50 protein-coding genes (1 of these 50 only partly in view) are annotated in these 57625 nt (G+C 72.0%); 22 read left to right on the top strand and 28 right to left on the bottom strand.

The window, feature by feature from the left end; genetic code table 11:
* The 5 genes from AB0E77_RS25875 to mce all read right to left on the bottom strand — a co-directional run.
* Nucleotides 1–343: the beginning of an ABC transporter permease gene (locus tag AB0E77_RS25875; protein WP_361574487.1), read on the bottom strand. The gene continues 434 nt to the left of window position 1, outside the view; the window shows 343 of its 777 coding nt (coding positions 1–343); its start codon is at nt 341–343; the stop codon falls past the left edge of the window.
* Nucleotides 340–1353, bottom strand: coding sequence for an ABC transporter ATP-binding protein (locus AB0E77_RS25880; protein WP_361574490.1), 1014 nt, complete (start codon nt 1351–1353; stop codon nt 340–342). The genes AB0E77_RS25875 and AB0E77_RS25880 overlap by 4 nt, the downstream gene beginning before the upstream one ends.
* 97 nt (nt 1354–1450) lie before the next feature.
* Nucleotides 1451–2386, bottom strand: a complete 936-nt coding sequence (locus tag AB0E77_RS25885; RefSeq protein WP_361574492.1) for a cellulose-binding protein — start codon at nt 2384–2386, stop codon at nt 1451–1453.
* A gap of 208 nt (nt 2387–2594) precedes the next feature.
* Nucleotides 2595–6542, bottom strand: coding sequence for a polarized growth protein Scy (gene scy / locus AB0E77_RS25890; RefSeq protein WP_361574495.1), 3948 nt, complete (start codon nt 6540–6542; stop codon nt 2595–2597).
* Nucleotides 6543–6777: 235 nt separating this feature from the next.
* Nucleotides 6778–7218: a methylmalonyl-CoA epimerase gene (mce, locus tag AB0E77_RS25895; RefSeq protein WP_361574498.1), complete on the bottom strand. Its 441-nt coding sequence runs from the start codon at nt 7216–7218 to the stop codon at nt 6778–6780.
* A gap of 149 nt (nt 7219–7367) precedes the next feature.
* Here mce and AB0E77_RS25900 point away from each other — a divergent pair, with 149 nt between their 5' ends.
* From AB0E77_RS25900 to AB0E77_RS25910, 3 genes are all read left to right on the top strand, one after another.
* Entirely contained in the window at nt 7368–8573 is a 1206-nt protein-coding gene (locus AB0E77_RS25900; protein WP_361574501.1) for an acetyl-CoA C-acetyltransferase, read from the top strand.
* 43 nt (nt 8574–8616) lie between these two features.
* Nucleotides 8617–9573, top strand: a complete 957-nt coding sequence (gene meaB, locus AB0E77_RS25905; RefSeq protein ID WP_361574504.1) for a methylmalonyl Co-A mutase-associated GTPase MeaB — start codon at nt 8617–8619, stop codon at nt 9571–9573.
* Between the two features lie 171 nt (nt 9574–9744).
* Nucleotides 9745–11037 (top strand): MFS transporter, encoded by a 1293-nt coding sequence (locus AB0E77_RS25910; RefSeq protein WP_361574507.1) that lies wholly within the window; start codon nt 9745–9747, stop codon nt 11035–11037.
* Here AB0E77_RS25910 and AB0E77_RS25915 read toward each other — a convergent pair.
* Nucleotides 10974–11729: a PepSY domain-containing protein gene (locus AB0E77_RS25915; protein ID WP_361574510.1), complete on the bottom strand. Its 756-nt coding sequence runs from the start codon at nt 11727–11729 to the stop codon at nt 10974–10976. The genes AB0E77_RS25910 and AB0E77_RS25915 overlap by 64 nt on opposite strands.
* 124 nt (nt 11730–11853) lie before the next feature.
* Between AB0E77_RS25915 and AB0E77_RS25920 the strand changes: the two genes are divergently transcribed.
* Entirely contained in the window at nt 11854–12522 is a 669-nt protein-coding gene (locus AB0E77_RS25920) for a response regulator transcription factor (RefSeq protein ID WP_361574513.1), read from the top strand.
* Nucleotides 12519–13961 (top strand): ATP-binding protein, encoded by a 1443-nt coding sequence (locus AB0E77_RS25925; protein WP_361574516.1) that lies wholly within the window; start codon nt 12519–12521, stop codon nt 13959–13961. The genes AB0E77_RS25920 and AB0E77_RS25925 overlap by 4 nt, the downstream gene beginning before the upstream one ends.
* Nucleotides 13962–13979: 18 nt before the next feature.
* Here the strand turns inward: AB0E77_RS25925 and AB0E77_RS25930 are convergent, their stop codons facing one another.
* From AB0E77_RS25930 to AB0E77_RS25945, 4 genes are all read right to left on the bottom strand, one after another.
* The gene (locus AB0E77_RS25930) at nt 13980–14456 is read right to left on the bottom strand and encodes a MarR family transcriptional regulator (protein ID WP_361574518.1); all 477 of its coding nucleotides are present in this window, start codon (nt 14454–14456) and stop codon (nt 13980–13982) included.
* A gap of 104 nt (nt 14457–14560) precedes the next feature.
* Entirely contained in the window at nt 14561–15337 is a 777-nt protein-coding gene (locus tag AB0E77_RS25935) for an AIM24 family protein (RefSeq protein WP_361574521.1), read from the bottom strand.
* On the bottom strand, nt 15334–15984 hold the full coding sequence (locus AB0E77_RS25940) for an AIM24 family protein (protein WP_361574524.1): 651 nt from the start codon (nt 15982–15984) through the stop codon (nt 15334–15336). The genes AB0E77_RS25935 and AB0E77_RS25940 overlap by 4 nt, the downstream gene beginning before the upstream one ends.
* A gap of 1 nt (nt 15985) precedes the next feature.
* Nucleotides 15986–16618 (bottom strand): AIM24 family protein, encoded by a 633-nt coding sequence (locus tag AB0E77_RS25945; protein ID WP_361574622.1) that lies wholly within the window; start codon nt 16616–16618, stop codon nt 15986–15988.
* A gap of 198 nt (nt 16619–16816) precedes the next feature.
* On the opposite strand from AB0E77_RS25945, the gene AB0E77_RS25950 reads away from it, so the two are divergent.
* The 4 genes from AB0E77_RS25950 (at nt 16817) to AB0E77_RS25965 (ending at nt 18695) form a co-directional block, all read left to right on the top strand.
* Nucleotides 16817–17161 carry a DUF3817 domain-containing protein gene (locus AB0E77_RS25950; RefSeq protein WP_361574527.1) on the top strand — a complete coding sequence of 115 codons (345 nt, stop codon included), beginning with the start codon at nt 16817–16819 and terminating at the stop codon, nt 17159–17161.
* Complete coding sequence (locus tag AB0E77_RS25955; protein WP_030187368.1) at nt 17158–17451, top strand: MTH1187 family thiamine-binding protein; 294 nt, start codon at nt 17158–17160, stop codon at nt 17449–17451. The genes AB0E77_RS25950 and AB0E77_RS25955 overlap by 4 nt, the downstream gene beginning before the upstream one ends.
* A 98-nt stretch (nt 17452–17549) precedes the next feature.
* A complete protein-coding gene (locus AB0E77_RS25960) occupies nt 17550–18059 on the top strand; it encodes a MarR family transcriptional regulator (RefSeq protein ID WP_361574530.1) in 510 nt (169 codons plus the stop codon).
* Between the two features lie 159 nt (nt 18060–18218).
* Entirely contained in the window at nt 18219–18695 is a 477-nt protein-coding gene (locus tag AB0E77_RS25965) for a hypothetical protein (protein ID WP_361574533.1), read from the top strand.
* A 35-nt stretch (nt 18696–18730) separates the two neighbouring features.
* Here AB0E77_RS25965 and AB0E77_RS25970 read toward each other — a convergent pair whose 3' ends face one another.
* Entirely contained in the window at nt 18731–19078 is a 348-nt protein-coding gene (locus tag AB0E77_RS25970) for a DUF3817 domain-containing protein (RefSeq protein WP_361574536.1), read from the bottom strand.
* Nucleotides 19079–19173: 95 nt separating this feature from the next.
* Between AB0E77_RS25970 and AB0E77_RS25975 the strand changes: the two genes are divergently transcribed.
* The gene (locus tag AB0E77_RS25975) at nt 19174–20874 is read left to right on the top strand and encodes a methylmalonyl-CoA mutase family protein (protein ID WP_361574539.1); all 1701 of its coding nucleotides are present in this window, start codon (nt 19174–19176) and stop codon (nt 20872–20874) included.
* Nucleotides 20875–20965: 91 nt separating this feature from the next.
* On the opposite strand, the gene AB0E77_RS25980 is transcribed toward AB0E77_RS25975, so the two are convergent.
* Nucleotides 20966–21607, bottom strand: a complete 642-nt coding sequence (locus AB0E77_RS25980; protein ID WP_361574541.1) for a TetR/AcrR family transcriptional regulator — start codon at nt 21605–21607, stop codon at nt 20966–20968.
* A gap of 249 nt (nt 21608–21856) precedes the next feature.
* Here AB0E77_RS25980 and AB0E77_RS25985 point away from each other — a divergent pair, with 249 nt between their 5' ends.
* The 4 genes from AB0E77_RS25985 to AB0E77_RS26000 all read left to right on the top strand — a co-directional run bounded on the left by AB0E77_RS25985 (nt 21857) and on the right by AB0E77_RS26000 (nt 26210).
* The gene (locus AB0E77_RS25985) at nt 21857–22831 is read left to right on the top strand and encodes a tetratricopeptide repeat protein (RefSeq protein WP_361574544.1); all 975 of its coding nucleotides are present in this window, start codon (nt 21857–21859) and stop codon (nt 22829–22831) included.
* 651 nt (nt 22832–23482) lie between these two features.
* Nucleotides 23483–24115, top strand: a complete 633-nt coding sequence (locus tag AB0E77_RS25990) for a DUF6230 family protein (protein WP_361574547.1) — start codon at nt 23483–23485, stop codon at nt 24113–24115.
* Between the two features lie 117 nt (nt 24116–24232).
* Nucleotides 24233–24841: a DUF6114 domain-containing protein gene (locus AB0E77_RS25995; RefSeq protein ID WP_361574550.1), complete on the top strand. Its 609-nt coding sequence runs from the start codon at nt 24233–24235 to the stop codon at nt 24839–24841.
* Nucleotides 24831–26210: a hypothetical protein gene (locus tag AB0E77_RS26000; protein WP_361574553.1), complete on the top strand. Its 1380-nt coding sequence runs from the start codon at nt 24831–24833 to the stop codon at nt 26208–26210. Before AB0E77_RS25995 ends, AB0E77_RS26000 begins: the two co-directional genes overlap by 11 nt.
* A gap of 90 nt (nt 26211–26300) precedes the next feature.
* Here AB0E77_RS26000 and pyk read toward each other — a convergent pair whose 3' ends face one another.
* The 3 genes from pyk to pta all read right to left on the bottom strand — a co-directional run bounded on the left by pyk (nt 26301) and on the right by pta (nt 31112).
* Complete coding sequence (gene pyk, locus AB0E77_RS26005) at nt 26301–27731, bottom strand: pyruvate kinase (RefSeq protein WP_361574556.1); 1431 nt, start codon at nt 27729–27731, stop codon at nt 26301–26303.
* A gap of 73 nt (nt 27732–27804) precedes the next feature.
* Nucleotides 27805–29025, bottom strand: coding sequence for an acetate kinase (locus AB0E77_RS26010; RefSeq protein ID WP_361574559.1), 1221 nt, complete (start codon nt 29023–29025; stop codon nt 27805–27807).
* Nucleotides 29022–31112, bottom strand: coding sequence for a phosphate acetyltransferase (pta, locus tag AB0E77_RS26015; protein ID WP_361574562.1), 2091 nt, complete (start codon nt 31110–31112; stop codon nt 29022–29024). The genes AB0E77_RS26010 and pta overlap by 4 nt, the downstream gene beginning before the upstream one ends.
* A 247-nt stretch (nt 31113–31359) precedes the next feature.
* Between pta and AB0E77_RS26020 the strand changes: the two genes are divergently transcribed.
* Complete coding sequence (locus tag AB0E77_RS26020) at nt 31360–32385, top strand: ATP-dependent 6-phosphofructokinase (RefSeq protein WP_361574565.1); 1026 nt, start codon at nt 31360–31362, stop codon at nt 32383–32385.
* Between the two features lie 41 nt (nt 32386–32426).
* On the opposite strand, the gene AB0E77_RS26025 is transcribed toward AB0E77_RS26020, so the two are convergent.
* A complete protein-coding gene (locus tag AB0E77_RS26025; RefSeq protein ID WP_361574568.1) occupies nt 32427–33392 on the bottom strand; it encodes a WYL domain-containing protein in 966 nt (321 codons plus the stop codon).
* A gap of 145 nt (nt 33393–33537) precedes the next feature.
* On the opposite strand from AB0E77_RS26025, the gene AB0E77_RS26030 reads away from it, so the two are divergent.
* Entirely contained in the window at nt 33538–34227 is a 690-nt protein-coding gene (locus AB0E77_RS26030; protein ID WP_361574571.1) for an alpha/beta hydrolase, read from the top strand.
* A gap of 11 nt (nt 34228–34238) precedes the next feature.
* Here the strand turns inward: AB0E77_RS26030 and AB0E77_RS26035 are convergent, their stop codons facing one another.
* From AB0E77_RS26035 to AB0E77_RS26060, 6 genes are all read right to left on the bottom strand, one after another.
* Nucleotides 34239–34955, bottom strand: coding sequence for a helix-turn-helix transcriptional regulator (locus AB0E77_RS26035; RefSeq protein ID WP_361574625.1), 717 nt, complete (start codon nt 34953–34955; stop codon nt 34239–34241).
* Nucleotides 34956–35043: 88 nt separating this feature from the next.
* Nucleotides 35044–35883 carry a carbohydrate ABC transporter permease gene (locus AB0E77_RS26040; RefSeq protein ID WP_361574574.1) on the bottom strand — a complete coding sequence of 280 codons (840 nt, stop codon included), beginning with the start codon at nt 35881–35883 and terminating at the stop codon, nt 35044–35046.
* Between the two features lies 1 nt (nt 35884).
* Nucleotides 35885–36823 carry a sugar ABC transporter permease gene (locus tag AB0E77_RS26045; protein ID WP_361574577.1) on the bottom strand — a complete coding sequence of 313 codons (939 nt, stop codon included), beginning with the start codon at nt 36821–36823 and terminating at the stop codon, nt 35885–35887.
* Complete coding sequence (locus AB0E77_RS26050; protein ID WP_361574580.1) at nt 36820–38190, bottom strand: extracellular solute-binding protein; 1371 nt, start codon at nt 38188–38190, stop codon at nt 36820–36822. Before AB0E77_RS26050 ends, AB0E77_RS26045 begins: the two co-directional genes overlap by 4 nt.
* Before the next feature lie 133 nt (nt 38191–38323).
* Nucleotides 38324–40243, bottom strand: a complete 1920-nt coding sequence (locus AB0E77_RS26055) for a tetratricopeptide repeat protein (RefSeq protein ID WP_361574583.1) — start codon at nt 40241–40243, stop codon at nt 38324–38326.
* Nucleotides 40244–40418: 175 nt separating this feature from the next.
* Nucleotides 40419–41282, bottom strand: coding sequence for a 5'-methylthioadenosine/S-adenosylhomocysteine nucleosidase (locus AB0E77_RS26060; RefSeq protein WP_361574585.1), 864 nt, complete (start codon nt 41280–41282; stop codon nt 40419–40421).
* A 27-nt stretch (nt 41283–41309) separates the two neighbouring features.
* Between AB0E77_RS26060 and AB0E77_RS26065 the strand changes: the two genes are divergently transcribed.
* A complete protein-coding gene (locus AB0E77_RS26065; RefSeq protein WP_361574588.1) occupies nt 41310–41849 on the top strand; it encodes a hypothetical protein in 540 nt (179 codons plus the stop codon).
* 32 nt (nt 41850–41881) lie between these two features.
* The gene (locus AB0E77_RS26070; RefSeq protein WP_361574591.1) at nt 41882–44260 is read left to right on the top strand and encodes a tetratricopeptide repeat protein; all 2379 of its coding nucleotides are present in this window, start codon (nt 41882–41884) and stop codon (nt 44258–44260) included.
* On the opposite strand, the gene AB0E77_RS26075 is transcribed toward AB0E77_RS26070, so the two are convergent.
* Both AB0E77_RS26075 and AB0E77_RS26080 read right to left on the bottom strand, forming a co-directional pair.
* Nucleotides 44257–44955 carry a response regulator gene (locus AB0E77_RS26075; protein WP_361574594.1) on the bottom strand — a complete coding sequence of 233 codons (699 nt, stop codon included), beginning with the start codon at nt 44953–44955 and terminating at the stop codon, nt 44257–44259. The genes AB0E77_RS26070 and AB0E77_RS26075 overlap by 4 nt on opposite strands.
* Entirely contained in the window at nt 44952–46631 is a 1680-nt protein-coding gene (locus tag AB0E77_RS26080; RefSeq protein ID WP_361574596.1) for a sensor histidine kinase, read from the bottom strand. The genes AB0E77_RS26075 and AB0E77_RS26080 overlap by 4 nt, the downstream gene beginning before the upstream one ends.
* 154 nt (nt 46632–46785) lie before the next feature.
* Between AB0E77_RS26080 and AB0E77_RS26085 the strand changes: the two genes are divergently transcribed.
* The 4 genes from AB0E77_RS26085 to AB0E77_RS26100 all read left to right on the top strand — a co-directional run bounded on the left by AB0E77_RS26085 (nt 46786) and on the right by AB0E77_RS26100 (nt 51458).
* Nucleotides 46786–48177: a cation:dicarboxylase symporter family transporter gene (locus tag AB0E77_RS26085; RefSeq protein WP_361574599.1), complete on the top strand. Its 1392-nt coding sequence runs from the start codon at nt 46786–46788 to the stop codon at nt 48175–48177.
* Between the two features lie 156 nt (nt 48178–48333).
* Entirely contained in the window at nt 48334–48732 is a 399-nt protein-coding gene (locus AB0E77_RS26090; protein WP_361574602.1) for a MerR family transcriptional regulator, read from the top strand.
* Nucleotides 48729–49073 carry a thioredoxin domain-containing protein gene (locus AB0E77_RS26095; protein WP_361574605.1) on the top strand — a complete coding sequence of 115 codons (345 nt, stop codon included), beginning with the start codon at nt 48729–48731 and terminating at the stop codon, nt 49071–49073. The genes AB0E77_RS26090 and AB0E77_RS26095 overlap by 4 nt, the downstream gene beginning before the upstream one ends.
* Nucleotides 49074–49190: 117 nt before the next feature.
* The gene (locus AB0E77_RS26100) at nt 49191–51458 is read left to right on the top strand and encodes an ATP-dependent DNA helicase (protein WP_361574608.1); all 2268 of its coding nucleotides are present in this window, start codon (nt 49191–49193) and stop codon (nt 51456–51458) included.
* 3 nt (nt 51459–51461) lie between these two features.
* Here the strand turns inward: AB0E77_RS26100 and glgB are convergent, their stop codons facing one another.
* The 4 genes from glgB to AB0E77_RS26120 all read right to left on the bottom strand — a co-directional run.
* A complete protein-coding gene (gene glgB, locus AB0E77_RS26105) occupies nt 51462–53948 on the bottom strand; it encodes a 1,4-alpha-glucan branching enzyme (RefSeq protein ID WP_361574611.1) in 2487 nt (828 codons plus the stop codon).
* A 56-nt stretch (nt 53949–54004) separates the two neighbouring features.
* The gene (locus AB0E77_RS26110) at nt 54005–55411 is read right to left on the bottom strand and encodes a phosphotransferase (RefSeq protein ID WP_361574614.1); all 1407 of its coding nucleotides are present in this window, start codon (nt 55409–55411) and stop codon (nt 54005–54007) included.
* 89 nt (nt 55412–55500) lie between these two features.
* Complete coding sequence (gene treS / locus AB0E77_RS26115; RefSeq protein WP_361574617.1) at nt 55501–57201, bottom strand: maltose alpha-D-glucosyltransferase; 1701 nt, start codon at nt 57199–57201, stop codon at nt 55501–55503.
* The coding region (locus AB0E77_RS26120; protein ID WP_361574620.1) for a DUF3459 domain-containing protein at nt 57198–57625 on the bottom strand (428 nt) is incomplete at its 5' end. The genes AB0E77_RS26120 and treS, both read right to left, overlap by 4 nt.

Raw genomic sequence — 57625 nt, forward strand, 5'->3', positions numbered from 1 at the left:
TGGCCACGGCGACCTTGCTGAACAGGAAGGTGCCCCGCTGCGGCACGGCCGCCAGCGAGGTGCGGATCATGCCGGAGCTGTACTCGTTCGCCACCACCAGCACCCCGAAGACGATCATCGCCAGCTGACCGAGACTCATCCCGGCGAAGCTGATGAAGGTCGGGTCGAAGGAGAGCTGGTCCCGCCGGCTCATGTCGTCGAACTCGTTCTTCGACAGGGCCGAGATCAGCATGCCGAGGGCCACGGTGACGACCAGGGCGAGGGACAGCGTCCACACCGTGGACGCCACCGACCGGATCTTGGTCCACTCGGACCGGACGACCTGTGTCGCGGCCGTGCTCATCGCTGCCTCCAGTCGCTGCCCCACTGCCGTGCCTGCTGCTGCCCGCCCCACTGTGTGTCCCGCCGTCCGTCCTGCGGCGCCCCCGGCGCGGCCGCGGGAGGCTGCCCGCCGTGCGCGTGGTACTCCACCGACTCCGCGGTCAGCTGCATGAACGCCTCCTCCAGCGAGGCCCGCTGCGGGCTCAGTTCGTGCAGCACGATCTGGTTCCGCGCCGCCAGCTCGCCGATCGCCTCCGACTTGTCGCCCTCGACCTCCAGCACCTCGGCACCGCTGTCGGCGACCGTGATCCCGGCGCCGCTCAGCACGTCGAGCAGCCGCTCCCGCTGCGGGGAGCGGATGCGGACGTAGCTGCGGGAGTTCTCCGCGATGAACTCGGCCATCGAGGTGTCCGCCAGCAGCCTGCCCTGGCCGATGACGACCAGATGGTCGGCGGTCAGCGCCATCTCGCTCATCAGATGGGAGGAGACGAAGACCGTACGGCCCTGGGCGGCCAGCGTCTTCATCAGATTGCGGATCCAGTGGATGCCCTCGGGGTCCAGGCCGTTGACCGGCTCGTCGAACATCAGGATCCGCGGGTCGCCGAGCAGCGCGCCGGCGATGCCGAGCCGCTGGCCCATGCCGAGGGAGAAGCCCTTCGCCTTCTTCTTCGCGACCGCCGTCAGACCCACCGTGTCCAGCACCTCGTGCACCCGCCGGGACGGGATCCCGTTGGCCTGCGCCAGGCACAGCAGATGGTTGTAGGCGCTGCGTCCGCCGTGCACCGCCTTGGCGTCCAGCAGGGCGCCGATATAGGTGAGCGGGTCCTTCAGCTGGTCGTAGTGGCGGCCGTCGATGCGGACGTCCCCGGCGGTGGGCCGGTCCAGGCCCAGGACCATCCGCATGGTGGTCGACTTGCCCGCACCGTTCGGGCCGAGGAAGCCGGTGATGATGCCGGGTCTGACGGTGAACGTGAGGTTGTTGACCGCCACCTTCTCGCCGTACCGCTTCGTCAGCCCCTCGAGCTCGATCATGCGGCCCACGCTAGAACGGGACGAAGCCCCCTGCCACCCCAGTGACAGAGGGCTTCGCCCGCGTTCTGCTTCCGTCCGGCCCGGCCGTGTCCCGGCGTCAGCGGGACTGCTGCGCCGGCACCCCGCGGGATGCCGGCTCGTCCTCCGCCGGCGTGCCCGCGGCGGCCACCGCGGCGCCCGTGAGGGTCGCCAGCATCTCTCGCACGTTGGTCAGCTGCGCGTTGATGGAGTCGCGGCGGTTGGTGAGGGCGGCGAGCTCGCGCTCCGACTCGGAACGGATGCGGTCGGCCTTGGCGTTGGCGTCGGCCACGATGTCCTCGGCCTGGCGCTGCGCCGTCTCGACGGTCTGGCGGGCGCGGCGCTCGGCGTCCGTGCGCAGCTTCTCCGCCTCCAGGCGCAGCTGCTCCGCGCGGTGCTCGATCTCCGCGAGCCGCTTCTCGGCCTTGGCCTGACGGGAGGCCAGGTCGCGCTCGGACTGCTCACGGCGCTTGGCCAGGTTCGTCTCGAAGTCGGCGGCGGCCTGCGCGGCCTTGGCGCGGGTCTCCTCGAAGAGGGCGTCCGCCTCCTCGCGCTTGGACTGCGCGTCCTTCTGGGCCTCCGAGCGCAGCTGCGAGGCGTCGCCCTTGGCCTTCTCGACGATCCGGACGCCCTCGTCCTCGGCCTTGGCCTTGCGCTCCGCGGCGTACGACTCGGCGTCGTTGCGCACCTGCTGGGCCGCCGACTCGGCCAGCTCGCGGTGCTGCTCGGCCGCGCGCCGGGCCTCCTCCCGCAGGTCCTTCGCCTCCTCCTCGGCGAGGCGCAGGATCTTCTCGACCCGCGCACCGAGACCGGCGTACGACGGCTCGGCGTCGTTGACCTGGGCCTGGGCGTTCTGGGTCTCGAGGTGGAGCTCCTCGATGCGCTTTTCCAGAGCGGTGATGCGGGAGAAAGCGCTGTCGCGATCAGAAATGATCTTGGAGATGTATTCGTCCACCTGAGCGCGGTCGTACCCACGCCGCACGTGCTCGAAGCCGTAGGGGGAAGTGTCGCTCATGGGGTTCCTGTCGAAAGAGACCGGGTGAGGTGATAGAGGGAATCCTAGGCGCCAATGCGGTGTGTCATCGAGCGGATGCGTGTTTGGTCTGGAGAATGACACCTCTTTTGAGTGGCTAACCCGCGGATGGCTTGCCAAAGTTCAGGTCAAAGGTCCAGACGCAGGGTGAGTCAGAGCCTTCCAGGAGACACGGAAACCACCACGCACGCTAGCCGTCTGACGACTTGCCACCCGAACGGGGGGCGCCGACCGTCGCACCGGCCTTGACCCCGTTGTCCTTGCCGCCGGCCGGGGCCTCGAAGGACTCCAGCGCCTCCAGCACGTCCTGGACGCGGGAGATCTCGGCGTTGATGTCCTCGCGGCGCCGCACCAGGGTCTCCAGCTCGCGCTTGCCCTCCTCGACCGTGCGCCGGGCCTCCCGGACCGCCTCGGCCTTGAGCTCCTCGGCCTCCCGGACCAGCGAGGCCTTCTTCTGCTCGGCCTCCTTCAGCAGCCCCTCGGCCTTCTTGACGGCGGCGATGCGCACCTTGCCGGCCTCGGAGTTGGCCTCCGACACCAGTTCCTTGGCCTTCGCCTCCGCCTTGGCGAGCTGTTCCTCGGCGGCCTTGACGAGCGCGTCGCAGCGGTCACCGGCCGACTTCATCGTCTCGGCGGCCTCGCGGCGGGCCCGCTCGTGCAGCTCCTCGATCTCGGAGGTGAGGCGCTCGCGCAGCTCCTCCGCCCGCTCCCTTATGGCCGTCGCGTCCCGCCGGGCCCCGACGAGCAGCTCGTCCGCGTCCGTACGGGCCTTCTCCACCCGGGTGTTGCCCTCGACCGTCGCCTCGGCGACGATCCGGTCGGCCTCCGTACGGGCCGCGCCGACCATCGTGTCGGCCTGCGACTCCGCCTCGGCGGTGGTCTTCTGGGCCTGCTGCTGGGCCTCGGTGAGGAGCTTGTCGGCCTCCGCCGTGGTCTCCGTGATGAGCGTGTCGACCTGCTCGGCCGCCTCCGAACGCCGCTTGTTGGCGTCCTTGCGGGCCTCGTCCAGGGTCCGCTCGGCCTCCTCGCGGGCGGCCGCCGTGACCCGTTCGGCCTCCGCCGCCGCCTCCGCCTTGAGCCGCTCCGCCTCGGTGCGGATCCGCTCGGCGTGCTGCTGCGCGGAACCGACCGCCTCGGCGGCCTCGGCCCGCAGCCGCTCCGCCTCGCCGCCGGCCTCCGACAGCAGCCGTTCCGCCTGCGCGCTCGCCTCGGCACGGACCCGGTCGGCCTCGGCCGCCGACTCGGTGCGCAGCCGGTCGGCCTCGGTCTCCGCGGCCGTACGGACCCGCTCCGCCTCCGCGGCCGTCTCCGTGCGGAGGCGGTCGGTCTCCGCGGCCGTCTCCGTGGTGAGCCGCTCCGCCTCGGACCGCGCCTCGGTGATCAGGGTGTCCGCCTGCGTCGCCGCGTCGGACCGGATGCGGTTGGCGTCCTCGCGGGCGTCCGCCCGGGTGCGCGCGGCGCTCTGCTCCGCCTCGGCGATCGCGTCGGACGCCTCCGTGCGCACCCGCTGGGCGTGCTCGGACACCTCCGTGCGGATCCGGTCGGCCTCCGTGATCGCCTCGGACATCGTCCGCTCGGCCAGCGCCTTGGCGGCCTCCGTCTCCTCCTGCGCCTCGCGGCGCAGCCGGCCGGCGTCCTCGCTCGCCCGCTCCCGCTCCGCGTAGGCGTCGGCGCGGACCCGGTCCGCCTCCTCCTCGGCCTCGCGCCGGGTGCGCTCCGCCGCGTGCTCGGCGGCGCTGCGCAGCCCGGTGATCTCCTCCTGGGCCTGCTCGTGCAGCCCGGCGACGGACTCGCGCACCTGCTGTGCGTGCTGCTCGGCGGCCGACACCATCTCGGTCGCGCGCCGGTCGGCCTCCTCGACCAGCCGGACCGCCTCGGCCTGCGCCTCCTCCACGCGGGTGCGCGCCGAGGCCAGCAGTTCCTCGCTCTGCTCGCGGGCCCGCTCGCGCTCCTGGTCCGCCTCCTGCCGGGCGGCGCCCAGCAGCTCCTCGGCCTCGCGGCGGCGCCGGGCTGCCTCCTCCTGGGCGGCGGCCAGCGTCTCCGACGCCTCGGCGGCGATGCGCTCGGCGGCGGCCTGCGCCTCCGCCCGCACCCGGTCCGCGCTCTCCTGCGCCTCCGACTTCAGCCGCTCCGCCTCGCTCGCGGCCTCCGACCTGAGCCGTACGGCGACGGCCTCGCCCTCCGCGCGGGACGCGGACGCGTCGGCGGCGGCCTCGGTGCGCAGCCGCTCGGCCTCCGTCTCGGCCTGCTGCCGGAGCGTCCGGATCCGCTCCGCGGCCTCGGCGCGCAGCCGCTCGCTCTCCTCGGCGGCCTCCCGGCGGATCCGGGCGCCCTCCTCACGGGCCTCCGTCAGCGCCTGCTCGGCGGCGCCCCGGCGCTCCTCCGCCTCGGTGTGCAGCCGCGTCAGCTCCTCGGCGGCCTCCGCCTGCCGGGCCTCGACGGCACGCTCGGTCTCCTCGCGCAGCTCGCGGGCGGCACGCTCGGCCTCCGCCTGGAGCTCCTCTGCCCGCTCGGCGGCCTCCGCGCGGTGCCGCTCGGCCTCGGCACGGGTGCGCTCCAGCGTCTCCTCGGCCTGCCGGCGCAGCGTCGTCGCCCGCTCGATCGCCTCGGTGCGGACCTTCTCGCTGTCCGCGGTGGCCGTCTGCCGCAGCTCGTCGGCGTCCGCCTTGGCCTTGGCGAGCAGCTCCTCGGCGGTCTTCGCCGCCTCCTCGATCTGCGCCACGGCCTCCTTGCGGGCCCCGGCGCGGATCTTCTCGCCCTCGGCGACCGCGTCGGCGCGCAGCTGCTCGGCCTCACCACGCAGCCGGCGCGCCTCCTCCTGGAGCTCGACCGTCTTGGCGCGGTACTCCTTGGTGTCGTCCTTCGCCGCGCCCTTGAGCTCCGCGGCGATGTCGTGCGCCTCGGCCCGCAGCCGGTCGGCCTCCGCCTCGGCCTCGCGGCGGATCCGCTCGGCCTCCTCGACGGCGGCCTTCGTGGTCCGCTTGGCCTCCTCGGACGCCTTGTTCAGCACGTCCTCGGCGGTCTTGGCGGCCTTGGACAGCTGGGTGGCCGACTCCTCGGCGGTGACGGTACGGGCCTTCTCGGCGGCCTCGGCGACGATCTTCTCGGCCTCGGCGCGGGCGTCGGCGACCAGCTGCTCGGCCTCGGCCTTGGTGGTCTCGGCGTCCTTCGTGGCCTCGCTGACCAGCCGGGCGACCTGCTCCTTGGCGGTGCGGGTGCGCTGCTCGTTGGCCGACTCGGCGCTCGCGAGGGTCTTGGCCGCGGACTCCTTGGCCTCGGCGACCAGCTTCTCCGCCTCGCTCTGCGCCTTGCGCAGCGCCTCCTCGGCCTCGCTCATGCGCTGCTCGGCGGTCCGGCTCAGCTCCTGGGCCTGCCGGCGCGCCGACTCCGACTCGCTCGCCGTGGAGCTGCGCAGCTGCTCGGCGTGGTCGGTGGCCTCCTGCGCCTGCGTGGAGGCGGCGTTCAGCAGCCGTTCGGCGTCCGCGCGGGCGCGGCGCAGGATCTGCTCGGCCTCGGTGCGCGCGCTCTCGGCGTCGTCGCGCAGCCGCTGCCGGGCCTCCGACGTCAGCCGTTCGGCCTCCGCACGGGCCGCGGAAAGGGCCTGCTCGGCCTCGGCGCGGGACTCGTCGAGCAGCCGGCGGGCCTGCTGCTCGGTGCGGGCGCGCAGCTGCTCCGCCCAGGCCACGTTCTCGTTGACGTGCGACTCGACGGTCTGCCGGCGCTCTGCCAGCTCCTGGTCGAGTTGCTGGCGCCGGGTCACCGCCTCCTGGTGCAGCTCGGCCTGGAGCCGCGCGGCCTGCTCGGCGTGCTCCTGGAGGATGCGCTGGGTCTGCGCGCGGGCCTGGCTCAGCTCCCGCTCGGCGTCCGCGCGCAGCTGGTCGGCCTGCACCTGCGCGTTGCGCAGCAACTGCTCGGCCTGGTACCCGACGTCGCCGCCGTCGAAGGCGGGCCGGGACATGATGGTGCGCCGCGCCTCGTGCAGCTTGGCGCGCAGCACCTCGACCTGGTAGCCGAGGTCCTCGGCGTGCTGGATCGCCTTTTCCCGCTCGGTCTTCAGCCGCTTCATCTCGGCCTCGAACCGAGAGAGGTGGTCGACGTCAGCCGCCGGCTCTCGCTCCTGGCTCTCGTAGCCCCGCACTGCGCGGTCCCATCCGTCCCCTGGTCGCAAATCCCTTAGAACGGGCTCCGTCCGTCCACCGAACGGGGCCCCCGGGGGAATGGTGTCAGATCAACGGCGGAGCATGGGCTGCTGCCCCGTCGCTCGCCCCCCGAAACACGGACCCCGGCGGTCCCGGCGCCGACGACGACAGGACCGGGTCACCCTGGACTGAGCGGCGACCGCACCCAACCCTACCGGCCCATATGTACGGGAGTCAGTGCTCAGGTGACTCAACGGCCGCCGAAGTGACCAGTTCTGTCAGGACGCCATGGCAGTCCTTGGGGTGCAGGAAGGTGATCCGCGACCCCATCGAACCGATGCGGGGCTCGTCGTACAGGACGCGTACGCCCTTGCCCCGGATGTCCGCGGCGTCCGCGTCGACGTCCGCCGTGCCGAACGCGATGTGGTGGACGCCCTCGCCGTTCTTGGCGAGCCACTTGCCGACCGCCGAGTCCTCCCGGGTCGGCTCCAGCAGCTGGAGGTACGAGGCACCGCCGTCCGACGTATCGTTGATCTTGAGCATGGCCTCTCGCACGCCCTGTTCCTCGTTGACCTCGGTGTGGAACACCTCGAAGCCGTAGGTGGCACGGTAGAACTCGACGGTCGTGTCGAGGTCGTGGCAGGCGATTCCGATGTGGTCGATTCGCGTCAGCATGGAATCAGTGCAGCGCTCCGGAGGTGGTTGCGCAACGTGCGGGCGATCACACCGACAGCACGGTGACGGGCGGGATACCGCTCAGTACATTCGAGTAAACCCTCGTTCACTCCTCGGCCTGTGCGGGCCGGAAAAGGGGATCGCAGCTCATGTCTTCTGCAACGAACGGCACGACCTCCGTCATCGTCGCGGGTGCCCGCACCCCGATGGGGCGGCTGCTCGGCTCGCTGAAGTCCTTCTCCGGGGCCGACCTCGGCGGCTTCGCGATCAAGGCCGCTCTCGACCGTGCGGGGATCGGCGGCGACCAGGTCCAGTACGTGATCATGGGGCAGGTGCTCCAGGCGGGTGCCGGCCAGATCCCGGCCCGTCAGGCCGCCGTCAAGGCCGGCATCCCCATGAACGTCCCGGCGCTCACCGTCAACAAGGTGTGCCTCTCCGGCCTCGACGCCATCGCCCTTGCCGACCAGCTGATTCGCGCCGGCGAATTCGACATCGTCGTCGCCGGCGGCCAGGAGTCCATGACCAACGCGCCGCACCTGCTGCCCAAGTCGCGCGAGGGCTACAAGTACGGCGCGGTCCAGATGCTCGACGCCATGGCGCACGACGGGCTGACCGACTCCTTCGAGAACATCGCCATGGGCGAGTCGACGGAGAAGCACAACACCCGCCTCGGCATCGCCCGTCCGGAGCAGGACGAGATCGCCGCCCTGTCCCACCAGCGCGCCGCCGCGGCCCAGAAGAACGGCGTCTTCGAGGCCGAGATCACCCCGGTCGAGATCCCGCAGCGCAAGGGCGACCCGGTGCTGTTCAGCAAGGACGAGGGCATCCGCGGCGACACCACCGCCGAGTCCCTCGGCAAGCTCCGCCCGGCCTTCTCGAAGGACGGCACGATCACCGCCGGCTCCTCCTCGCAGATCTCCGACGGCGCGGCGGCCGTGGTCGTCATGAGCAAGGCCAAGGCCCAGGAGCTGGGCCTGGAGTGGCTCGCCGAGATCGGCGCCCACGGCAATGTGGCCGGCCCCGACAACTCTTTGCAGTCGCAGCCGTCCAACGCCATCCAGCACGCCCTGAAGAAGGAGGGTCTGGAGGTCGGCGACCTCGACCTGATCGAGATCAACGAGGCGTTCGCGGCCGTCGCCGTGCAGTCCATGAAGGACCTCGGCGTGTCCACCGAAAAGGTGAACGTCAACGGCGGCGCCATCGCCCTCGGCCACCCGATCGGCATGTCCGGTGCCCGGCTCGTCCTGCACCTGGCGCTCGAGCTCAAGCGGCGCGGCGGCGGCGTCGGCGCGGCGGCGCTGTGCGGCGGCGGCGGTCAGGGTGACGCGCTGATCGTCCGGGTCCCCAAGGCCTGAGCCCCCTTCTCCTCATGTACGCGCTACTCGGAACGGAGCTGTGATGCAGGACGTCTCCTCGCTGGTCGCCCAGGCCAGGGAAGGCCGGCCGCGGGCCGTGGCCCGGCTGATCTCCCTGGTGGAGGGGGCGTCCCCGCAGCTCAGGGAGGTGATGGCGGCCCTCGCGCCGCTCACCGGGGGCGCGTACGTGGTCGGCCTGACCGGCTCGCCGGGCGTCGGCAAGTCGACCTCGACGTCGGCGCTGGTCACGGCGTACCGCAAGCAGGGCAAGCGGGTCGGCGTCCTGGCCGTCGACCCGTCGTCCCCCTTCTCCGGCGGCGCCCTGCTCGGTGACCGGGTGCGGATGTCGGACCACGCCTCCGACCCGGGTGTCTACATCCGCTCCATGGCCACCCGCGGCCACCTCGGCGGCCTCGCCTGGGCCGCGCCGCAGGCCATCCGCGTCCTCGACGCCGCGGGCTGCGACGTGATCCTGGTCGAGACCGTCGGCGTCGGCCAGTCCGAGGTCGAGATCGCCTCGCAGGCCGACACCTCCGTCGTCCTCCTCGCGCCGGGCATGGGCGACGGCATCCAGGCGGCCAAGGCCGGGATCCTGGAGATCGGCGACGTCTACGTCGTCAACAAGGCCGACCGCGACGGCGCCGACGCGACCGCCCGCGAGCTGAACCACATGCTGGGCCTCGGCGAGGCCCGCGCCGCCGGCGACTGGCGCCCGCCGATCGTCAAGACGGTCGCCGCGCGTGCCGAAGGCGTGGACGAGGTCGTGGAGGCGCTGGAGAAGCACCGGGCGTGGATGGAGGAGCGGGACGTGCTGGCGGAGCGTCGCCGGGCCCGGGCGGCGCGCGAGGTCGAGACGATCGCCGTCACCACGCTGCGGGAACGCATCGGCGACCTGCACGGGGACCGGCGGCTGGGCGCGCTGGCGGAGCGGATCGTCGCGGGGGAGCTGGACCCCTACCGGGCGGCGGACGAATTGGTGGCGGGGCTGACGGAGGGCTGAGGGGGTCGGGCCGACGGCTCCGGCGAAACTCCCCACGGAGAGCGACCCCACGGGCTAAAGTGACGCGCATGTTCCTCCTCTTGGCATAGGGCCCGCCCCGCACGCGACCGCCGGATCCGGCCGTCGCGCGCATCGGCGTCCCCTTGTTGCCTTCCCGTGAGGACCTTCTGCGTGTCCACGCGCTCTCCGCGGCCCTCCTATGCCGCCGTGCTCCGTGTCCCCCATGCCCGCCGTACGTTCGCGGCCGCCCTCGTCGGGCGGCTGTCGTACGGCACGGTCTCCCTCGCCCTGATGCTCTCCCTGACCCGGTCCACCGGGTCGTACGCCGTGGCCGGGCTGGTCATGGCGCTCTTCGGCGCCACGGGCGTCTTCCTGTCGCCCTACCGCGCCTCCCTCGTGGACCGGCACGGTGCGCGCCGGGCCCTGCTGCCCATGGCCCTGCTGTACGCCGCCCTGCTCTGCGCGCTGGCGGCGGCCTGCAGGCGTCCCGGCACGTCCGAGGCCGTCCTCGCGGTGATCGCCGCGTTCGCGGGCGCCTGCACGCCCCCGCTCGGCCCCACGATGCGCGCGGTGTGGGCGGAGCTGCTGCCCGACCGGGCCCTGCTGCAGCGCGCCTACGGCCTGGACGGCGTCGCCGAGGAACTGCTCTTCGTCTCCGGCCCGCTCCTGGTCGGCGGCATCGTCGCCGTGGCCCCGCCGACCGTCGGCGTCGTGCTCAGCGCGGTGCTGGTGGCGGTCGGCACCCTCGCCTTCGTCACCTCGCCGGCGGCCGCCGCGCTGCGTCCGGCGGGGCGGGAGAAGAACGACGGACCCGCTCCCGAGGGCCGTACCGACGGGCAGGCCCGGGCGCTGTTGCAGCCCGTCCTCGTCGCGGCCGGCGTCGGCGTCTCGGTGAGCGCCGTCGATCTCCTCGTCGTCGCCTACGCGGGGGAGCGCGGCCTCGGGGACGGCGCCGCCGCCTGGGTGCTCGCGGCGCTGTCGGTGGGCAGCGCGCTCGGCGGTCTCGTCAACGGCGCCGTCGCCTGGAGCTCGCCCACTCGCGCCCGGCTCCCGTACTTCGCCGCCGGACTCGGCCTCTGCCTCGCCGCCGCGGGCCTCGCGCCCGGCCTGGGCACGCTGCTCCCGGCCGTGATGTGCGCGGGCCTGTTCGTGGCCCCGGCCCTGACCACGGCGTACCTGGTCGCCGACGAGAGCGCGGCGCCCGGTTTCCGGGTCCGGGCGGGCACCTGGTGCAACACCGCGGTGAACGCCGGAGGTTCCGCCGGGGCCGCCGCCGTGGGGCTGCTGGTGGAACGGCTGCCCCTGCCGGTGTGCTTCGCGGCGTCCGGCGCGGTCGCCGCGGCGGTGGCACTGGTGCCGGGGCGCCGTTTCGGGGCCGCCCGACGCGCCGGAGGTGCCGGTCAGTCGTCGTCGGCGTCGCCGTCGTCCGGGTTGCCGGCGTCGTCGGCGTCGTCGTCCGAGTAGGGGGAGCCGTGCGCGTCGTGCGGGCGGTCGGCCGTGACCTTGCCGCTCCTCGGGTCGACCCGCCAGTCCCGCTCGCTCTTGCCGGAGGCCTGCGTCTCGACCTCCCAGGCGGGCTTGCCGTCGCCGTAGTGGCCGTCCTCGTCCAGCTCGACCGAGGTCACGGTGGAGTGCCCGGCCGCCGCCGTCGCCTTCGCGGCCTCGGCGGCGTCGACGGAGGCGCCCTTCAGCGCCGCCCGGACCTCGGCGGTGTCGTCCTCGTCGTCGTCCCGCTCCGAGCCGAGGACCTTGCCGCCGGCCGGGTCGACCCGGACGCTGTGCCGGGTGCCGTCGTCGGCGAGGATGTCGACCTCCCAGGCCGCGCGCTCCCGGCGGTCGTCGCCGTCGTCGTCCTCGTCGTCGTCCTCGTCGTCCAGTTCGGCGGAGACGGCGGTGCCCGGCGTGTCCGCCAGCGCGGCGGCCACGGCGTCGGCCGCCGTCACCTTCGCGGAGGCGGCACGGGCGGCGTCGTCGTCACGGTCGTCGGCCTCGTCCCGTACGCCGCCGTCGTCCGACACGCTCACGTCCGAAGTGCTCACGTCCGCGCGGGGTGTCGCGCCCCCGTCGTCGTCCCCCGTCGTCGCCAGAGCCGTCGCCGTACCGCCTCCGATCAGTGCGGCGGCGGTGACGGCGGCGATCACGATGTTGCGCTTCATGCGGTTTCCTCCGAGGCGTCCAGAGTCCAGCGGTTTTCGGTGACTTCACTGTCGCGGACCGACGCTGAGGCCGGGCTGAAGCCGCCTGAAGGGATCTTCAGCTAGGCTTTGCCACTCTTGACGCATGCGCCTGTTGATCGTGGAGGACGAGAAGCGCCTCGCCGTGTCGCTCGCCAAGGGCCTCACCGCGGAGGGCTACGCCGTGGACGTCGTCCACGACGGCCTGGAGGGACTGCACCGGGCCTCCGAGGGCTCGTACGACCTCGTCGTCCTCGACATCATGCTGCCCGGCCTCAACGGCTACCGGGTCTGCGCCGCCCTGCGCGCCGCCGGGCACGACGTGCCGATCCTCATGCTCACCGCCAAGGACGGCGAGTACGACGAGGCCGAGGGCCTGGACACGGGCGCCGACGACTACCTCACCAAGCCGTTCTCGTACGTCGTCCTCGTCGCCCGCGTGAAGGCGCTGCTGCGGCGGCGGGCCCAGGGCGGCGGGGCCTCGCCCGTGCACGTCCACGGGGACCTGAAGGTCGACACCGCCGCCCGCCGGGTGTTCCTCGGGGAGAGCGAAGTGGCCCTCACCGCGAAGGAGTTCGCCGTCCTGGAGGAGCTGGTGGTGCGGGCCGGGCAGGTGGTGTCCAAGGCGGAGATCCTGGAGCACGTCTGGGACTTCGCCTACGACGGCGACCCCAACATCGTCGAGGTGTACGTCAGCGCGCTGCGGCGCAAGCTGCGCGCCGGGCTCATCCGGACCGTGCGCGGCGCGGGCTACCGGCTGGAGGCGGGGCGGTGAGCCGGCTCCTCGGGTCCGTCCGGGCCCGCGCCACCCTCGCCGCCACCCTCGTCGTGGCCGTCGCCCTGGTCGCGGCCGGCACCGCCGTCCTGCTGTCCCTGCGCTCCAACCTGCTCGGCGAGGCCGGCACCCAGGCGGAACGCTCCGCGCGGGAGGTCGCCGCCGAGCTGTCCGTCGGGACGCCGTACGGCGAGCTGTCGCTGGACGTGGACGACCGGCCGGTGCAGGTCGTCGACGAGCACGGCCGGCTGGTCGCCGCCGGCGAGGACCTGGAGCGGATCAGCGGCACCGGCGTCGACGCGGTGAAGCCGCTGCCCGCGGCCACGGGGGAGCGGCGCGGCGGCGACGGGGACGACGACCGGGACGACGACGACCGGGGCGAGGAGTACGACTCCGGCGAGTCCCTCAAGCCGGGGGAGATCGGCGAACGGGCCACCGTCGGCGACGGGTCGGCGACGATCGACGGCGACACGGAGGACTACCGCTTCGCCGCCGTCTCCGTCGAGACCCGGGACGACGGACGGCTCACCGTCTACGCCGGTGCCCCGCTCTCCGCCGAACACGGCGCCGTCGACACCGCGCTGACCGTCATGCTGATCGGCTTCCCCGTGCTGCTCACGGTCGTGGCCGGCGTGACCTGGCTGGTCACCCGGCGCGCGCTGCGCCCGGTGGAGGCCATCCGCCGGGAGATGGCCGCGATCACCGCCAGCCAGGACCTCGCCCGGCGCGTACCCGTGCCGGGCACCCACGACGAGGTCGCCCGGCTCGCCTCCACCACCAACGAGACGCTGGCCGCGCTGGAGAGCTCGGTGGAGCGGCAGCGGCGGTTCGTCGCCGACGCCTCGCACGAGCTGCGCAGCCCGATCGCCTCGCTGCGGACCCAGCTGGAGGTGGCCGCCGCCCATCCCGGACTGCTCGACCTGGACGGCGCCGTCGAGGACACCGTGCGGCTGCAGCGGCTCGCCGCCGACCTGTTGCTGCTGGCCAGGCTGGACGCGGGGGAGCGGCCCGCCGACGCACGGGTCGACCTGGCGGCGCTGGCGCGTGCGCAGGCCGAGGGCCGGGCCGGGGTGGCGGTGAAGGCCGGGGGCGCCGTGCCGGTCGCCGGGTCGCGGGGGCAGCTGGAGCGGGTGCTGGCCAATCTCCTCGACAACGCGCAGCGGCACGCCCGCTCGGCGGTGGAGGTGACGGTGCGCCGGGAGGGCGACGTGGCGGTGGCCGCGGTGGCCGACGACGGTGAGGGCGTGCCGGCGGCCGACCGGGAGCGGATCTTCGAACGGTTCGTACGGCTCGACGCCGCCCGCAGCCGCGACGACGGCGGCGCCGGGCTCGGGCTGGCCATCGCCCGTGACGTCGCCCTGCGGCACGGCGGCACGCTCACGGTCCGCGACGCACCGGCGGGCGGCGCCCTGTTCGAGCTCCGCCTGCCGGCCGCCTAGGTCAGGGGGCGTCCGGGGTCAGGGACGTCCTCGCTGGCCGCGCAGGTGCTCCGCGATGGGACGGAGTGCCTTGTCGAGCTCCGTCAGGGCCTCGGGGGACAGCAGGTCGATGAAGTGCCTGCGCACGGACGCCACGTGGTGCGGGGCGACCTTCCGCATCGTCTCCAGGCCGTGCTCGGTGAGGACGGCGTAGAGCCCGCGGCGGTCGGACTCGCAGTTCTCCCGCCGGACCAGGTTCGCGTTCTCCATGCGCGTGATCTGGTGGGAGAGGCGGCTCTTGGACTGCAGGGTGGCGGAGGCGAGGTCGCTCATCCGCATCCGCTCGTCCTCGGACTCGGAGAGGTTCACCAGGATCTCGTAGTCGTTCATTGTCAGGCCGAACGGCTGCAGGTCCTTCTCGAGCTGGTGCGTCAACAGCCTGTTGACCTCCAGGTGGGTGCGCCAAGCACACTGCTCCGTATCGGTCAGCCAGCGGGTGGCCGTCTCGGTCTCCATGAATGAAGTCTACCTAAGAAGTTGAAAGGCGAACTAATAAGGGGTGGTGTGTGACGGTGAGACGGGTGCGCACGCGTTCGAAGTCACACTCCGCAGGTTACCGCTCACAGCCCGAAGCGGCGCTGGAGGTCTCCCAGCTGTCCGGGAAGCCCCGGTACCCCCGAGCGGCCTCCCGGCGTGCCCTGCGCCCCGCCGCCGGGCACCCCCGCCTGCTGGGGAGCGACCCCCGTGGCCTGCTCGGCGAGCAGCGCCTCGCTCGACTGCAGCAGCACCGTCCCCGCCCCGGCGAACTCGAACTGGTGCTCCTCCCCGGAGGCGCCGCCCAGGCCCGTCATCGCACGTAGACCGCCCAGCAGGCCGGTCATGTACCCGTGGTCGTAGTGGTGGCACGGAGAGGGGCAGTCGGCCCAGCCGACCAGGGCCTGCGGGTCGACCCGGATCGGCGGCTCCATGAACACCACCGGACCGTTTGACGCGGCCACGAACTTTCCGGTTCCGATCAGCGTCAGAAAACCCGGCACGATCGACTGCTTGAGCGCGAGACTTGGCTGAAAAGCGAGCAGGTTGCCCGAGCGAATGGTCAGGTTGCCGTCCTCGAGGTCGTACGAATTGACGTCGAAGGCCCGGTCGGCGAGGAGCATCTTGCCCGAGCCCTCGGCCACGACCCAGTCGCTCGCGTGCAGAGGCGAATGGAAGGAAGTCCGCACCAGACGGTCCAGCCGCCCGTGCCCGATCCCGTTGAACTCGATCGTCCCGTAGTAGGCGATCATCTTCCCCTTCTGCAGGAACCAGCGGCTCCCGGTCAGCTCCACGCAGAAGGTGTACGCGTTGACGTTGTCGTCGGCCGGCAGCGTCGCCGGGTCGTGGTGCACGGTGCTCACAGCTTCTCCTCCGACGCCTGGACGTACACCGTGCCGCTGCCGCTCAGCTCCAGCTGGAACGCCTCGCCGGAGCCGCGTCCCACCATGTCCCGCCAGCCCAGCGCCGTGGACAGCCGGTTGCGGACGTCGCCGTGATGGGCGACGTAGGCCTGCGGGTCGACGTGCACCGCCCGGTGCGGGGTGACGGGCACCTCGAAGACGCCCCCGTGGGCCATCACCGCCACCGCGCCGTGCCCTCGCAGGGTGGTGGTGAACAGCCCCTGTCCGCTGACCTGGCCGCGCACCATGCCCATGACCCCGCCCTGTGAGCCCAGGAACACCGTCCCCTGCTCCAGGGTGCCCTCGAAGGCGAGGAGGCGGTCGGCCTCGACGTACAGGGTGTCGCCGGAGAGGTGGACGACCTGCACGTGGTGGCCGCCGTGCCCGAAGAACACCGTGCCGCTGCCCTCGACGGTCATCAGCGGGGTGTCCTCGTTCGCCACCCGGCGGCCGATCATCGACATGACGCCGCCCCGGCCGCCGGTCAGGTTCGGGGTGAAGGAGACGTCCCCCTGGTACGCGAGCATCGCGCCGCGCTGGGAGAACAGCCGCTGCCCGGGGGTCACGGTGGCCCGGACCATCTTGGAGTTCACTTCCTCGAAGGCCATGTCACACGTCCCCCGCGATCGTGTTGCGCTCGCTCGGCTGCACGTACACCAGTCCGTCGCCCTCGAAGCGGATCTGGAAGGCCTCGCCGCCGCCCTCGCCGAGCAGCGTGCGGAAGGTCACACCCGACTGGAAGGACTGCCGCAGCTTGCCCTGGTGGGCGACGTACGCCCCAGGGTCGACGGTCAGCGGGTACTGCGCGCTGACCCGCAGCACCACCGCGGGGCCGTCCGACATGATCGCCGCCTGTCCGTGGCCCTCGATCGTCGTGGTGAACAGCCCGTTGCCCTGGGCGGCGCCGCGGGTCCCGGTGAAGCCGGTGCCCGTGCGCAGCCCGGCGTCGGCCGCCAGGAAGTTGCTCGACTCGACGTAGAGCGTGTCGGCCCGGAGCTCCACCAGGGTGATCTCCGAGGCCCGGTCCGCGAACCAGCAGGTCCCCTGCCCCCTCACCTCCATCACCGTCATCTGCTCGCCGGTGAGCCGCCGGGTCACCATGCCCCGGACGCCCTCACCGCCGCCGCTCAGCTTCTTGAAGGCCATCTGCCCGTCGTACGCGACCATCGAGCCGTTCTTCGCCTTCACGGCGTCCCCGGTCATGTCGACGGCGAGCACCTTGCTGCCCTGGAGTCGGAACATCGCCACAAATGAGAACGTAGCCGTCAGAAGGTCCCGGCGACAGGCCCCACGGGGGGACGCCGACCCCCTCACCCGGACGTGCCGCGGGTTTGCCACAATGGACGGGCGCTTGTGAGTGTGTTCACAAACCTGTGAGCGTGTTCACAGCCGGCTCGCGACCGATCCCTCCTTCATCCCCTCTCCCACCGAAGGTGACCCGTGGACCTCAAGACCGCCACCGCCCTCCGCCGCCTCCGCCTGGTCTCGGGCCCCGAGGCGATCTCGTTCCTGCTCCTGCTCGTCTGCTCGGTCCTGAAGCGGACCACGGACTTCAACGCGGTGCCGGTGATGGGCGCGATCCACGGCATCCTCTTCGTGCTGTACGTCCTCTTCTGGGCGGACGCCTGGAACCGCGCCAAGTGGCCCCTCGGCACGGCCGCCCTCTACTTCGTCCTGTCGGTCCTGCCGACCGGCGGCTTCTTCGCCGAGCGCAGGCTGAAGCGCGAGGCCGAGAACGCGGTCATCGCGTCGCGCGCCCGTCAGGAAGGGATCGTGAACGCATGATCGTCGCCTTCTCCGTGACGCCGCTGGGCGTCGGCGAGGACGTCGGGGAGTACGTGGCCGACGCGGTCCGGGTGGTCCGCGAGTCGGGGCTGCCGAACCGCACCGACGCGATGTTCACGTCCGTCGAGGGCGAGTGGGACGAGGTCATGGACGTCGTCCGGCGGGCCGTCGCGGCGGTCGAGGCGCGGGCGCCGAGGGTGTCCCTGGTCCTCAAGGCGGACATCCGCCCGGGCGTGACGGACGGCCTGACCTCCAAGGTCGAGACGGTGGAACGCCACCTCGCCGGATGACGCGGCGGGGCGGCGGTGACCGCTGCGCCGGGCAACGGTGATATCGAAGGGCGAGACGGGGCTGACCGGCATATGACCGGCCGGTAAGGTCTGGTGCCGTGCCGAAGCCCCTCAGCCTCTCCTTCGATCCCATCGCCCGCGCCGACGAACTCTGGAAGCAGCGCTGGGGCGGCGTCCCCTCCATGGCCGCGATCACCTCGATCATGCGCGCGCACCAGATCCTGCTGGGCGAGGTGGACGCGGTGGTCAAGCCCTACGGGCTGACGTTCGCGCGCTACGAGGCGCTGGTGCTGCTCACCTTCTCCAAGTCGGGGGAGCTGCCGATGTCCAAGATCGGCGAACGCCTCATGGTGCATCCCACGTCCGTGACGAACACCGTCGACCGCCTGGTCCGCTCCGGCCTGGTCGACAAGCGCCCCAACCCCAACGACGGCCGCGGCACCCTCGCCAGCATCACCGACAAGGGCCGCGAGGTCGTCGAATCGGCCACCCGCGACCTCATGTCCATGGACTTCGGCCTCGGCGCGTACGACGCCGAGGAGTGCGCAGAGATCTTCGCCATCCTCAGGCCCCTGCGGGTGGCGGCGGGGGACTTCGAGGAGGAGTGACGTCGGTCAGCGCATCACCAGGGATACCCCCTGGAGGTGGATTCTGACCCCTCTGAGCTGCAGAAACGCTTAGTCGCACACTCCCCGCTGGGATTCTGGACACCGGTCGCCGGTCGGGCTGCCGATCTCCGAAGTCGTTCCCAGTGGGGAGTCGTCGTCATGCGTGTACGAATGTTTGTGCGTGGGCTGCTGGCAGCCGGAAGCGCGTTCTCGGCCGCGGCCGTGCTGGCCGTGGGGGCGCCGGGCCAGGCTCACGCCAGTGCCACCGGCAGCACGGCACTGGGCACGTTCGACTACGACCTGCGCGGGGCGGGCGTGCGGGTCCCGGTGGGTTGCTTCCTCACCCATACGATCAAGGGCTCGGGGAAGCGCATCACGTCACAGTTCGCGGGGGTCGACCGCATCGGCCTCGCGTCCACCTTCTCGCAGTTCTGCAACTGGCGGATCGACTTCGGCTACGCGGACACCGACAACAGGACGTACCGGACCTCGCGCGGGGCGACACACCCGGAGTGCAAGGGTGACCCGCTGCGCGAGGTGCCGCCGCAGACCCTGCCGACGTACGGCAAGACGTGCGCGAAGTTCTACGTGAACGGGAAACTGCGCGCCGTGCAGTGCCACTACATCACCAAGTGAGGCGCGGCGGGGCTCCGCGGGCCCGCGTCCAGAGGTCAGGGGCGGGCCGCGGCGGCCGCCGGCCGCGCGCTGTCGACGACGAGCGGTTCGACCTCGCGGGTCACCCGGCGCTCGACGAAGAACGCCGCGGTCGGGATCGTCCCGGCGAGCAGCACCCACAGAAGGCGTCCCACCGGCATCTTCGCCTTGTTGCCGAGGTCGAAGGCGAAGACCAGGTACAGCACGTACAGCCAGCCGTGCGCGATGCCGACCGCTGTGACGAAGCCGTCGAACCCGTTCAGGTCGAGCAGTCGCTTCCCGATCACGCCCAGGGTCAGCAGAACCAGGAGTACGGCGGTCACGTAGGCCATCACCCGGTACCGGGTCAGGACGCTCTTCTTCATGGTGTCGAGCGTAGCGGGTGCCCGGTGATCCCATTTGGGCGCCTCCTGGCCTGCCCCACTGTCATTTACTTGGACGTCCTAGTAAATTCGAAGGTATGGACACTGACGCCATTGAGGAAGGCCGCCGTCGGTGGCAGGCCCGTTATGACGCCGCGCGTAAGCGTGACGCCGACTTCACCACGCTCTCCGGCGATCCCGTGGAGCCGGTGTACGGGCCGCGGGACGGTGACAGGTACGCGGGGTTCGAGCGGATCGGGTGGCCGGGGGAGTTCCCCTTCACCCGGGGGCTGTATCCCACCGGCTACCGCGGGCGTACGTGGACCATCCGGCAGTTCGCCGGGTTCGGGAACGCCGAGCAGACCAACGAGCGGTACAAGATGATCCTGCGGAACGGCGGGGGAGGGCTGTCCGTCGCGTTCGACATGCCGACGCTGATGGGGCGCGACTCCGACGACCCGCGTTCGCTCGGTGAGGTCGGGCACTGCGGGGTCGCGATCGACTCGGCAGCCGACATGGAGGTCCTGTTCAAGGACATCCCGCTGGGGGACGTCACGACGTCCATGACGATCAGCGGGCCCGCCGTGCCCGTGTTCTGCATGTACCTCGTGGCCGCCGAGCGGCAGGGTGTCGACGCGGGCGTGCTCAACGGCACGCTCCAGACCGACATCTTCAAGGAGTACATCGCCCAGAAGGAGTGGCTCTTCCAGCCCGAGCCGCACCTGCGCCTCATCGGCGACCTCATGGAGTACTGCGCGGCGGGCATTCCGGCCTACAAGCCGCTGTCCGTCTCCGGGTACCACATCCGTGAGGCCGGGGCCACGGCCGCTCAGGAGCTGGCCTACACGCTCGCCGACGGCTTCGGGTACGTCGAGCTGGGGCTCAGCCGCGGGCTGGACGTCGACGTCTTCGCGCCCGGGCTGTCCTTCTTCTTCGACGCGCACGTCGACTTCTTCGAGGAGATCGCCAAGTTCCGCGCGGCCCGGCGGATCTGGGCGCGCTGGATGCGGGACGTGTACGGGGCGAGGAGCGAGAAGGCACAGTGGCTGCGGTTCCACACGCAGACCGCCGGTGTCTCGCTGACCGCGCAGCAGCCGTACAACAACGTGGTGCGTACGGCCGTGGAGGCGCTGGCCGCCGTGCTCGGCGGGACCAACTCCCTGCACACCAACGCGCTCGACGAGACGCTGGCGCTGCCGAGCGAGCAGGCCGCGGAGATCGCGCTGCGGACGCAGCAGGTCCTGATGGAGGAGACCGGCGTCGCCAACGTCGCCGATCCGCTGGGTGGTTCCTGGTTCGTCGAGCAGCTGACCGACCGCATCGAGGCCGACGCCGAGAAGATCTTCGAGCAGATCAAGGAGCGCGGGCTGCGGGCGCACCCGGACGGGCAGCACCCGATCGGGCCGATCACCTCCGGGATCCTGCGGGGCATCGAGGACGGGTGGTTCACCGGCGAGATCGCCGAGTCCGCCTTCCGGTACCAGCAGGCGCTGGAGAAGGACGACAAGAAGGTCGTCGGCGTCAATGTGCACACCGGCTCCGTCACCGGGGACCTGGAGATCCTGCGGGTCAGCCACGAGGTGGAGCGGGAGCAGGTGCGGGTGCTGGGCGAGCGGAAGGCCGCCCGCGACGACGCGGCGGTGCGCTCCGCGCTGGACGCGATGCTGGGTGCGGCGCGGTCCGGCGGGAACATGATCGAGCCGATGCTGGACGCGGTGCGGGCCGAGGCGACGCTCGGGGAGATCTGCGGGGTGCTGCGCGACGAGTGGGGGGTGTACACGGAACCGGCGGGGTTCTAGCGCGCCGTCGGCCGGTGCGGGCGCACCCAGGGGGCTCCGCCCGGCCCCCTGGGTCCCAGCGCCCTGGGTTCCCGCCCACTGGACCCCCCGTCTACGCCCACCCACCACCCGACTCGGCCGGCCGGGAGGTGAGCCCCCACAGCAGTACCTGCGTGAAGTCCCGGACCCACACGCCGTCCGCCGGTTCCGCACTGACCAGGGTGCGGTGGACCACCGCGCCCGCCACCACGTCGAAGATGAGGTCCGCCGTGCGGACGGCCTCGGCCGGGTCCTCCTCGGCCGGAAGCTCGCCGCGCGCCTGGGCGCGGGCCCTGCCCTCCAGGACCAGGCGCTTCTGCCGGTCGACGATGGAGGCGCGGATGCGCTCGCGCAGCGCGTCGTCCCGGGTGGACTCGGCGACCACCGCCATCAGGCCGCTCTTGGCCTCCGGCCGCGCCAGGATCGCCGCGAACTGCAGCACCACGCCCTCGATGTCGGCGGCCAGGCAGCCCCGGTCGGGCAGTTCGAGTTCGTCGAAGAGCTCCGCCACCGCGTCCACGACCAGTTCGTTCTTGCCCGCCCAGCGGCGGTAGAGGGTCGTCTTCGCAACCCCGGCCCGCGTCGCCACGTCTCCCAGGGTGAGCTTCGACCAGCCGAGGTCGACCAGGGCCGCCCGCGTCGCGGCCAGGATCGCGGTGTCCGCGGCGGCGCTGCGCGGGCGCCCGGTGCGGCCGGCGGGGGTGCTGCTCTGCATGCCCCGACCATAACCGGCGCGTTTGTGCCGGCCGGCCGTGAGGGAGATCACCGGGGCGGGGTGTTCCGACGGCCCGTCATGGCATTACGCTACGACTCGTAGCGAAAGCACGGGTGGGACCGTGCCCGAGCGACGACCACGGGCGCAGGGTGGGGACCCGGCGCCGCACGGCCCGTGCCGACGGCACACATCAGGGCGGCCTTTCACACCGCTTTTCACACACGCGCGCAGACAGGGGAGGATAGACCCATGCAGCCACGGAACATGTCCATGAGCGGGGTCGTCGACCTCGCCGCGGTGAAGGCGGCCCAGGAGGCCAAGGCCAAGGCGGAGCAGGCGCGCGCCGAGGCCGCCCGGAACGGCGGAGCGGGGGGCGTCTCCCCCGCCGATCTCGTGATCGACGTCGACGAGGCCCGCTTCGAGAGCGACGTCCTGCAGCGGTCCACCGAGGTCCCGGTCGTCATCGACTTCTGGGCCGAGTGGTGCGAGCCCTGCAAACAGCTGAGCCCCGTCCTGGAGCGGCTCGCCGTCGAGTACAACGGGCGCTTCCTCCTCGCCAAGATCGACGTCGACGCCAACCAGATGCTGATGCAGCAGTTCGGCGTGCAGGGCATCCCGGCCGTGTTCGCGGTCGTGGCCGGACAGGCGCTGCCCCTCTTCCAGGGCGCCGCCGGCGAGGCGCAGATCCGCCAGACCCTGGACCAGCTGGTGCAGGTCGCCGAGCAGCGCTTCGGTCTGACCGGCCTCGTCGTCGACCCCGAGGCGGAGCCCGGCGCGGACCGGGGTGCCGCCGAGCGTCCGGCCGGGCCGCACGACGCGGCGCTCGAGGCCGCCGTGCAGGCGCTGGACGCCGGCGACCTGGCCGGCGCCGTCCGCGCGTACAAGAACGTGCTCAGCGACGACCCGGGCAACACCGAGGCCAGACTCGGCCTCGCCCAGGCCGAGTTGCTCCAGCGCGTGCAGGACGCCGACCCGCAGCGGGTCCGTCAGGACGCGGCCGACAAGCCGGACGACGCACAGGCGCAGATCGCCGCCGCCGACCTGGACCTCGTGGGCGGGCACGTGGAGGACGCCTTCGGCCGGCTCATCGACACGGTGCGCCGCACGGCCGGGGACGACCGGGACGCCGTACGGGTGCGGCTGCTCGAGCTGTTCGAGGTCGTCGGCGCCGACGACCCGCGGGTGACCGCGGCGCGCAGGGCGCTCGCCCGCGCCCTGTTCTAGGGAGCCTCCCGAGGGCCCTTCGCCGGTCGGTCACCGACCGTCCGGCCGGGTGATGCCCGAGTGAGGGAACTGTCGACGCGACGTCAGTGCGGCCGCGCTTTACCAAATCTTGGTAATCGCGGCCGCTGTTACTGGCAGTAAGTCAGAGGCGTCGTTCTGTCGGGTTCTGTCCAGCGATCAATAGTTTTGTTCCGCCCCTATGACGCACCCAGCGTCGCCGTCCGGGACCGGTGTGTCGTCCCATGGTTATCCGGCCGTTACTAGCGAGTAACGAACCCCCTTGTGTCTGCGGCGAGAATGCACCACGATCGGCGACGCTCGGTCCATTCCCGTACCCCGAAAGCCAATCGGGTCGCGGGGGTTCCTGGGTCCCCACCGAGCAGAGCCGGCGGCAGTGGCCGGCTCTTGGGCAGGGGGGTCTTCACCCACCCGGTGAAGCCTGTCCAGCAGGGTTGTGCGTGATGCGTGTCAGGCGCGACCAGTGGTTGTCGCTCGGGGGTGATCGCCGGTGATTCGGGCGCGTTGTACGTGCCGCCGAGCTCAGGCGCTCTCCTTCCCGAGGACGTAGCACTTCTCCCATCCCTGCCAGGCCGAGCCGCCGATCCGGGGGCGGGCCGAGGCCAGGAGATGTACGTCCGAGAAGGAGGAAATATGGAGTCCCAGGTGCGTGGCGGGACCAGATGGAAGCGGTTCGCCGTCGTCATGGTGCCGAGCGTGGCCGCGACGGCCGCGATAGGCGTGGCGCTGGCGCAGGGAGCGCTGGCCGCGTCGTTCAGCGTCTCCGGCCAGTCGTTCAAGGTGACGGCTGAGCAGCTCGACGGTACGGGCTTCGTCCAGTACGGCGCGATCGACTCGGGCTACACGCTCGACGGGCAGAAGACGGCTCACCCCGTCGCCGTCTCGGCGTTCAAGTCCGCGTCCATCAAGGGCATGTGCCAGTCCGTGGTCACCCCGGACATCCCGCTCATCGGCTCGGTCAGCCTCATGCTGAAGGCCGGCGGCGGCGGCAAGGCGGTCGAGGCCGAGAACCTGTACATCGACGTCGAGCAGCTCGAGGCCGATGCCACGTTCCGCGGCATCGACATCGGCGTCGCGGCCAAGGACGCCGCCAAGGGTCCGGGCATCAAGAAGGGCGACACCGCGAACCCCTACGGGTTCTCGCAGCAGGCCGACTCGGTCACGCTGACCGGGGTGAAGCAGACGGCGTGGGCGACCACGGCCGGAACCTTCAAGCTCAGCGGTCTGAAGATGTCGCTGTCCAAGGGTGTCAAGGAGTGCTACTAAGCACTCGCTGACGGGCGGGGGAGCCAGTGGCGCCCCCGCCCGTCCACTCTCCGGCCGCGCCTTCACGCACGGCCCACGTCTCCACCACAGCAAAGCCGTACCAGGGAGCTGTTTTCCATGAGCGCCGAGACTCCTGCCGCCACCGGCCAGTTCACCCGCCGCAGGCTGCAGTTCCGTGCCTGGCGAGGCGCGCGGCCGTTCTGGGCCGGTCTGTTCGTCGCCCTCGGCGGACTCCCCATCGCCTACTTCCCGTACGCGAACCTCCAGATCGGTCACCTGACGCTGGCGATGGCCACCACCGCGGGCGCCGGGTCCCTGATCATCGGCGTGCTGCTGATCGTCCTGGGCGTCAGCCTCTGGTTCCAGAAGCACGTCCGGGTCTTCGCGGGCGTGGCGGCGATCCTGCTGGCGCTGGTGTCCATCCCGGTGTCCAACCTCGGCGGTTTCCTCATCGGCTTCCTCCTCGCGCTGACCGGCGGGGCGATGGCCGTGTCGTGGGTGCCGGGGCAGCCGCCGCAGGCCGAGCCGCCGGTGGAGGGCAAGGGAACGGGCGACGCGCCCGAGGGCGCGCTCCCCGCGGCCCCGGTGCCCGATGCCACGGTGCCGCAGCCGCGGGACGGTGTGGAAGGTGGGGGTCCCTCCCCGGCCGTTCAGGCACTGGAGGAGAACGATCTGTCAGGAACGAGCCCGGCCAACGGGGCGAACGGGAGGCACAGTGCCGGCTGACGAGGTGACCCGCGGGACTGACGTGGAGTCGTTCCGTGTGAGAACCGGGCCGCGCCACGCGGCACCCAAGAAGCCGTTGTTCACCAGGTTCCACATGCCGGCCGGCAAGGCGATAGCCCTGGCGGCGATGCCCACGGCGGTCCTCATGGGGATGGGGTTCACGCCGACGCTGGCCCTCGCCGACGGCAACGACGCGGCGCCGCCGTCCAACAGCCTGACGGCCGACGAGTACAAGGACTGCGTGGCGGCCATCGAGGACGCCGAGAAGGGTCCGTCGGAGTCCCCCACGCCCTCGCCCTCGGCGACCGACGAGGCGGACGACGAGAAGGCCGGTGACAAGGCCGACGACACGTCGGACGACGCCGAGCCGGAGCCTTCGGCCTCCGGTGCCGCGGACAAGGACGGCGACAAGGGCGCCGGTTCGACCTCTTCGCCGGATTCAGGTTCCGACGACAAGGCCGAGCCCGCCGCCACCGCGTCGCCCGAGGCACAGAGCCAGGAGAAGGCGTCCGAGACCCCGTCACCCTCGCCGTCCGAGAGCGAGAGCGGCGGCGTGCTCAAGGACCTCGGCGACGCCCTCGGGAACATCTTCACCGGCGGCAAGGCCGAGGAGAGCCCGAGCCCCACGCCCACCCCCTCGGCGTCCGCGAACGCCGGCGAGGGTGCCGTGCAGGGCGCCGTCGACGACGCCACCGACACCGTGAAGGACACGGCCGACAAGGCCGGCGACACGGTGAAGGACACCGCGAAGGACGTCACCGACGCGGCGTCGGGGGCGGCCGAGGACACCGGCAAGACGGTGGACAAGGCCGTGGAGGACGCGACGGAGGCCGCCGGGGACGCGACCGACGCCTCACCCACCCCCGAGGCATCCGAGAGCGCCGGCACGGACGTGGACGACTGTCCGGTCGCCACGGACGCGCAGGGCGGCGTCGACAACAAGGTGCCGCTGCCGGACGACCCCTGGTACCTGAACGCGAGCTCGCTGCTGCTCAAGGGCGCCTCGTACAAGGGCATCGTGGAGGTCAGGACGGCCAACGGCACCACCAAGAAGGTGCTCAAGTACGTCGTCTCGAACGGCACCGACATCGGCGACCTGCACCAGACGGTGAAGGACGACCAGTCCGGCAAGACCTACCACGTGCAGGCGGCCAAGGGCTCGACGTCCACGATCCGCGACGGCGAGACCGTGATGTACACGGAGAGCATCTCGGGCAACCTGCTCGGGCTGATCCCGATCACCTTCGACCCGGAGAACCCCCCGCCGCTGGACATCCCGCTGATCTACTTCACGAACGTGACGGTCGTCCAGGCCGGCCAGTTCGGCGGCACCCTGCACGTTCCCGGGCTGCACCAGTTCACGACCTGAGCACACCCCACGAGCCCTTCCGGGAGCCGCGCGACAGCGAGGGCGCCCCCTGACCGCAGGGGGCGCCCTCGTCGTGCTCCGCGGGCGGCGTCAGGCGCGGCGCGACTCGCCGAGGTGGTGCACGCGGACCATGTTGGTGGTGCCGGGCACGCCGGGGGGCGAACCGGCGGTGATCACGACGATGTCGCCGTCGTTGAAGCGGCTCAGCTTCACCATCTCCTGGTCCACCAGCTCGACCATCTCGTCCGTGCTGTTGACGAACGGCACCACGTGCGGCTCCACGCCCCAGCTGAGCGCCAGCTGGTTGCTGGTGGACGCGTCGGTGGTGAAGGCGAGGATGGGCTGGGCCGCGCGGTAGCGGGACAGGCGGCGCGCGGTGTCGCCGGACTGGGTGAAGGCCACCAGGCCCTTGCCGCCGAGGAAGTCGGCGATCTCGGCGGCGGCACGGGCCACCGAACCGCCCTGCGTGCGCGGCTTCTTGCCCGGCACCAGCGGCTGGAGGCCCTTGGAGAGCAGTTCCTGCTCGGCCGCCGTGACGATCTTCGACATCGTCTTCACGGTCTCGATCGGATACGCGCCCACGGAGGACTCCGCCGACAGCATGACCGCGTCCGCGCCGTCCAGGATCGCGTTGGCCACGTCGGAGGCCTCGGCGCGGGTCGGACGGGAGTTGGTGATCATCGACTCCATCATCTGGGTCGCCACGATCACCGGCTTGGCGTTGCGCCGGCACAGCTCGATCAGGCGCTTCTGCACCATGGGGACCTTCTCGAGCGGGTACTCGACGGCCAGGTCGCCGCGGGCGACCATCACGCCGTCGAACGCCATCACGACGTCCTCCATGTTGTCGACCGCCTGCGGCTTCTCCACCTTGGCGATCACCGGGACGCGGCGGCCCTCCTCGTCCATGACGCGGTGGACGTCGGCGACGTCCTTGGCGTTGCGGACGAAGGAGAGGGCGACCAGGTCGCAGCCCATGCGCAGCGCGAAGCGGAGGTCCTCGACGTCCTTCTCGGACAGCGCGGGGACGTTGACCGCGGCGCCGGGCAGGTTGATGCCCTTGTGGTCGGAGATGACGCCGCCCTCGATGACGATCGTCTTCACCCGGGGGCCGTCGACCTCGGTGACCTTCAGCTCGACGTTGCCGTCGTTGATGAGCACCTGGTCGCCCTTGGTGACGTCGCCGGGCAGGCCCTTGTACGTCGTGCCGCAGATCGTCCGGTCGCCCGGCACGTCCTCGGTGGTGATGGTGAACTCGTCACCGCGCACCAGCTCGACGGGGCCCTCGGCGAAGGTCTCCAGGCGGATCTTGGGGCCCTGCAGGTCGGCGAGGACGCCGATGGCCCTGCCGGTCTCCTTGGCGGCGGCCCGGACGCGGTCGTAACGCCCCTGGTGCTCGGCGTGGGTGCCGTGGCTGAAGTTGAAGCGGGCCACGTTCATGCCGGCTTCGATCAGCGCGACGAGCTGCTCGTGGGAGTCGACCGCGGGGCCGAGAGTACAGACGATTTTCGAACGGCGCATGGGGCGATCCTATCGGTTTGTTTCGCTGCGGAATATTCCGTCTGGCGGAAAATACAAAAGGGCGGGATGCCGCTCAGGTGAGATTCCCTGAACCAATTACCAGCGCGTAGGTTTGTGTCGCGATCTCCATTTCCTCGTCGGTCGGCACCACGGCCACCGCCACCCGCGCGGACGCCGGCGAGATCAGCCGCGCCCCGTCGCCGCGCACGGCGTTCAGCTCCGGGTTCACCGCCAGGCCCAGACCCTCCAGGCCCGCCACGGCAGCTTCCCGCACCGGCGCCGCGTTCTCCCCGACCCCGGCCGTGAAGGCGACCGCGTCCACCCGTCCGAGCACGGCGTAATAGGCGCCGATGTACTTCTTCAGCCGGTGAATGTAGATGTCGAAGGCGAGCCGCGCCCGCTCGTCGCCCTCGTCCACCCGGCGGCGGATCTCCCGCATGTCGTTGTCGCCGCACAGCCCGAACAGACCGCTCCTCTTGTTGAGGAAAGTGTCGATCTCGTCCGTGGACATTCCGCCGACGCGCTCCAAATGGAAGATGACCGCCGGATCGAGGTCTCCCGACCGCGTACCCATCACCAGCCCCTCCAAGGGCGTCAGTCCCATGGAGGTGTCCACGCACCGGCCGCCCTCGACCGCCGAGGCCGAGGCGCCGTTGCCCAGGTGGAGCACGATGACGTTGACCTCCGCCGGTTCCTTGCCCAGCAGCCGCGCGGTCTCGCGGGAGACGTACGCGTGCGAGGTGCCGTGGAAGCCGTAGCGGCGGATGCGGTACCGGTCGGCGATCTTCGGGTCGATCGCGTAGCGCGCCGCGGACTCCGGCATCGTGGTGTGGAACGCCGTGTCGAAGACCGCCACCTGGGGCAGGTCGGGGCGGAGCGCCTGCGCGGTGCGGATGCCGGTCAGATTGGCCGGGTTGTGCAGCGGCGCCACGGGGATCAGCCGCTCGATCTCCGTCAGCACGGAGTCGTCGATGAGGGTGGGCTCGGTGAAGAACATGCCGCCGTGCACCACCCGGTGCCCGATCGCGGCCAGCTCCGGCGACTCCAGGCCGAGACCGTCCCGGGACAGCTCCTCGGCGACCGCCTTCAGGGCGGCCTCGTGGTCGGCGATCGGACCGTTCTGCTCCCGGGTGCCGCCGTCGGCCACGAGGGTGTGCCTCAGCCGGGAGGTCTGCTCGCCGATGCGCTCGACCAGACCCACCGCCAGCCGGCTGCCGTCCCGCATGTCCAGCAGCTGGTACTTGACCGACGACGAGCCGGAGTTGAGGACGAGGACGCGGGTGGGGGAACTCACTGGTCGGCAGCCTTCTCGGTCGGGGTCTGGGCCTGGATCGCCGTGATGGCGACGGTGTTGACGATGTCCTGGACGAGCGCGCCCCGGGACAGGTCGTTGACCGGCTTGCGCAGGCCCTGAAGGACCGGACCGACGGCGATGGCGCCGGCCGAGCGCTGCACGGCCTTGTACGTGTTGTTGCCGGTGTTCAGGTCGGGGAAGATCAGCACGCTGGCCTGCCCGGCGACCTCGGAGCCGGGCAGCTTGGTCGCGGCCACCGACGGCTCGACCGCGGCGTCGTACTGGATCGGCCCCTCCACCCGGAGGTCGGGGCGGCGCGAGCGGACCAGCTCGGTCGCCTGGCGCACCTTGTCGACGTCCGCGCCGGAACCGGACGTGCCGGTCGAGTACGACAGCATCGCGATCCGCGGATCCACGCCGAACCGCGCCGCCGTGGACGCCGACTGCGTCGCGATGTCGGCGAGCTGCTCGGCGTCCGGGTCCGGGTTCACCGCGCAGTCGCCGTAGACGAGGACCTTGTCGGCCAGGCACATGAAGAAGACGGAGGAGACGATCGACGCCTCCGGCTTGGTCTTGATGATCTCGAACGCCGGACGGATGGTCGCCGCCGTCGAGTGCACCGACCCCGACACCATGCCGTCGGCCAGCCCCTCCTGCACCATCAGCGTGCCGAAGTAGTTGACGTCCGAGACGACGTCGTACGCCAGCTCCACGGTGACGCCCTTGTGGGCGCGCAGGGCCGCGTACTTCTCGGCGAAGGAGTCGCGCAGCTCGGACACCGCCGGGTCGATCAGCTGGGCGGCGCCGAGGTCGATGCCGAGATCGGCGGCCTTCTTGCGGATCTGCTCGACGGGGCCGAGCAGCGTCAGCTCGCACACGCCCCGGCGCAGCAGCACCTCCGCCGCGTGCAGCACCCGCGCCTCGGTGCCCTCGGGCAGCACCACCCGGCGCAGGTCGGAGCGGGCCTGCTCCAGCAGCTGGTGCTCGAACATCATCGGGGTGACGCGGTCGCTGCTCGGCGCGGAGACCCGCTTGCTGAGATCGGCGGTGTCGACGTACCGCTCGAAGAGGCCGAGGGCGGTCTCCGCCTTGCGCGGGGTGGCCGCGTTCAGCTTGCCCTCCAGGGAGAAGAGCTGCTCGGCGGTGGGGAAGCTGTTGCCGGTCACCGACAGCACCGGCGTGCCCGGGGCGAGCCGGTCGGCGAGGGTGAGGATGCCCTCGCCGGGCACCTCGTTCAGGGTCAGCAGCACGCCGGCTATCGGCGGCGTGCCGGCGCTGTGCGCGGCCAGGGTGCCGATCACCAGGTCGGCGCGGTCGCCGGGGGTGATCAGCAGACAGCCCGGGGTCAGCGCGGCCAGCAGGTTGGGCAGCATGGCCCCGCCGAAGACGAAGTCCAGCGCGTCGCGGGCGAGACCCGAGTCGTCCCCGAGGATCACCTGGGCGCCGAGGGCGTGGGCGATCTGGGAGACGGTCGGCGCCGACAGCGCGGGCTCGTCGGGCACCACCCAGCACGGCACCGGCAGCCGGCCGGCGAGCCGCTGGGCGATCTCGTCCCGGTCCTCGCGGGCGACCCGGTTGCTCACCATGGCGAGGACGTCGCAGCCCAGCCCGTCATAGGCGCGGAAGGCGTTGACCGTCTCGGCGAGCACCGACTCGGCGGCCTGCTTGCGGCCGCCCACGACCGGGAGCACCGAGGCGCCGAACTCGTTGGCGAGCCGCGCGTTCAGCGACAGTTCGTCCGGGAGCTGGGTGGCGGCGAAGTCGGTGCCGAGCACCAGCACGACGTCGTAGTCCCGGGCGACCAGGTGGAACCGGTCGACCAGCGCGGACACCAGCTCGTCCGTGCCCTGTTCGGCCTGGAGCGCGGACGCCTCCCGGTAGTCGAGGCCGTAGACCGTCGCGGGGTCCTGCGAGAGCCGGTAGCGGGCGCGCAGCAGCTCGAAGAGCCGGTCCGGCCCGTCGTGGACCAGGGGACGGAAGACGCCGACCCGGTCGACCTGCCGGGTCAACAGCTCCATGACCCCCAGCTCGACGACCTGGCGGCCGTCGCCGCGGTCGATACCGGTCACGTACACGCTGCGCGTCACGCGTGCTCTCCGTTTCGTCTCGGGAAAGGTGTCCTGGTGGCGGCTGCCCTGACGGCGTCAAAAATCGCCCACGGGGGTGAGCGGAACCCTCTTGACAATACCTCTCTCAATAGATAAGGCGCCCGTCAGTGAGGGGTGCTCGGGGGCCGCTATGGTGCCGACCGTACGGAAGCGGCATCCCCCTGGGGGACGTGAAAGAATCGGACGTGGCTCACCGGTGTCCACAGCGAGCAGGAGACACAGCACGATGCGTATCGGAGTTCTCACCGCAGGCGGCGACTGCCCCGGCCTGAACGCAGTGATCCGGTCGGTCGTGCACCGAGCGGTCGACAACTACGGCGACGAGGTCATCGGCTTCGAGGACGGCTACGCGGGGCTCCTGGACGGCCGTTACCGCGCCCTCGACCTCAACGCGGTCAGCGGCATCCTGGCCCGCGGCGGCACCATCCTCGGCTCCTCCCGGCTGGAGCGCGACCGGCTCCGCGAGGCCTGCGAGAACGCCGGCGACATGATCCAGAACTTCGGCATCGACGCGCTGATCCCGATCGGCGGCGAGGGCACGCTGACGGCGGCCCGGATGCTGTCCGACGCCGGTCTGCCGGTGGTCGGCGTGCCCAAGACCATCGACAACGACATCTCCTCCACCGACCGCACCTTCGGCTTCGACACGGCCGTCGGCGTGGCCACGGAGGCGATGGACCGCCTCAAGACCACCGCCGAGTCGCACCAGCGCGTGATGGTCGTCGAGGTCATGGGCCGGCACGCCGGCTGGATCGCCCTGGAGTCCGGCATGGCCGCCGGCGCCCACGGCATCTGCCTGCCCGAGCGCCCCTTCGACCCCGCCGACCTGGTCAAGATGGTCGAGGCACGCTTCGCCCGCGGCAAGAAGTTCGCCGTCGTCTGCGTCGCCGAGGGCGCCCACCCCGTCGAGGGATCGATGGACTACGGCAAGGGCGCGATCGACAAGTTCGGCCACGAGCGCTTCCAGGGCATCGGCACGGCACTGGCGTACGAGCTGGAGCGCCGGCTCGGCAAGGAGGCCAAGCCGGTCATCCTCGGCCACGTCCAGCGCGGCGGCACCCCCACCGCGTACGACCGGGTGCTCGCCACCCGCTTCGGCTGGCACGCCGTGGAGGCCGCGCACCGGGGCGAGTTCGGCCGGATGACGGCGCTGCGCGGCACGGACATCGTCATGGTGCCGCTGGCCGAGGCCGTGACCGAGCTGAAGACGGTGCCGAAGGACCGCATGGACGAGGCCGAGTCGGTCTTCTAGCGGCCGGGCCGTCCGGCCGACGCCGACCGGGCCGGGGCCCGTCAGTCCCGGTCCGCCGCCACCGCCGCGGTGAAGCGCGCCGCCAGCGCCGCCGCCGAGGCCCGCAGTTCCTCCCCGCCCTCGACGCGGAAGGCGAACGGCATCCGCGCCAGCCACTCCTGCGCGTACATGTCCGGGTTGCGGGTGCTGCCGGTCAGCACGCACCCGTCCCCCAGGGGCTCGAGCCGTCCCATGGGCGGCCGGATCCACGGCGCCACCTCGCCCATCGGGGCGTCGAACACCACGCGGGTGGCGAACGCCCAGCCCAGCCCCAGGTGCTCCTCCAGCACCGCCACCGGATCCAGGTCCTCGGGCGGTGCGAAGGCGCGCCCGGTCGACCGGGCCGCGCGGATCCGGTCGATCCGGTAGGTGCGGACCGCCTCGGCGCGCAGCGAGCGGCACAGCAGATACCAGCGTCCGTGGCGGACGACGAGCGACCAGGGCTCCACCTCGGTCTCCCGCTCGTCGCCGGCCTCGCTGCGGTACGTGACCAGCACGCGGTGCCGGGCCGCGACGGCGTCGACGAGGCCGCTGGTGACGGCCGGGTCGGGGCGGACCGCGTACGGGTCGGGCGCGGCCGACGCGTACTCCCGCAGCAGCGCCGCCTGCCGGCCGATGCTCTCCGGCAGCGCCTTGACGACCTTGCCCAGGGCCGTGCCGAGCGGGTCGTCGGCATCGGCCGCGGCCGGCTGGCCGCCGAGCACCGCCGTCACCAGGCCCACCGCCTCGGCCTGCGTGAAGTGCACGGGCGGCAGCCGCGTCCCCCGCCCCAGCCGGTAGCCGCCGTGCGGCCCCCGGGCCGACTGCACGGGGATGCCGGCCTCCCTGAGGATCTCGACGTACCGGCGCGCGGCCCGCTCGGTGACGCCCAGCCGCCCGGCGAGGTCCCCGGCCGTCGTTCCCGGGCGGGCCTGGAGGATCTCCAGGGTCCGCAGCGCTCGCGCGGTGGGGCTGAGGTCGTTCGGCACGGGCACAGGCTAGCCGGGCCGGCACATCGGTGGTCGCCGGACGTACCGGCAGCGGATCGTCCGGATCCCCTCCTACGGTGAACTCTGCCGCGGGGGAGACCCCGTGGTGCACGTGGGAGAACACCCGAGGAAGGGAACACCGACCATGGACATCCTGCTCGTCGGCGGCCTGTGGCTGAACGGGTCCGTGTGGGACCGCGTCGCGTCCGAGCTGGAACCGCTCGGCCACCGCCCGGTGCCGCTGACCCTCCCGGGCCAGGGCGACGGCGCCGTGTCCGCGACGCTCGACGACCAGGTGGCGACGGTGCTCGCCGCGGTCGACGCCGCGCCCGGCAAGTGCCTGGTGGCGGGGCACTCCGCCGCCTGCACGCTGGCCTGGCTGGCCGCCGACCGCCGCCCGGAGCGGGTGGCGAGGACCGCCCTCATCGGCGGCTACCCGATGGCCGACGGACAGCCGTACGCAGACTTCTTCGAGGTGCGCGACGGTGTCATGCCGTTCCCCGGCTGGGGCCCCTTCGACGGTCCGGACGCCGCCGACCTCGACGAGGAGGCCCGACGGGAGTTCGCGGCCGCCGCCGTTCCGGTGCCCGAGGGGGTGGCCCGGGGTGTGGTGCGGCTCACGGACGAGCGGCGGCTCGAGATCCCGGTCCTGGTCGTGTGCCCGGAGTTCACGCCCGCGCAGGCCCGGGAGTGGATCGCCGCCGGCGACGTCCCGGAGCTCGCGCGGGCCGAACGGATCGACTTCGCCGACATCGACTCGGGCCACTGGCCCATGGTCACCAGGCCCGCCGAGCTCGCCCGGATCCTGGCCGCCGCCGCCGACGACGCGGGCTGACCGGCCGGGCCTCACCGGGTGTGCTTGCGGACCACCGTCCAGAAGTGCTCCACGATCCGGCCGAGGTAGTCGCGCCCGGCCGCACTCGAGTCGCCGCTGCCGCCGCCCCAGCTGAGGGTGGTGACCATGTGCCCCTGGTAGTCCTGGTGCAGCTCCTGGAGCACCTCCTCCAGGATCCGCCGGTCCAGCGGGGCGATCTTGGCGACCGGGCGGACGTACCCCTGCCAGCGGGTGTTCACCGCGCTGCGCAGCAGGTCCCCCAGTTTCCCGTCGCGTCCCGTGACGGTCACGAAGTCGGGCAGTTCGAGACCGAGCACCTCGGCGAGGGCGGAGGACTGGCGGTCGGTGCCGCGCCAGTCCTCCTTCTCCTCCATCGTCAGATAGGCGTCCAGCCCGAGCCCGACGGCGCGCGCCACGTCCTCCGGTGCGAGCCCGCGGGCGATGCGGTGCTCGCGCAGGGTCTGCGGGCGGCCGATGAGCTCACCGGGGGAGCACCACAGCACGCCGGCGAGGGCCGTGAGCTCGGGGTTGCCGGGGGAGGCGAGCCCTCGTTCCCAGGCGACGACGAGGTCCGGGGTGACGTACGGCAGCCCGTACGACACCCGCATGCCGTGGGCGACGTGCTCGGGCCCCATGCCGAGGGCGGCGCGGAGGCGGCGGGCGGCGAGGGCGTTGAACGGGGGCCCCGGCTGGTTCGGGTGAGGTGAGGGTCGGCGCACGGCCCACACCGTAGGGGGCACCGGGCGGCTTGACTACGGGCTGTTCACCCAGCGATACGGATTGTACGAACCTACGGGCGTGAGGAGCACCCTCAGGTCATCCCTTGACCGCCCCGCCCAGCGCGAAGCCGCCGCCCAGCCGCCGGGAGACCAGCACGTACAGCAGGATCACCGGCGTCGAGTAGATGATCGAGAACGCCGCCAGCTGCCCGTACGCCACCATGCCCCGGTTGCCGAAGAAGTCGTTGATGCTGACCGACGCGGGCATCTGGTCGGGGGTGAGCAGCAGCATGAAGGGGACGAAGAAGTTCCCCCACATCATCACGAACGAGAACACCGTCACCACCGCCACTCCCGGCCCCATCAGCGGCAGCACGATCCGCAGCAGCGACTGGAAGGACGACGCCCCGTCCGTCCACGCCGCCTCCTCCAGCTCCTTGGGCACGCCGTCCATGAAGTTCTTCATCAGCCAGATGGCGAACGGCAGTTGGGAGGCGGCGAAGAAGAAGACCGTCCCCTGTGTGGTGTCGATCAGATTGACCCGTACGAACAGGGCGTAGACCGGCACCATGATCGCGGTGATGGGGAGGCTGGTCGCGAAGAGCACCGTCAGCAGGAACGGGCGGTTCAGCCGCGACGGGAAACGGGAGAGCGGATACGCCGCGAGCGCCGCGCACGCCACCGTCAGCAGGGTCGCGCCGCCGCACAGGACCAGGCTGTTGAGCAGCGGGGTGAAGGTGATCTCCGGAGTGAGGATCGCGTCGAAGTTCTCCAGCGTCACCCCGTCGGGCACCTTCACCCGCAGCCCGGCGTGCGGGTCCACGGCGGACAGCACCACCCAGGCCAGCGGCAGCACGAAGGCCGCGGCGGCCACCAGCAGACCGGCGTCGGCGGCCGTCCGGCGCCGGTCGCGCCGCGGGGAGCGCGCGTGAGCCATCTCAGACCTCCGTCCGCAGCAGGCGCAGGTACACGACCGAGAACAGCGAGCCGATCAGCAACAGCAGCAGCGCCACCGCCGTGCCGTAGCCGATCAGGCTGTTCTGGAAGGCCTGTTCGTACATGAACAGCGGCAGCGTCTGGCTCTTGCCGCTCGGCCCGCCCCGCGTCATCACCCAGATCAGCCCGAACACCGAAAGGGTCTGGAGGGTGTTGAGCATGAGGTTGGTGCCGATGGAGCGGCGGATCATCGGCAGCGTGATGTGCCACATCCGGCGCCAGCCACCGGCGCCGTCCACCTCGGCGGCCTCCGTGATCTCCTTGGGGATCTCGTTCAGCGCGGCCGAGTACACCAGCATCGAGAACGCCGTGCCCCGCCAGACGTTGGCGAAGGACACCGCCAGGATCGGCAGCGTGAACAGCCAGTTCTGGGTGGGCAGACGGAGCCATTCCAGGACGGCGTTGAGGGTGCCCTCGCGGCGGAAGAAGGCGTAGAGCAGGAAGCCCGCCACCACCTCCGGCAGCACCCACGCCGTGACGACGATGCCACCGGTGAGCGTGCGGACCGGCTTCGAGGCCCGCTGCATCAGCGCGGCCAGCGCCAGACCCAGGGTGTTCTGCCCGATCAGCGACGAGAGCACCGTGAACACCAGCGTCAGCCACACCGCGTTGAGGAACGCCTCGTCCCGGAAGGCGCGGGTGAAGTTGTCGAAGCCGACGAAGGACTCCTCGGCCTGCCCGGTCAGCTGGAGGTCGGTGAAGGCGATGACGACGCAGTAGACGATCGGGCCGGCGAGGAAGAGCAGCAGCAGGACGACCGCGGGGGAGACCGGCAGGGCGCGGACGAGGGACCGCCGGACGGTGCCGGTACGCCCGCCGGGAGCGGCCGGGGCGGTCTTCCGCACCTCCGGCCCCGCGTGCCCCGACGCGGTCGCCGTCACCTGCTCACCACCTGGTTGTCGGTGGCCTCCTTCAGCGCCTCGTCGTAGCCGCGCGCCGCCTCCTCGACCGACTTGTCGCCGGTCGTGACGCCCTCCATGGCCTCCTGGACGGCGACGGACACCTTCGGATACGCGGGGTAGGCGGGCCGGTAGTGGGTGCTGGCGACCAGGTCGGTGAAGAACTTGATGCCGGGCTGGGCCGCGACGTAGGCGGGGTCGCTCGCGACGTCCTCGCGGACCGCGATGCCGGAGTTGGCGATGTACCACTTCTGGGCATTGGCCTTGGTCTGCATCGTCTTGATGAACGAGAAGGCCAGGTCCGGGTTGGCCGCCTTGGCCGGGATCGCCCAGGTCCAGCCGCCGGACATGCTCACCTTGCCGGGTGCCTGTCCGTGCTGGGTCGGCATGGCGGCAAGGCCCAGCTCCTTCGACCACTCGGGCCACTCGTGCCCGCTGCCCTCCAGCCAGTCCTGCGGCAGCCAGGAGCCGTCGAGCGCGATGCCGAGCCTGCCCTGCGGCAGCAGCTCACCGCGCACCTTCGTACCGAAGTTGGGGTCGAGCGCGTCGGACACCTCCGGGCCGAGCTTCTCCTTGTAGACCGTCTCGACGAACGCGAGGGAGTCCTCGAACCCCTGCCCCGCCGTGATCCACTTCTTGCTGCCCTTGTCGTACAGGGGGTCGGAGCCGCCGTCCCCCGTGCCGTACAGCAGCATCTCGAAGCCCTGCATCGTGGCGGCCTCGCCGGCGGGCTTGCCCGTGTACACGTTGAGCGGGGTGACGCCGGGGACCTTCTCCTTGATGGTGCGGGCGGCGTCGAGGACGTCGTCCCAGGTCTTCGGCTGCCAGTCCGCGGGCAGCCCCGCCTCGGCGAAGACGTCCTTGCTGAACCACAGCCCGCGGGTGTCCGTCCCGTCCGGCACGCCGTACGTCTTGCCGTCCTCGCCCCTGGCCGCCGCCTTCGCGGTGCCGATGAACCGGTCCCAGTCCGGCCAGTCGGCGAGATAGCCGTCGAGCGGCTTCAAATACCCGCTGGTGATGTCGGAGTTGATCAGGAAGGTGTCCTCGTAGACCAGGTCCGGCGCGGTCTTGGGGGAGCGCAGCATCTGCTGCAGCTTGGTGTAGTACTCCGAGTCCGGCGCCTTGATCGGCACCAGCTCGACCTTCTTCCCCGGGTTGGCCTTCTCGAACTGCTTCTTGATGTCGCCGAGATAGGTGTCCATCACCTTGACGGAGTTGTCCGTCGACTGCTTGTAGGAGACCTTCACCGTGTCCGGATCGCTGCCGGAGCCGCTGGAACAGGCGGCGAGTGCGGTGGAGGCGAGCGCGGTCAGGGTGACGAGAGAGGTGAACCGGACGGTGGGGCGCACGGGCAACGACCTCCTGCTGGCGCACGACGTTGTGGCCGGGACGGCTGCTCGGCGAACGTAGGTTGAGTGGTCTAGTCAGGTCAATGCCCGTGCAGGGGTTCGGTTCCAGAGCGCGGGAGGAGTCCGGGGGGCGTCATTCCGGATCTCCCGAGGCGCGGGCGCAGGCGCGGGCCCGTGCGGCTTCGGCGGGGGCGTCGGCACGGGTGAAGGCGTCGGCGGCGCGGAGCCAGGCGGCGCGGGCGTCGGCAGGCCGATGGGCGTCCTCGTGGGCGTGAGCCAGGGCCTGGAAGGTCTGCCCGTCGCCGTACCAGTCCTCGAACCCCTGATGGAGCTCCAAGGACCTGCCGTACGCCTCGACCGCCTCTTCCACCCGGTTCACCCTGCGCAGGGCGCTGCCGAGGTTGTGCCACGCCCTGCCTTCGCCATGGACGTCGCCGGCAGCCCGGAACAGGTCGCGGGCCCGGGTGTGGGCGTGGATCGACTTCTCCGCCTGGTCCGCCTTACCCAGGGCGAGTCCGAGGTTGTTCCACGCCATGGCCTCGTGCTGGCGGTCTCCGGTGGCCTGGTGCAGGTCGCGGGCCCGGGTGTGGGCGTCGATCGCCTCGTCCTTCCGGCCCGCCTCACCCAGGGCGGTGCCGAGGTTGTTCCACGCGATGGCCTCGTCGTGCCGGTCTCCGGCGTCCTGGTAGAGGTCGATGGACCGGGTGTAGGCGTCGATCGCCTCCTCCGCCTGGCCCGCCTCCCGCAGGGCGAGGCCGAGATTGGTCCACGCCATGGCCTCGTGCAGCCGGTCCCCGGCAAGCCGTGCGGCCACCCGCGCGGCCTGCGCGACGGCGATCCAGTCGTCGAAGTACCGCCGCCAGTCCAGGTACTCGGCCAGACACAGGGCCAGCCGCACCGCCGTGTCCGCGAACCGCTCTTCCCGACCCCATTCCACCGCAGCAACCAGACCCGCCCGCTCCCCGTCCAGCCATGCCAGCGCCTGCCCTCGGTCCTGGAACCTTTCCGGCTCCGGCTTCCCCGGCAGCCACCGCAACCGGTCATCGGCGGCATCCGTCCACCGTCGGTAGAACTCCAGCACCCGCTCCCGCGCCGCCTCCCCCTCCTCCCGCGACTTCGCATCCCCCGCCACGACACCCGCGCCGAACACCCGCACCAAGTCATGCACCCGCCACCGCATCACGGAAACCGTCCCGTTGCCGCCACCCACTGGTTTGACGAGATGTCTGGCGGCCAGATCCTCCAGCAGTGACAGCACGGACTCCGTATCGAGGCCGGCAAGTGCGGAGATCACCTCCGTGCCGGTCTCCGCGCCCGGCGCGAGACAGAGCAGCCGCAGCAGCCGGGCCCGGTCGGGCGGCAGCCGGCGATAGGAGGTCTCCAGGACGGGCCGCAGGACGAGCGAGCGTCCGTAGAGGTCGGTGCCGGGGCTGCCGTGGTCGAGGACGGCCGTCGCGTCCCCGGCATCCCGGATCTCCCCCACCAAAGACGCGACGTCCCGATGCCGTCGGCGGCGCAGCATGCCCGCGGCGATCTGGAGAGCCAGCGGCAAATGGCCGCAAAGACTTGCCAGTTCACGCAGCGCCTCGGGCTCGCGCGCCGGGCGTTCGTCCCGTTCGTCGGTGTCGAGCAGGGCACGGGTCAGAAGGGCGACGGACTCGTCCGGGGTGAGTGTCTCCAGGTCGATCAGCCGGACCGGAAGGGCGTCCGGCCGGTCCCGGGAGGTGATGATCACCCGGTGGTGGTCCGTGCCGGGGAGCAACGGCAGGTACTGGGCGGCATCCGAGGCGTTGTCCAGAAGCAGGAGCGTCCTGTCCCGTCGTTCGGCGAGCAGCGTCCGGTACGCGTCGTACCGGCGGTCCGTCGTCGGCGGCAGCTCCCCGTCCCGTACGCCGAGCGCGTCGAGCAGCGCCAGGACCGCCTGATCGGCGGTGACCGGGTCGTCGTCGTAGCCGCGCAGGTCCACGAAGAGCGTCCCCCCGGGGAACCAGCCCCGCGCGCGGGCCCGGTGTGCCGCCTCCACCGCCAGCGCGGTCTTGCCGACGCCGCCCATCCCCGTGACGGCGAAGATGAGGAGCGGCAGCGCGGCCGTGTCGTCCGTGCCGGGGGAGAGGCACGGGAGCAGACGGTCCAGTTCCGCCGACCGGCCGGTGAACCCCAGGGGGCGGGGCGGGAGCGTGGCGGTCGCTCGCGGGACCGGGCCGTGGACGGTCCCCCTGCCGCCGCCCTCAGCCCTGCTTGCCGGTGACGGGGCCGTGGAAGGTGCCGCCCCGGAAGTCGACGTGGTCGCCGCCGTACGCCGTCGGGCCGTCCCCGCGTCGTTGGGGGCCCTCCTCGGAGTCGGACGGGGCGGTGGAGTTCTCGCGGGGCCGGTGCTTGTGCAGCACCGCCACCGTCACGGCCGCGGCCTGCGCGGCGGCGCGCTCCTGCGACCCCGCGGCATCGGCCTCGTGCTTCCCCGCGTCGGCGCGGTCGCTGATGCCCCGGATCACCAGGGCGTTCACCTGGCCGCTCAGGTGGGCCGCCTGGAGGGCGCCGGAGCCCTCCATCTCGATCGCGCCCGCGTCGTTGTAGTTCCTGCGGAGCAGCAGGGCGATCTCGGACTGGGCGTCCGCCAGGACCACGTCACCCGTGGCGATCGGCATGAAGTGGGCCCGTACGCCGGCCATGTCCCGTACGGCGGAACGGGCCGCCTGCTCGAGGGCGTGCGAGCCCGGCAGCCCCTTCGGCCGGACCAGGAAGCCCTCCGGCGTCTGCTTGCCGCCGTGGATCTCGTACACCTGCGTGCCCACGACGACGTCGCCGATCCCGACGTCGTCCTTCAGGCTGCCGGCGACACCGACGAAGAACACGGCCTCGGGGCGCAGCCAGTTGATGAGCTGCGTCGTGAGGGCGGCGGCCCGTTCGGCGCCCATGCCCAGCTCGGCGAGGGCGACCTGCCATGACGTACCGGCCAGCCGCCCCCTCTCGACCCGGGTGCCGTCCTGGTGCACGAGCTCCCGCCGCTCCTCGACGTGCGCGCGGACGGCGGCGTATTCGAGGGGAAGTGCGGTCAGGACCAGAACGGTGGGCTGGATCTCCGGCATAGTCATAAGTTAGCGCCGGGAGAAGGGGATCGAGTGCCGGAACGGGACGTCACGGTGGGGCAGTTGCTGCTGGCCGAGTATCAGAGTGTGAAGGACGAGCAGAAGGCGAGGATCGGCTTCCGGGACAACCTCCTCTATGTGACGCTCGCCGTCGTGGCCGCCGTCATCGCCGCCACGGCCCAGGCGAAGCAGCCCGCGATGCTGCTGGCGCTGCCGCCGGTGTGCCTGGTCCTCGGGTGGACCTACCTCGTCAACGACGAGAAGATCTCGGCGATCGGGCTCTACGTCCGGGACAGTCTGGGACCCAGGCTGGCCGGACTCGCCGCGCACGAAGAGGATTTCGCGACCTTCGGATGGGAGGCGTACCACCGGAGCGACACCCGGCGCCGGTCCCGCAAGACGATCCAGACCGTGATCGACCTGACGGCGTTCTGCGCGGTACCGCTGGCGGCGCTGGTCGTCTTCTGGGTGAACGGGGACGCGGGCAGGCTGCTCCTCGCCCTCTCGGTGGTGGAGGCGCTCGCCGTGGCGGGGCTCGCCTCGCAGGTCGTGTGGTACGCGAAGGCGGCGTGAGCGGCCCGCTGCCGCGGGAGGGGACGGCGCGCATGGAGACGGCACTGCTGACGGCCCTGGCCGAGGGCGCCGGCGGGGACGGCGGACGCCGGGCGGTCGAGGAGCTGGCGCGGGCGGTGGGGCTCGATGCCGGCGCGTCCGCCCGGGACATCGCGAAGGCGGCGGCGGAACCGGCGCGGCGTGAGGCCGTACGGGAGTGGGGGGAGGCGGTGGCCGGCCTGCTCGCCGCAGAGCCGCCCGGCGTCGCCGGTGCCGTGGCACGCGCCATGGAGCGGTCGGCGCCGGGCAGCGGGAGCTCCTGGTACGGCGGCGACCACACCGACTTCCGGGGCGGGCTCTTCCTGCGTGAGGTCATCGGGGTACAGGTCGTGATGCAGGAGGGTGGGGCCGCCGTCCCCGAGGTGGTGGCGGGCCTGCCGCCGAGACCCGCCGGGTTCACCGGCCGGGAGCGCGAGACCGGGGACCTGCTGCGCGCGCTGGACCCGGCCGGGACGCGGTCCGGCGTGACGCTCGTGGCCGCCGTGTCCGGTCTCGGCGGCATCGGCAAGACCGCGCTCGCCGTCGAGACCGCGCACCTCGCCCGGGAACGGGGCTGGTTCTCCGGCGGCGTCCTCTTCCTCGACCTGCACGGCTACGACCCGGAGCCCGTCACCGCCGACCGTGGCCTGCAGGCACTGCTGCGTGCCCTCGGCACCCCGCCGGAACACCTCCCCACGACGACGGACGAGCGGGCGGCGCTCTACCGCTCGATGCTCGCCGCCCGGGCCCACGAGCGCGGCCCGGTGCTGATCCTGGCCGACAACGCCTCCTCGCCGGACCAGGTACGGCCTCTCCTCCCGGGCGACCCCCGGCACCGCGTCCTGGTCACGTCACGCGATCGCCTGCCCCAGCTCGGCGCGCGGCTGGTCCCCTTGGACCAGCTCGGCCCCGGTGAGGCGTACGAACTCCTCGACCGTGCCCTGCGGCTCGCCGACCCGCACGACCGCCGGGTGGCCGACGACCCCGGCACGGCCGAGCGGCTCGCCGCCCTCTGCGGGCACCTCCCGCTGGCCCTGCAGATCGCCGTCGCCCTGCTGGCGGAGGACCCGGGCAAGCCCGTGGCCGAACTCGTCGCGGAACTCGCCGAGTCCCACGACCGTCTCGACCACCTCGACGACGGCGAGCGCAGCGTCCGCGCCGCCTTCGAGCTCTCCTACCGCCGGCTGCCGCCCGAACAGGCCCGGCTCCTGCGGCTGCTCGCCCTGGCGCCGGGGCCCGAGGTGAGCGACGAGGTCGTCGCCGCACTCGTCGGCGCTGCGGGACCTCCGGTACGGGCTCAGAAGGCCCTGGCCCGCGCACACCTCGTGGAGCGGGGGCGCGAGCGCGGATCGTGGCGGTTGCATGACTTGGTGCGGGTGTTCGGGGCGGGTGTGGTGGCAGGGGACGCGGGGTTGCGGGAGGAAGGGGACGCGGCGCGGGAGAGGGTGCTGGCTCTCTACGTGCGAGGGGCGGGCGCGGCCGATGACCGGTTGCACTGGTTTCCGGGGAGGAGGGAGCCGGAGCGGTTCGGGGACCGGGGGGAGGCGTTGGCGTGGGTGGACAGGGAGCGGGCGGGTCTGGTCGCGGCGGTGGGGTGGGGGCGCGAGGAGCGGTTCGCGGGCGCGGCGGTACTACTTGCGCTGCGACTGGGGGCGTACCTGGAGTGGCGGCGGCATTTCGACGATTGGACGACCGTCGCGGAGGCCGCACGGGAGGCTGCGCGGCTCACCGGGAGACGGCTGGACGAGGCCACGGCGTGGGACAACCTCGGCAGCGCCCTGCGGGAGGCGGGCCGGGCGGAGGAGGCCGTCGATGCACACACCCGCGCCCGCCACCTGTACCGGGACGCCGGAGAACGCGACGGCGAGGCCACTGCGTGGGACAACCTCGGCCTCGCCCTGCGGGAGGCGGGCCGGGCGGGGGAGGCGGTCGACGCGCACACCCGGGCCTGCGACCTGTCTCGGGCCACAGGAGACCGCCACGGCGAGGCAAGCGTGTGGAACCACCTCGGCAGCGCCCTGCGGGAGGCGGGCCGGGTGGAGGAGGCGGTCGACGCGCACACCCGGGCCCGCGACCTGTTCCAGGCCACCGGGGACCGCCATTACGAGGGCAGGGCGTGGCACAACCTCGGCCTCGCTCTGCAGGAGGCGGGCCAGGTGGAGGAGGCGGTCGAGGCGTACGGCAGGGACCTGGAGATCTGCCGGGAATTCGAGGACTGGTACGGGGCGGGGCAGACCCTCGACAACCTGGCCCTGGCTCATGAGTTGGCCGATCACCCGGACGATGCCGCGGCCGCCTGGCTCCAGGCCGCCGAGGCCTTCACCCGCGCCAACGCCCCTGCCAGAGCCGCACAAGCCCGCACCCGGGCCGCCGGGCCGGCCCCACCCCCTTAACGCTCCCTCCCCACCCCCCGCATCCACCGGTACACCAGCTCCGGCCGGCCCACCTGGCCGTACAGCGGGCTGCGGTCCGCCCGGCCGGTGTCCACCAGGTGCTCCAGATAGCGGCGTGCGGTGATCCGCGAGATGCCCACCGCCTCGGCCACCCCGGCCGCGGTGAGGCCCTCCTCCGCGCTCCGCAGTGTGCCCGTGACCCGGTCCAGCGTGGGCGCGCTGAGCCCCTTGGGCAGCGCCGCCGGGCCGGGCGCCCGCAGGGTGGCCAGGGCGCGGTCGACCTCCTCCTGACCGCTCGCCTCCCCGGCGGCGCCCCGGAACTCGGCGTACCGCACCAGCCGGTCCCGCAGGGTGGCGAAGGTGAACGGCTTCAGCACGTACTGGACGACGCCCAGCGACACCCCCTCCCGGACGACCGTCAGGTCCCGCGCCGACGTCACCGCGATCACGTCGGTGTGGTGCCCGGCCGCCCGCAGCGAACGGGCCAGCTGGAGCCCGTGCACGTCCGGCAGGTGCAGGTCGAGCAGCAGGAGGTCGACCGGCGTACGGTCCAGCAGGCGCCGCGCCTGCGCACCGGTGTGCGCCTTGCCGACGGCCGTGAACCCCGGGACCCGCCCGACGTACATCATGTGCGCGTCGGCGGCGACCGGGTCGTCCTCGACGACGAGCACGCGGATGGGCTGCCCGGCGGTCATGCCGTGCCCCCGGACCCCGGTCTGCCCGTCAGGGCCGCCGGCGCCGGGCGGCGGCCCCCGCTCCCGTCGCCGGCGCCGTCCAGCGGCAGCCGTGCCTCGAAGCGGGCGCCGCCCCCGTCGGCCTCCGTCACGGTCAGCGTGCCCCCGTGCCGGTGCACCGCCTGCTGGACCAGGGCGAGCCCCAGACCCCGTCCGCCGGGCCCGGCCGGCTTGGTCGAGAAGCCCCGCCGGAAGAGCAGACCGGCGTGGGCCGGGTCGACGCCCGCGCCGGTGTCCGAGACCCGCAGCACCAGCTCCGAGCCCGCCCCGGCCGTCGCGGTGTACGCCGACACCGTCACCCGCGAGGGCACCCGGCCCTGCGCCGCGTCCACCGCGTTGTCGATCAGGTTGCCCAGGATCGTCACCAGGTCCCGGGCGGGCAGGGAGGGCGGCAGCAGCCCGTCGTCCAGCCGGCTGTCCTGCGACACCACCAGTTCCACTCCCCGCTCGTTCGCCTGTGCCGTCTTGCCCAGCAGCAGCGCCGCCAGCACCGGTTCGCCCACCGCCGCCACCACCTGGTCGGTGAGCGCCTGCGCCAGCTCCAGTTCGGCCGTCGCGAAGTCCACGGCCTCCTCGGCGCGTCCCAGCTCGATCAGCGAGACGACGGTGTGCAGCCGGTTGGCGGCCTCGTGCGCCTGCGAGCGCAGCGCCTGCGTGAAGCCCCGCTCCGAGTCCAGCTCGCCCATGAGCGACTGGAGCTCGGTGACGTCGCGCAGGGTCACCACCGTGCCCCGGCGCTCACCGCCCGAGACCGGCGAGGTGTTCACCACCAGCACCCGCTCGGCCGTCAGATGCACCTCGTCCACCCGCGGCTCCGACGACAGCAGCGCCCCCGTCAGCCGCGACGGCAGCCCGAGGTCCGCCACCGAGGCGCCGACCACGTCGCCGCGCACGCCGAGCAGCTCCCGTCCGCCGTCGTTGATCAACGCGACGCGGTACTGGCCGTCGAGCATCAGCAGCCCCTCCCGCACCGCGTGCAGCGCCGCCTGATGGTAGTCGTGCATCCGGCTCAGCTGGTCCGCGTTCATGCCGTGCGTGTGCCGGCGCAGCCGCGCGTTGATCACGTAGGTGCCCACGGCCCCGAGCAGCAGCGCCCCGGCCGCCACCCCGGTCAGGGCCGTCAGCTGCTCCTGCGCCCGCTTGCTGATCTCCTCGACCTTTATCCCGGCGCTGACCAGCCCGACGATCCGCCCGTCGTCCACGATCGGCGTGACCGCCCGCACCGAGGGGCCGAGCGTGCCCGTGTAGGTCTCGGTGAAGGTCTCGCCGCGCTGCGCCCGCTCGATGTGCCCCTGGAAGGGACGGCCGATTTGTTTCGGGTCGGGGTGGGTCCAGCGGATGCCCTCCGGATTCATGATCGTCACGAAGTCCACGTCGGTGTCCCGGACGACCCGCACCGCGTACGGCTGGAGGCCGGCCGTCGGGTCCGGTGAGCGGATCGCCTGGGCCACGGACGGCGAGTCGGCGATCGACAGCGACACCGACCTGGCCTGGCGTCCGGCGGCGTCCTCGGCCTGTCCCCGGTCGCTGAGGTAGGTGAACAGCGCGTACCCGACCACGACGACCGCGATGAGCACGGCCTGCATGGCGAAGAGCTGCCCGGCCAGGCTGCGGGGTCTCGGGACGCGGAGGTGCATGCCGCCAGTCTCTCGCGTGGCTGGATCGTGAACTAAATGAACACAAGGGTGACGGCGCTCACAGGCCGGGAGATAGTCGCCGCGTCCCCGATACACACCCCCGGACGTGAGCCGCACGCCGGTGATGCCGATGACGTCGTCAAGGAGGGCCGCCGTGACCAGCGATGCCGCTACGGCACCTGCCGCACCCAAAGCCAAGCGCGACCGCACGCACTATCTCTACATCGCGGTGATCATCGCGGTCGCCCTCGGTATCGCGGTCGGCCTGATCGCCCCGGACTTCGCCACGGAGCTGAAGCCGCTCGGCACCGGCTTCGTGAACCTGATCAAGATGATGATCTCGCCGATCATCTTCTGCACGATCGTGCTGGGCATCGGATCGGTCCGCAAGGCCGCCAAGGTCGGCGCGGTCGGCGGCATCGCCCTGGTCTACTTCTTCGTGATGTCGCTGGTGGCGCTCGCCATCGGCCTGATCGTCGGCAACATCCTGGACCCGGGCACGGGCCTCGCCGTCACCGACGCCGTCAAGGAGACCGGCCAGGCGCAGGTCGACGCGGAGGCCAAGGACACCACCGAGTTCCTGCTCGGCATCATCCCGACCACGATCGTCTCCGCGTTCACCGCGGGCGAGGTCCTGCAGACCCTGCTGATCGCCCTGCTCTGCGGCTTCGCCCTCCAGGCCATGGGCTCCGCCGGGCAGCCCGTGCTGCGCGGCATCGAGCACATCCAGCGGCTGGTCTTCCGCGTCCTGGCGATGATCATGTGGGCCGCCCCGGTCGGCGCCTTCGGAGCCATCGCCGCCGTCACCGGCTCGGCCGGCATCGACGCCCTCAAGAGCCTGGCCGTGCTGATGCTCGGCTTCTACGTGACCTGCGTCCTCTTCCTCTTCCTGGTGCTGGGCACGGTGCTGCGCGTCGTCTCCGGGGTCAACGTCTTCTCGCTCTTCAAGTACCTGGGACGCGAGTTCCTGCTGATCCTGTCCACCTCCTCGTCCGAGTCGGCGCTGCCGCGCCTGATCGCGAAGATGGAGCACCTGGGCGTCAGCAAGCCGGTGGTCGGCATCACCGTCCCGACCGGCTACTCGTTCAACCTCGACGGCACCATGATCTACATGACCATGGCCTCGCTGTTCATCTCGGACGCCATGGGCACGCCGATGTCGATCGGCGAGCAGATCCCGCTGCTGCTCTTCCTGCTGGTGGCCTCCAAGGGCGCCGCCGGTGTCTCCGGCGCCGGTCTGGCCACGCTGGCCGGCGGCCTCCAGTCGCACAAGCCCGCCCTGGTGGACGGCATCGGCCTGATCGTCGGCATCGACCGCTTCATGAGCGAGGCCCGCGCCCTGACCAACTTCGGCGGCAACGCGGTGGCCACCGTCCTGATCGGCACCTGGACCAAGGAGATCGACAAGGACCGGGTGAACGACGTGCTCACCGGCCGGGTCCCGTTCGACGAGAAGACGCTGCTGGACGACGGCCACGGCGCCGACGACGCCGGCGCTCCGGACCTGCCCGAGCAGGGCGGCGAGAAGGAGCTGGCGAAGGCCTGACACCGCCACGGCACCACCCGCTCCGGACGGCCGGGATCTCCCCCCGTTGCCCGGTCGCCCGGATCCCGGCCCCGCGCAGCATCTGCGCGGGGCCTCTTCCCTTTCTGACGTGCGCCCCTTGCCTTGACGTCCGCGTCAAGGCCTACGTTCGTCCTCATGCGAATCGGCGAGCTGGCCGCACGGGCCGGGACCACGACGCGGACGCTGCGGTACTACGAGTCGCGGGGTCTGCTGCCCGCGCGGCGGGGTGACAACGGCCACCGGACCTACGACGAGGCGGATCTGAAGCTGCTGCGGCAGATCAGGACCCTCCAGGACTTCGGGTTCGACCTGGAGGAGACCCGGCCCTTCGTGGAGTGCCTGCGCGCCGGGCACCCCGAGGGCGACTCGTGCCCGGCGTCCCTGGTGGTCTACCGGCGCAAACTGGCCGAGCTGGACGCACTGATCGACCAGCTCACGTCGGTGCGGGCGCAGGTGGGCGCGCAGCTGGCGCGGGCCGAGGCGGCGGTTCCGGGGGGTCCGGAGCCCAAGTGCGAACTGGGAGGACACGCATGACGACACTCACCGGGGTGGCCGAGGTCACGGACGCGGACTTCGGTACCGAGGTGCTGGGCAGCGAGCTGCCCGTGCTGGTGCAGTTCACCGCGGAGTGGTGTGGGCCCTGCCGTCAGCTGGGGCCGGTGCTCAGGGACATCGCCGCCGAGGAGAGCGGGCGGCTGCGGGTGGTGCGGATCGACGTGGACCGCAATCCCGCGACGACGCTCGCCCACCAGGTGCTCGCGACGCCCACCCTCATGGTCTTCCGCGACGGCGAGCCCGTGCGGTCGATGGTGGGCGCCAAGCCCAAGCGGCGGCTCCTGGAGGAACTGGCCGACGTGCTCCGAGACGCACCCTGACCGGCCCGGCCACGAAAAATCCCCCGAGCAATTGCGCTCGGGGGATTTCTTTGCGTATATTCGATGATTCGTGACTTCAGAAAAGGGCGTCACGAAGAAGTTCACTGAGCACAGTATATGCGGGCGGGAGTGGCATTGTCAAACAACGAATTTCCGGACGATGAATTGCGGCAGGAACAGGAATTCATCGACGGGCTGTACGCACGCGTGGACGCACTGCGCGGCGACACCGAGGTCTCGGTCACGGACGCGCTCGGGCAGGGCAACACCCCGATGCAGGCCAGGCTGGAGCGGGACATCCTCGTCGCCGAGCGCTCCGGGCTGCTCGCCGCGCTCAACGCGGTGGACGGCTCCCTGTGCTTCGGCCGGATCGACCTCGCCTCCGGCGAGGGCCACCACATCGGCCGCATCGGCCTGCGCGCCGACGACGCCGAACGCACCCCGGTCCTGATCGACTGGCGGGCCGACGTCGCCCGCCCCTTCTACCTGGCGACCGGCCACACCCCGATGGGCCTGCGCCGCCGCCGGCACATCACGAGCGAGGGCCGCCGCGTCACCGCCCTGCACGACGAGTTCCTCGACCTCGGCGACGAGACCCGCACCGGTCACGAGGACCCGGCGGGCGACGCCGTGCTGCTCGCCGCGCTGAACTCCGCGCGCACCGGCCGCATGGGCGACATCGTGCAGACCATCCAGGCCGACCAGGACCGCATCATCCGCGCCCCGCACCGCGGCGTCCTCGTCGTCGAGGGCGGCCCCGGCACCGGCAAGACCGCCGTCGCCCTGCACCGCGCGGCGTACCTCCTGTACGAGCACCGGGAGCTGCTGGCCAAGCGCGCCGTCCTCATCGTCGGCCCCAACCCGGCCTTCCTCGGCTACATCGGCGAGGTGCTGCCCTCCCTGGGCGAGACCGGCGTGCTCCTCGCGACCGTCGGCGAGCTGTTCCCCGGCGTGAAGGCCACCGCCGCGGACACCCCCGAGGCGGCCGCGGTGAAGGGCCGGGCCGACATGGCCGACGTGCTCGCCGAGGCGGTCCGCGACCGGCAGGCGCTGCCCGACCCGGTCATCGCGATCGAGCACGACCGCGACGTCCTCCTGCTCGACGACGACCTGGTCAACGTCGCCCGCGAACGCACCCGCGCCGCGAAGCTCCCGCACAACGTGGCCCGCGAGCACTTCGAGGGCCACATCCTCAACACCCTCACCGACATGGTCGCCGAGCGCATCGGCACCGACCCCTACGACGGCTCCAACCTCCTCGACCCCAGCGACATCACCCAGATCCGCGACGAACTCGCCGAGAACCCCGAGGTCTGGTCGGCGATCGACCGGCTGTGGCCGCGGCTGACCCCGCGCCGCCTGGTCGCCGACCTCCTCGCCGCCCCCGAGCCCTACCTGTCCGCCGAGGACGCCGCCGCCGTCCGCCGCCCGGTCACCCGGCACTGGACCGTCGCCGACGTCCCCCTGCTGGACGAGGCGGCCGAACTGCTCGGCGTGGACGACCGGATCGCCCGCTCCCGCGCCGAACGCGAGCGCCAGGAGCAGATCGCCTACGCGCAGGGCGTGCTCGACGTGTCGTACGCGTCCCGGACCTACGAGTTCGAGGACAAGGACGAGGAGGACGCCGAGGTCCTGCTCGCGCACGACATCATCGACGCCGAGCGCTTCGCCGAACGCCAGGAGGAGGACGACCACCGCAGCGCCGCCGAACGCGCCGCGGCGGACCGCACCTGGGCCTTCGGGCACATCATCGTGGACGAGGCGCAGGAGCTGTCCCCGATGGCCTGGCGGCTGCTGATGCGCCGCTGCCCGACCCGCTCCATGACCCTGGTCGGAGACCCGGCGCAGACCGCGGAGGCGGCCGGCGTCGGCTCCTGGTCGAAGATCCTCACCCCCTACGTCGAGGACCGCTGGGAGCACACCCGTCTCGGCGTCAACTACCGCACCCCGGCCGAGATCATGGACCTCGCGGCGCGTGTCGTCCGCGCCGAGGACCCGGAGTTCGCCCCGCCCAGCTCGGTGCGATCCACGGGCGTACGCCCCTGGATCCGCGCCACCGGCGACCTGCCGGCCGCGGTCGCCGAGGCCGCCCGGGAGCTGACCCCGAAGGAGGGCCGCCTCGCCGTCATCGCCCCGCGCGAGCTGCACCGGACCCTCGCGGCCCGCCTGGACGGCGTCACGGCGGGCGAGGAGCCGGACCTGACCCGGCAGGTCGTCCTCCTCGACCCGCGCCAGTCCAAGGGCCTCGAGTTCGACTCCGTCCTGGTCGTCGAGCCCGGCCGCTACGGCACGAGCGACCTGTACGTCGCCCTCACCCGCGCCACCCAGCGGCTCGGCGTCCTGCACTCCGAGCCGCTGCCGAAGGGGCTGGCCGGCGCGGGGTGACCCTCAGGCCGGACGCAGCCACACCGTCGCCAGGGGCGGCAGGGTCAGGCGGATGCTCGCCGGGCGCCCGTGCCACCCCTGCGGCTCCGGCTTCACCGGGCCCGGGTTGCCGACGTCGCCGCCGCCGTAGCGGGCGGCGTCGGTGTTGAGGACCTCGTGCCAGGCGGGGACCTCGTCGGGGACGCCGAGGCGGTAGTCGGGACGGACCACCGGCGCGAAGTTGGACACCGCGAGCAACGGGGTGCCGTCGGCGTCGCAGCGCAGGAAGGCGAGGACGTCGTCCTCGGCGGCGTCCCCGACCACCCACGAAAAACCGGCGGGGTGGGTGTCCCGCTGCCACAGCGCGGGCGTCTTCCGGTACACGGTGTTCAGATCGCGGACCAGGTCCAGCACGCCCCGGTGGTCGGCCGCCGCTCCGTACTGCGGATCCAGCAGCCACCAGTCGGGGCCGCGCTCCTCGGACCACTCGGCGCCCTGCGCGAACTCCTGTCCCATGAAGAGCAGCTGCTTACCGGGGTGCGCCCACATGAAACCGAGGTACGCCCGCTCGTTCGCACGCTGCTGCCACCAGTCGCCCGGCATCTTCGACACCAGCGACTTCTTCCCGTGCACCACCTCGTCGTGGGATATCGGCAGCACGTAGTTCTCGCTGTACGCGTACACCATGGAGAAGGTCATCTCGCCGTGGTGATATTTGCGGTGCACCGGCTCGTGGCTCATGTACTGCAGCGAGTCGTGCATCCAGCCCATGTTCCACTTCAGCCCGAACCCGAGCCCGCCGAAGCCGCTGGGCCCCTGGTGGTGCGTGGCCCGCGTGACCCCGTCCCAGGCCGTGGACTCCTCCGCCACGGTGACGACGCCCGGCACCCTCCGGTACACGGTGGCGTTCATCTCCTGGAGGAAGGCCACCGCGTCCAGGTTCTCCCGGCCGCCGTGCTCGTTCGGCGTCCACTGGCCCGGTTCCCGCGAGTAGTCCAGGTACAGCATCGAGGCGACGGCGTCCACGCGCAGCCCGTCGATGTGGAACTCCTCGCACCAGTACACCGCGTTGGCGACCAGGAAGTTGCGCACCTCGCGGCGCCCGAAGTCGAACTCCAGCGTCCCCCAGTCCGGATGCGCGGCCCGCAGCGGGTCGGAGTGCTCGTACAGGGGGCGCCCGTCGAACTCGGCCAGCGCCCAGTCGTCGCGCGGGAAGTGCGCCGGCACCCAGTCCATGAGGACGCCGATGCCGGCCTGGTGCAGCCGGTCCACCAGGTACTTGAAGTCGTCGGGCGCGCCGAGCCGGGCCGTGGGCGCGTAGAAGCCGGTGACCTGGTAGCCCCACGAGCCGCCGAAGGGGTGCTCGGCGACCGGCATCAGCTCGACGTGCGTGAAGCCCAGGTCCCTGACGTAGGCGGGCAGCTGCTCGGCCAGCTCGCGGTACGTCAGCCCCGGGCGCCAGGACGGCAGGTGGACCTCGTAGACGGACATCGGGGCCTCGTGCGCGGGTGTGGCGGCACGTCCGGCCAGCCACGCGGCGTCACCCCAGGTGTAGTCCGAGGCGTGCACGACGGAGGACGTGGCCGGAGGCACCTCCGTGCGGCGGGCCAGCGGGTCGGCGCGGACGGTGCGCGAGCCGTCGGGCCGGGTGATCTCGAACTTGTACAGCTCGCCCGCGCCGACGCCGGGCAGGAACACCTCCCACACGCCGGTCCCGCCGAGCGAGCGCATGGGGTGACCGGTGCCGTCCCAGAAGTTGAAGCCGCCGGCGACCCGTACCCCGCGCGCGTTCGGCGCCCACACCGCGAAGCGGGTGCCGGTCACCCCCTGGTGGGTCGTGAGGTGCGCGCCGAGCGCCTGCCACAGCTGCTCGTGCCGGCCCTCGCCGATGAGGTGCAGGTCGAGATCGCCCAGCGTGGGCAGGAAGCGGTACGGATCCTCGGTCTCCTGGACGCTCCCCTCGTAGGCGACGAGGAGGCGATAGGCCGGGACCTCGTCGAGCGGCAGCAGCCCCGAGAAGAAGCCCTCCCCGTCGTGGGTCAGCTCGGTGCGCACCTCGCCGGCCAGGACGGTCACGGCGAGCGCGTACGGCCGGAACACCCGCACCGCGACTCCCCCGGGCACCGGATGGGCGCCGAGCACGGAGTGCGGGTCGTGATGCGTGCCGGCCAGCAGCCGCTCACGGTCGGCCGCCTCGAGGGCGAGGGCCGGGGCGGGTGCCGCGGGTGCCGGGGCCCTCTTCGCCGCGGCCACTCGCGCGGTGACCTTCTTCGTGCCGGCCCTCCCGGTCGCGGCCTTCCTCGCGGTCGCCTTCTTCTCAGGCACCTTCTTCGAGGCCGCGTCCTTCGCCGTGCTCTTCTTCGCCGGGGCCTTCTTCGCCGGGGCTTTCTTCGCCGGGGTGGCCTTCGCGGCCGTCTTCTCGGCCGGTGTCTTCTTCGCCGTCTTCTTCGCGCTCTTCTCCTCGGCCGTCTTCTTCGGATCCGGACCGCTGGACGGGGGACGGGGGGTCACGGGTGGAGCCTCCTGGGCGACGGGCGGGCGGGAAGCGGGGGTGCGGGCAGCGGGGGTCAAGAGGTGACGCCGGGCCGGTCGGCCATGGCCAGGCGGCGTACCGCGGAGAGGGGCACCGGAAGCCAGTCGGGGCGGTGCCGGGCCTCGTACACCGCCTCGTAGACCGCCTTGTCCGTCTCGTAGGCGCGCAGCAGCACCGGGTCGGTGCGCGGGTCGTGGCCGCCGGCCTCCGCGTAGCCGGTGCAGTACGCGGCCCGGCAGGCCTCGGCCCAGCCTGGCACCGGGGTCTCGGCCGAGTGCGCGGCGTAGTCGAAGGAGCGCAGCATGCCCGCGACGTCCCGCACGGCGGGCTGTGGCATCCGCCGCTCGGCCAGCGGTTTCGCGGGCTCGCCCTCGAAGTCGATCAGCGACCACTGCCCGGAGGGCGACCGCAGGCACTGTCCGAGGTGCAGATCGCCGTGGATGCGCTGCGCGGTCCAGGTGCGGCCCTCGTCGGCGAGATCGGCCAGGGCGGTGAAGGCCGTGCGCAGCCCGGGCGCGTACGGCAGCAGCGCCGGCACCGCGTGGACGGCCTCCTCCAGCCGCGCGGTCATGCCCTCGACCAGCGGCCCCAGCTGGCTGTGACCCAGCGTGACCGTGGGCAGGGCCCGGGCCAGCGCGGTGTGCACCTCGGCCGTGGCCCGGCCCAGCGCCCGCGCCTCGGCGGCGAAGTCCTCGCCCTTGGCCAGTTCGCGCAGGGCCAGCTCCCAGCCGTCGGTCGCGCCCTGCACGAACGGCTGGAGCACGCCCAGCACCCAGGTCTGCCCGGCCAGCTCCGCCACCATCCAGCCCGTGGGCGCGGGCACCCGGGGGCACCCCTCGCGGGCCAGCGCCAGCGGCAGCTCCAGATCGGGGTTGACCCCGGGCACGATCCGGCGCAGCAGCTTGAGAATGAACGTATCTCCATAGACGACCGACGAGTTCGACTGCTCGGCGGTCATCAGCCGCGGCACCAGTCCGCCGCGGATCTCCTGGTCCGGGTCGCGGTCGAAGCGGAGCCCGCCCACGCGGGCCCGGGAGCGCAGCGCCTCGAGGAGGACCTCGGCGGGCCGGGTGTCGTACAGGGCGTCGTAGGCGGTGCGTCCGGCCAGCGGGCCCTCGGTGACGTGCCCGATCAGGGCGGGCGCCAGCCGGGGCGGCAGCGCCTCGCGCACACCGATCAGGAGCTGGTAGCAGTCGCCGGGCTGCTCGGGGGAGCCGGGGGCCGGCACGAGCGGCTGGTGGGCGCGCACCAGCACGTGGTAGAGGCCGAGACGGGCGTCGGCCGGCAGCAGCTCGGTGGCCGCGACCAGCGAGAACCCGGTGACCGGGCGCCCCTTGCCCGCGAACCAGCGCTGCCGCGGCAGCCATTCCCGCAGCAGCGGGTCCAGGGACGCAAGGAGTCCGGGCGGGCTCGTGACGGTGCGTATGACGGCTTCCGACATGGCGTCGCGTCCTTTCCCCGGGTCGACGGGGTGTCACTGATGCGTGCCCCGGGCGGGACGGGGGAAACCGCCCCGCCCGGGGGCTGGGGCTAGGCGGCGTCCTTGCGGAGCCGGAACCAGTAGAAGCCGTGCCCGGCGAGGGTCAGCAGGTACGGCAGCTCACCGACGGCCGGGAAGCGGACCCCGCCGAACAGCTCGACGGGGTGACGGCCCTCGAAGGCGCTCAGATCGAGCTCGGTGGGCTGTGCGAACCGGGAGAAGTTGTGCACGCACAGCACCAGGTCGTCCTCGTGCTCCCGCAGGAACGCGAGGACGGCGGGGTTGGACGAGGGCAGCTCCGTGTAGGTGCCGAGGCCGAAGGCGACGTTCTGCTTGCGGATCTCGATCATGCGCCGGGTCCAGTGCAGCAGGGACGACGGCGAGGCCATGGACGCCTCGACGTTCGTCACCTGGTAGCCGTAGACCGGGTCCATGATCGTCGGCAGGAACAGGCGCCCCGGGTCCGACGAGGAGAAGCCCGCGTTGCGGTCCGGCGTCCACTGCATCGGCGTGCGCACCGCGTCGCGGTCGCCGAGCCAGATGTTGTCGCCCATGCCGATCTCGTCGCCGTAGTAGAGGATCGGCGAGCCGGGCAGGGACAGCAGCAGGGCCGTGAACAGCTCGATCTGGTTGCGGTCGTTGTCGAGGAGCGGGGCCAGGCGGCGCCGGATGCCGATGTTGGCGCGCATCCGCGGGTCCTTGGCGTACTCGGCCCACATGTAGTCGCGTTCCTCGTCGGTGACCATCTCCAGGGTCAGCTCGTCGTGGTTGCGCAGGAAGATGCCCCACTGGCAGCCCGAGGGGATCGCCGGGGTCTTGGCCAGGATCTCGGAGACCGGATAGCGCGACTCCCTCCGGACCGCCATGAAGATCCGCGGCATCACCGGGAAGTGGAACGCCATGTGGCACTCGTCGCCGCCCGAGGCGAAGTCGCCGAAGTAGTCGACCACGTCCTCCGGCCACTGGTTGGCCTCCGCCAGCACCACCGTGTCCGGATACTGGTCGTCGATCTCCTTGCGCACCCGCTTCAAGAAGGCGTGCGTGGCCGGGAGGTTCTCGCAGTTGGTGCCCTCCTGCTGGTACAGGTACGGCACGGCGTCGAGGCGGAACCCGTCGATGCCCAGGTCCAGCCAGAACTTCAGGGCCGAGATCATCTCCTCCTGCACGGCCGGGTTCTCGTAGTTCAGGTCCGGCTGGTGGGAGAAGAAGCGGTGCCAGTAGTACTGCTTGCGGACCGGGTCGTACGTCCAGTTCGACGCCTCCGTGTCCACGAAGATGATCCGCGCGTCCTGGAACTGCTTGTCGTCGTCGGCCCAGACGTAGTAGTCGCCGTACGGGCCCTCGGGGTTCTTGCGCGACTCCTGGAACCACGGGTGCTGGTCGCTGGTGTGGTTCATGACGAAGTCGATGATCACGCGCATGCCGCGCTGGTGGGCGGCGTCGACGAACTCGACGAAGTCGGCGAGGTCGCCGAACTCGGGCAGGACGGCGGTGTAGTCGGAGACGTCGTAACCGCCGTCCCTGAGCGGTGACTTGAAGAAGGGCGGCAGCCACAGGCAGTCCACGCCGAGCCACTGCAGATAGTCCAGTTTGGCGGTCAGGCCCTTCAGGTCACCGACGCCGTCGCCGTTGCTGTCCTGGAAGGAGCGGACGAGGACCTCGTAGAAGACGGCCCGCTTGAACCAGTCCGGGTCGCGGTCCTTGGCGGGGGTGTCCTCGAAGGTGTCCGGTACGGGCTCGTTGACGATCATGTTGTGGGGGACCCTCCGATCTGCGGGGTGGACGGTCGCAGAACCGTGCAGACATGCGCGGGCGTCCGGCCCGGCTCGAGGCGCACATAGTTGGCCCTGCCCCAGTGATAGGTCTCACCGGTGAGCTCGTCGCGCACCGGCACCGACTCGTGCCAGTCCAGGCCGAGTTGCGGCATGTCCAACGAGACCGTGGCCTCCTGGGTGTGGTGGGGATCGAGGTTGGCGACGACCAGAACCGTGTTCGACCCCCGCCGCTTCGAGTAGGCGATCACCTCTTCCTTGTCCGTGTGATGGAAGTGCAGATCACGCAGTTGGCGCAGGGCCGGGTTCTCGCGCCGGAGGGTGTTGAGCCTGGTGATGAGGGGGGCGATGGTGCGGCCCTCGCGGGCGGCGGCGTCCCAGTCGCGGGGTTTGAGCTGGTACT

Source organism: Streptomyces sp. NPDC032940, from assembly GCF_040636935.1.
Taxonomy (GTDB): Bacteria; Actinomycetota; Actinomycetes; order Streptomycetales; family Streptomycetaceae; genus Streptomyces.

Coding starts and splice junctions, on each gene's coding strand:
- AB0E77_RS25880 (WP_361574490.1), bottom strand. CDS start 1,353: ATGATCGAGCTCGAGGGGCTGACGAAGCGGTACGGCGAGAAGGTGGCG.
- AB0E77_RS25885 (WP_361574492.1), bottom strand. CDS start 2,386: ATGAGCGACACTTCCCCCTACGGCTTCGAGCACGTGCGGCGTGGGTAC.
- mce (WP_361574498.1), bottom strand. CDS start 7,218: ATGCTGACGCGAATCGACCACATCGGAATCGCCTGCCACGACCTCGAC.
- AB0E77_RS25900 (WP_361574501.1), top strand. CDS start 7,368: ATGTCTTCTGCAACGAACGGCACGACCTCCGTCATCGTCGCGGGTGCC.
- meaB (WP_361574504.1), top strand. CDS start 8,617: ATGCAGGACGTCTCCTCGCTGGTCGCCCAGGCCAGGGAAGGCCGGCCG.
- AB0E77_RS25915 (WP_361574510.1), bottom strand. CDS start 11,729: ATGAAGCGCAACATCGTGATCGCCGCCGTCACCGCCGCCGCACTGATC.
- AB0E77_RS25920 (WP_361574513.1), top strand. CDS start 11,854: ATGCGCCTGTTGATCGTGGAGGACGAGAAGCGCCTCGCCGTGTCGCTC.
- AB0E77_RS25930 (WP_361574518.1), bottom strand. CDS start 14,456: ATGGAGACCGAGACGGCCACCCGCTGGCTGACCGATACGGAGCAGTGT.
- AB0E77_RS25940 (WP_361574524.1), bottom strand. CDS start 15,984: ATGGCCTTCGAGGAAGTGAACTCCAAGATGGTCCGGGCCACCGTGACC.
- AB0E77_RS25945 (WP_361574622.1), bottom strand. CDS start 16,618: ATGTTCCGACTCCAGGGCAGCAAGGTGCTCGCCGTCGACATGACCGGG.
- AB0E77_RS25955 (WP_030187368.1), top strand. CDS start 17,158: ATGATCGTCGCCTTCTCCGTGACGCCGCTGGGCGTCGGCGAGGACGTC.
- AB0E77_RS25965 (WP_361574533.1), top strand. CDS start 18,219: ATGCGTGTACGAATGTTTGTGCGTGGGCTGCTGGCAGCCGGAAGCGCG.
- AB0E77_RS25970 (WP_361574536.1), bottom strand. CDS start 19,078: ATGAAGAAGAGCGTCCTGACCCGGTACCGGGTGATGGCCTACGTGACC.
- AB0E77_RS25975 (WP_361574539.1), top strand. CDS start 19,174: ATGGACACTGACGCCATTGAGGAAGGCCGCCGTCGGTGGCAGGCCCGT.
- AB0E77_RS25980 (WP_361574541.1), bottom strand. CDS start 21,607: ATGCAGAGCAGCACCCCCGCCGGCCGCACCGGGCGCCCGCGCAGCGCC.
- AB0E77_RS25985 (WP_361574544.1), top strand. CDS start 21,857: ATGCAGCCACGGAACATGTCCATGAGCGGGGTCGTCGACCTCGCCGCG.
- AB0E77_RS25990 (WP_361574547.1), top strand. CDS start 23,483: ATGGAGTCCCAGGTGCGTGGCGGGACCAGATGGAAGCGGTTCGCCGTC.
- AB0E77_RS25995 (WP_361574550.1), top strand. CDS start 24,233: ATGAGCGCCGAGACTCCTGCCGCCACCGGCCAGTTCACCCGCCGCAGG.
- pyk (WP_361574556.1), bottom strand. CDS start 27,731: ATGCGCCGTTCGAAAATCGTCTGTACTCTCGGCCCCGCGGTCGACTCC.
- AB0E77_RS26020 (WP_361574565.1), top strand. CDS start 31,360: ATGCGTATCGGAGTTCTCACCGCAGGCGGCGACTGCCCCGGCCTGAAC.
- AB0E77_RS26030 (WP_361574571.1), top strand. CDS start 33,538: ATGGACATCCTGCTCGTCGGCGGCCTGTGGCTGAACGGGTCCGTGTGG.
- AB0E77_RS26040 (WP_361574574.1), bottom strand. CDS start 35,883: ATGGCTCACGCGCGCTCCCCGCGGCGCGACCGGCGCCGGACGGCCGCC.
- AB0E77_RS26055 (WP_361574583.1), bottom strand. CDS start 40,243: ATGGGCGGCGTCGGCAAGACCGCGCTGGCGGTGGAGGCGGCACACCGG.
- AB0E77_RS26060 (WP_361574585.1), bottom strand. CDS start 41,282: ATGACTATGCCGGAGATCCAGCCCACCGTTCTGGTCCTGACCGCACTT.
- AB0E77_RS26070 (WP_361574591.1), top strand. CDS start 41,882: ATGGAGACGGCACTGCTGACGGCCCTGGCCGAGGGCGCCGGCGGGGAC.
- AB0E77_RS26075 (WP_361574594.1), bottom strand. CDS start 44,955: ATGACCGCCGGGCAGCCCATCCGCGTGCTCGTCGTCGAGGACGACCCG.
- AB0E77_RS26080 (WP_361574596.1), bottom strand. CDS start 46,631: ATGCACCTCCGCGTCCCGAGACCCCGCAGCCTGGCCGGGCAGCTCTTC.
- AB0E77_RS26090 (WP_361574602.1), top strand. CDS start 48,334: ATGCGAATCGGCGAGCTGGCCGCACGGGCCGGGACCACGACGCGGACG.
- AB0E77_RS26095 (WP_361574605.1), top strand. CDS start 48,729: ATGACGACACTCACCGGGGTGGCCGAGGTCACGGACGCGGACTTCGGT.
- AB0E77_RS26100 (WP_361574608.1), top strand. CDS start 49,191: ATGCGGGCGGGAGTGGCATTGTCAAACAACGAATTTCCGGACGATGAA.
- AB0E77_RS26110 (WP_361574614.1), bottom strand. CDS start 55,411: ATGTCGGAAGCCGTCATACGCACCGTCACGAGCCCGCCCGGACTCCTT.
- treS (WP_361574617.1), bottom strand. CDS start 57,201: ATGATCGTCAACGAGCCCGTACCGGACACCTTCGAGGACACCCCCGCC.